The organism is Terriglobales bacterium, assembly GCA_035651995.1.
Classification (GTDB): domain Bacteria; phylum Acidobacteriota; class Terriglobia; order Terriglobales; family Acidobacteriaceae; genus DASRER01.
Window position 1 is genome coordinate 1 of record DASRER010000021.1, and the last position, 56,012, is coordinate 56,012.

Genomic DNA, 56,012 nt, shown 5'->3' on the forward strand with positions numbered 1-56,012 from the left:
CACCACGAGGATGGAGTTAACATCAACGTTCGTATTCAGGAGTGTGCGGAGTAAGGGGGCAGGTCAAAATGAGGCTGCGAAACAGCTCACGAGGACCACGACCAACCGCTTGTTGTTGTGACGTATCACGGCACACCTCACAAAAGTCCGGGAAAAGTTAGCAGCCGAACGAAACCGGAGCAACGGAGACTGGCACCCGTTCCGAATTCGGAACAAATGTCGAGTGCTGCACCTGTCAAAACGTGGTAACTATTCGTGGAAATGCGCCGCCACGGACGCGGAGAAAGGCGAAGCCTGAACTAGAGAACCGAGCCTACAAGGCGCTTGCGACCATTTGTTCACAAATTGCATCTCAGGTGTTCTGAATTCGGAACGCCGCCTGTGACAGTCACCGGTCCGCCTTTCGGGGCTACGAGTCATCGCGGTGCATTGCCCGCGCGGATTGGCTATGCTGGATTACGTGCCACTGCTTGGCGAATTGTGAGCGTATCGAGGTGAGGCGCATCGCCAGAACGAAGGCGGTTGTGACTACATAAGCGGACGTTGTTGGTGCTCCTGAAGTGGCCGATTGCGAAAAGTCTCGCCCGGCCTGAATACCTCCGTCATTTCAGAGCATACGATTGCGGGCGGCTGTTCGTGCGCATTCGACCGTGAGTCGCGCCTTGTTCGCGAGTTCCCGCATCTCGCGTCTTGTGGCGGGAATTGGCGAATCGTTCTTTCGGCGAAATGTCACGCGGCGTGCCCCAGAAAAGTTCGAAAATCGTCTGCCAGGGCCGACCATTTCTTTTCAAACACTTGCGAAATCGCCGGGGCATGGGGGTTTACACAAAAGGGTTTGCATTGTCCGGGCAGGCTGCTGGCCCGGCGTAAACTCCCGCCAAACGCTGGCGGCGGCACCGTGGTATTGCGACTTGCGCTTCAGTAGCGCTAAATCGACTTCGACCAAGCTGCAAACTGGACGGCTAGAGCCGGGAACTTTCATCGGTTGTGTGGCGTAAACCGCCAATATGAAAGTCATACCGACATTTCTGTTGCAAGCGCTGGCCACTGGTTCGCTCTGGATAGCGGGGCTTCTTCCCCTGGTTCTATTGGCCTTCCGTGGTGTTAAGCCTCTGGCTGCCAACCGACTGGCCGTGGCTGCGGGTGTGATCTATTTGGACTTGGCCTGCGTAATGGCTCCCCGAACCGCTTGGTTTCGCGGCTTATCCTGGAACTGGCAGGGGAAAATTCTAGAAGTGCTTTGGGTGCTGCTGCTAGCGTCCGTGCCCGGTTACAGTTTGGCACGCCTCGGCATCCGAGGGCGGTTGGCGCCACGAAGCGTGGGCCCGATTTTGTGCGTGGCTTTGGGAGCTGTGGCGCTGCCAATGGTGTTCTGGTTCCAGGGGATGCGCATGCCGCCGGACCGGGAAACCTTGTTATTTGAGTTGACCATGCCCGGAATCGCCGAAGAGCTTGTCTTCCGAGGAGTTTTCCAATCGTTGCTGAACGAAGCCTTCGGCCAGCCCTGGCGGCTAGGTAAGGCGCCCCTGGGTTGGGGCAGCGTGCTCACCGCGATACTTTTCGTGGTTGGCCACGGCGCACTCTTCGACCACCACCTGCACTTGCAAACCAGCGCGTTCGCCATGCTGTTCTCGTTACCGCCCGCTGTCCTCCTAGGTTGGCTAAGAGAGCGCACTGGGAGCGTGTGGCCGGGCATGGTGGTCCACAATCTTGTCGACGGCTTGCCCCTGCTGGCAAGCCGGTTGCTATGAGATGACAAGGCGCAACCGGTCCGGCCTGGACTGATTTTTGAACATCTGGGACATGTCCTGGGTGGGGCCGGGTAGCTCTTCTGACATCCACCGTTGCTTGGCCGCGGGCGGTGGCAAGCGCATGTGCGTGCATCAAGGCGCAGGCCACACGCCTACGCTTGATCCGCATGGAATGCCGCAGTTAGACACGGTCGGTCGCCGTGCTCGCAGCTTTTAAGAGCCGTTGCCGGATCGCGGAACCGAGTCCTTCTTCCGGAGGCAACGGCGCCACGATGAAGTAGGGCTCTTGCTCGTCCAGCCAACGTAGTCCCGCGTACAGTCGCGCAGCTAATGTGCTCCAGTCTCCCCACCGGCCCCAGTCAAAGCTCAACGGCGCAGCCGTATGCCAGCCGCTCGGCAGCAAGACTCCCACCTCCTGCTCCGACCATGGTTGCACCACTTCAGCGAGTGCGTCTTCCTGTCCGTCGCTCAGCACTAACTTCGTCCGGGGTGCGTAGTGGCGCGACACCATCCCCGGCGAGGGCAAGCCCTTCTCTGGCGGATGCGAAACCGCATCGCCCGCGTCAACCTTGCCAAGCAGCCGTCTCAACTGCTCGGCGGTTACGCCTCCCTGGCGCAGGATGCGCGGCCCAGCGGTGAGATCGAGCACGGTGGATTCCACCCCGATTGGGCACGGACCGCCATCGAGAACTGCCTCGATTCGCCCATCCAGGTCAGCTAACACGTGCTCGGCTCTCGTCGGACTCACGTGCTGAAACCGGTTCGCGCTCGGCGCGGCGATTGGCACTCCGCTCTCCGCGATCAACCGTTCTGCCACCGGATGGGCGGGAAAACGAACCGCCACCGTATCGCGGCCTGCCGTCACTATATCCGGCACCATGGCGTTCTTTGGAAGAACGAGGGTCAGCGGTCCCGGCATAAACGCGGAAAACAGATCATCGACCTTCGCGGGCATCTTCGACGCCAATGACTCCAACATCTCACGCGAACTCACATGCACGATGAGAGGGTCCCAGCGTGGCCGCTCCTTCGCGATAAAGATTTTTTTCACCGCGACGGTGTCGAGAGCGTTCCCGCCAAGCCCGTAGACGGTTTCGGTCGGAAACGCAACCAATCCACCGGCGCGAATAATCTTCACCGCCTGCTCAATGGCGCCGGCATAATTTGCCGATAAACACAGCGTTTGCATGCGCACACGATCTCTATATGAATCTAACTGATGCGGCCCTTTCGAATCAGCCGCGGTCGCAGCGCCGTTGGTTTAAGCAGGCACAATGCGCTAACCTCTTGCGGTGGGGTGATGCCGGTTTGCCAGACGAATGGTAAAAGCGATTTTGTGGGACAACGATGGCGTGCTCGTGGATACCGAGTGCCTTTACTTCGAGAGCACCCAAAGAACCTTGGCCACGATCGGCATTCAACTGAGCCTGGAACAATTTTTCGACTTGTCGATGCGGCAAGGGCGGAGCGCGTTTGATCTTGCGATCAAAAACGGATGTTCACGAGAGCAGGTGATGAATTCGAAGCGCTACCGTGATCTCCTGTACTCCGGCATGTTGCGGCGCCAGACGCGGGTGTTGCCAGAAGTGGAGGAAACCCTGAAAGCGCTCGATCAGCGCATGCGCATGGCAGTCGTGACCAGTTCACAGCGGCAGCATTTTGACACCATGCATGCTGATCTCGGCTTGACCAAGTATTTCGAGTTTGTACTGGCGCGGGAGGATTACGGCAAGACGAAGCCGAATCCCGAACCCTACCTGCTGGCGCTCGAACGACTGGGGATGAGGGCCGAACACTGCGTTGCTGTTGAGGACTCAGAACGTGGTTTGGCAGCTGCCCGCGCCGCCGACCTGCGATGCCTCGTAATCCCAAACGAAATCACCCGGAGTTGTAGCTTTCCGGGAGCCACTGCCGTATTGCCCGGAGCGGCAGCCGTTCTCGACGCCATCGCCCAGTTATAGGGTTGCCTTAACAGGGATCAAGTCCCGGGCGCCCAGTTCAACCGACGCGTCAGGAAAACGCGCCCGGCGTTCGTTGGCCAAGTAGTCCGTTGGTTCCTGCGTGCAGCCCAGCTTGTCCCGCAGCGTGCGGACGGCTTCTTCGATGATCTCGTCTGTCCACCGTGCCAGGAACAACCGCCGTTCGAACAACCCCAGCAAAGTGTCGCGAACGACGGCCTGAACCAGAACGCGTGCATCCACAATCGCCGGGAAATCGGAGATCATCTATTCCTCGGGCCGGGACGAACCTGATATGAGGCGAGGATCGTTCGAGCCGTTGGTCCACTTAAGACGCTTACGAGAGATGGCGAAGGTGCACTGACGAGTCCTCCGCGCAGATTTCTCGTCGTTACGGAAATGAATGAACCCACTCATGTTGTGTTGCAGCAGGCTGAGTCGCAGGCAACCTAAGGCCGCTCAGTAAGACCAACCAATTTCAGTGGTCCCATTTTCGGGACCTGGGGGTCGGAAGTTCGAATTTTCTCTCCCCGGGTTCTTTCTGCAGCCTCCGCCAGCCCGTTCCCTTGTTCATTCCGATCTCTCGCCGAACTCCTGCCGTTTCAATTCAAGAGACTTCGCGGTCGGGGGTCGGTGGGGGGCAAAATGCTCGACAACAGCAACAAGAGCGTTGCCTGAGCTTAAGAACTGAAACCTGAGAACTCAACTCAGTGCTTGTGCTCGTGTGTTTCGCCCGGATGGGTGTGCGGCGCGCCTTTTTCGTGCATCGCCTTGTGCTCCTCTTCTTCTTCCTTGTAGATCGCGGGCACGCCCGCGCTGCCCTTGGCGGGCAGATGCCGGATGAAGTGCACGATCTTCCACATCTCGTCATCTTCCAGGATGCCCTTCCACCCGGGCATGCCGGTCATCTTGATGCCGTTCTCCACGATCCACTTCAGCTGGCCGTCGGAGTATTCCTGCACGTCTTTGTCGCCCAGGTCGGCCACCGGGGGCGACATCTTTTCCGCAAACGGCACGCCGGTATTGTGTCCGTCGTTGCCGTGACAGATCTGGCAGTGATGCTGGAAGTGCATGCGCCCTTCGTCGATCACCGTCGCGGACGAGGCCACCGGATTTTTCCAGTCTTTTCCCCCGATGGCGATTTTCTTGGCTTGTTCCGCCATCAGCGTCTCGATTTTTCCGGGGGCGCTCGCCCGGCACGCGGCCAGTGCCGCGAACGCCAGGATTGGCATCACGACCAGAGCTTTCTTCACGGTGGTCCCTCCAGGCCGACAAAGAATTATATGCGCCGGCGCGCACGTCCTCGGAAACAGTACGAAGGCAACCAGGCGCGTGGATTGCGTCACGTTAGATGCTGCTGTCAGGCAGATCGGCGGAACGGCCCGAGTTCAGCGCCGAAAAGCCGTCGAAAATTGACAAGCTTTTTCGCGCGATGCTACCGTCAGCGACTCTCCTGCGATGCGTGAGTGGCTCGAGTATGTGCCGGTATGGCTGCTGTTGCGGGTGCTCGGCCTGCTCCCGCGCTCGGCAGCTCGCGCCGTCGGCATCGCCGTCGGACGCCTGGTCTACTGGCTCCATCCGCGGCTGCGGCGTGTCGGCGCGCGCAACCTGGAGCTAGCGTTTCCTGAAAAATCTGCGGGGGAGCGCGCCCGCATTCTCCGCGGCATGTACGCCACGCTTGGCCGCCAGCTCGCCGACTTCGCCCACCTCCCACGGTTCACTGGCGAAAACATCGCTGACCTGGTCGTGCACGACGGCCTCGAGCACTACCTCGCGGCCCGCGACCGCGGCAAGGGCGTGCTCTTCGCCACGGCGCACGTGGGCGGATGGGAGATCGGTTCCTACGGGCACGCACTCTACGGCCATCCGCTGCAAATGGTGGTGCGCCCGCTCGACAATGCCCGCCTCGACCGGCTCGTCGAGCGCTATCGCACGCGCAGCGGCAACCGAACGTTTCCCAAGGAAGACTTTGCTCGAGGTTTGCTCGCCGCCACGCGCGACGGCCAGACCGTCGGCATCCTGATGGACACCAACATGACGCCGCCGCAGGGCGTCTTCGTGCCGTTTTTCGGCAGGCTCGCATGCACGGCCAGTGGGCTGGCGCGTGTGGCCCTTCGCACCGACGCGGCGGTCGTTCCGGGCTTCACGATTTGGGACGAACAGCTCGGGAAGTACCGCATCCGCTTCGATCCCGCCCTCGAGCTTGTTCGTACCGGCAACGACGAAGCCGACGCCGTCGCCAACACCGCGCTCTGCACGCAGGTCATCGAAAAGTATGTGCGGCAGCATCCCGAGCAGTGGCTCTGGGTCCACCGTCGCTGGAAAACGCGTCCTCCGGGCGAGCCGCCGCTATACTGAGCGGCAACCATGAGCATGACCGTCCGCCAGATCGCCGACGCCACCGGCGCCCGCATCGTCACCGACGGCGCATCATCGCTCTCCGGCGTAGCCAGTGTTTCCAGCGCGGGGCCCGCCGACCTCATCTTTGTAGAGGACGAGAAGCTCCTGCCCGAAGCGCTCGCCTCGCGCGCCGGCGCGTTGATCGCTGGCGAATTTGCAGCGAACACGGCCACATCGAAGCCGCTGCTGATCGCCAGGGACCCCAAGCTCACCTTCGCCCGCGCCGCAGCGCTGCTGTCCGGCGGCCAGGCTGCCGGAATCCATCCTTCCGCCGTCGTCCATCCAGACGCGAAGCTGGGCGCCGACGTGAGTGTTGGCGCCTGCGCCGTCATTGAAGCCGGCGCGGTCATCGGCGAGGGCTCGCGCATCGGACCCAACGTCACGATTCACTCGCGGGTGAAGCTGGGCGCGCGCGTGGTGGTGCAGGCCAACTCGGTCCTCGGCAGCGACGGCTTCGGTTACGTTCGCGACCCTGCCACCGGCCGCTACACGAAATTTCCGCAGGTTGGGCGGCTCGAGATCGGTGACGACGTGGAAATCGGCGCCGGCTGCACGATTGATCGCGGCGCCCTCGACGCCACCATCATCGGACGCGGCTCGAAGCTCGACAACCTGGTGCACGTTGGCCACAACGTGCGCATCGGAGAAGATGTGGTCATCGCCGCGCAGACCGGCATCTCGGGTAGCACCGTCATCGAAGATGGCGTCCTCGCCGGCGGACAGGTCGGCCTCGCCGAACACGTTGTGATCAAACGCGGCGTCATCCTCGGCGCGCAATCCGGCGTGCCTTCCAACAAGATTCTGCGTGAACCCGGCGTCCATTGGGGCACGCCCGCGCGCCCCCTCAAGCAATATCTGCGCGAGTTGGCGCAGCTGGCTCGACTGACCAGGCGCGAGCAGGAGAAGTAATGGCCACCATCGTCGTCGGCGGACACTCCCGCAGCGTCGGCAAAACGAGCGTGGTGGCCGGCCTCATCGCCGCGCTGCGTGAACATCGCTGGGCGGCGGTGAAGATCACCCAGTACGGCCACGGCGTCTGCTCGATCAACGGCGAGAACTGCGGCTGCGCGGTTGACGACCACACCTGGGCCATCACCGAGGAGACCGATCCCAGCGGCCCCACTGACACCTCGCGCTTCCTTGCCGCCGGCGCGCTGCCTTCGCTGTGGGTGCGCACCAAGCAGGGACGCCTCGCCGAGGCCATGCCCGAACTGCGTCAGCGGCTGCAGGCCGCGCAAAACGTCATCATCGAGTCCAACAGCGTGCTGCGATTCTTGCGGCCCGACCTCTACCTGACCGTCCTCGATCCCTCAACCGCCGACTTCAAGGCCAGCGCGCGCGAGTACCTTGACCAGGCGTCCGCCGCCCTCATCCATGCGGGCGCGCAGTCCACCTGGGATTCGGTTTCCCTCAAGCCCCTGGCCGGCAAACCCATCTTCCGCTTTACTCCACCTGACTACGTGACGCGGGAAATCATTGATTTCGTGCGGGATACACTGTTCTCCGTAACTGCTCGACGCGCCTGATGTGGCTTCCGTTCCGGAAAGGCGCTTTTGGCTTTTGGCTAAAAGCTAACAGCCAGAACCTCGGTTGGCGGTTCGCAACACGAGTGTTAACGGCGGCACTCTGTGGATCGCGATGTTCCCTGCGTCCAGCGCGGCGGCGCACCAGGCGCAGCCGCAGCGTGGTCCGGCAAAGTCGGCCGCGCCCGACGCCGCACCGCTCCAAGCCCCTGGGCTGCTCTGGTGGCGGGCGCAGCGCCGCCGCAATCAGGCCCTGGAGCGCGCCGCGCGCCCGGTCGCGATGGTCGAACTGGTGAGCGTGGTTGCCGCCCTGGCGTCTATCTGCTCACCGCCCGCGAGTAACCGCCCCCTTCGACGGACGCGGCCAACGGCTGGTCACGCCCGCAGCGCAGACTGTCCCAGTCCAGCAATGCCGCTTTCTTAGGCGGCATATAATCGCCCGCCACGGGTATGGCGCCGTTCTTCAAGAAGCTTCTCGTTGGGACATCGGTATGTGCCTTCCTCGGCGCTTTCTTTGCGGCGCATACCTATCTCGCCTACGCCTACAACGGCCCGCCAATCAGCTGGTCGATGGCCTTTATGCTGGCGATGACCAATTGGGTGCTGTGGGGTCTGGCCGCGCCGATCGTGCTCTGGCTCGCGCGTCGGCTGCCGGTGGAGCGGCGCAAGTGGGTGTGGACGATCCCGGCGCACGTCGTGCTGGCCGTCGTTTTTGCGGTTGCGCACATGGTGCTGCTCGTCTGGCTTTCCCCCCTGGTCGGGCACTACAAGCCTAATTACACGGTGGCGCAGGGTGTTCGCGCCTACATGACCAGCCGCTTCAACATGGAGTTCCTCACCTATTGGGGCATGGTCGCCATCGGAACGGCGGTGCAGTACTACCGTCGTTTGCAGGAGCGGCAACTGCAAACCGCGCAATTGGAAACCAGTCTCGCGCAGGCGCAGGTCCAGCTGTTGCGCGCGCAGATGAACCCGCACTTCCTGTTCAACACGCTGCACGCCATCTCCACGCTCGTCTATCGCGATCCCAGCGCCGCCGACCAGATGATCAGCCGCCTCAGCGACCTGCTGCGCCTTTCGCTCGAGAGCGGCTCCGAGCCCCGCATCACGCTCGCGCAGGAGCTCGATCTGGTGAACCGGTACCTGGAGATCGAGCAAATACGCTTCGGCGAACGCCTCCAGGTCGAGCGCGCCATCGCCGACGACACGCTACACGCCGACGTCCCCAGCATGCTCTTGCAGCCGCTGGTGGAAAACGCCATCAAGCACGGCATCGGACAGCGCAGCGCCGGCGGACGCGTCTCGCTCCGCGCCTGGCGCCAGAATTCCGACCTTCGCATCGAACTCCGTGACGACGGCCCCGGCTTTCGCAACGGCAACGGCGCCGCTCGCGGCTTCGGCCTGAACAACACACGGCAGCGGCTCGCGCAAATGTACCCCGACAGGCACGTCTTCGAATTGAGCAACCCGCCCGGCGGCGGCGCTCAGGTGAACATCGCGCTGCCCTTCACCAGCAGCGCTCCCACGGAGGCACAACCATGATTCGCGTTCTCATCGTTGACGACGAGCCGCTGGCGCGCGAGCGCCTCCGCACCCTCCTTGCCGCCGCGCCCGATTGCGAGCTCGCCGGCGAGGCATCCGACGGCGCCCAGGCGGTGGCCGCCATCCAGCAGACTCGCCCCGACCTCGTCTTCCTCGACGTGCAGATGCCCGAGGTCGATGGCTTCGACGTGCTCGCCGCGCTCGACCACGAGAACATGCCGGAAGTGGTTTTCGTCACTGCCTACGACAAGTACGCGCTGCATGCCTTCGAGCGACAGGCCATCGACTACCTGCTGAAGCCCTTCGACAACCAGCGCTTCTATCGCGCCCTGGAACGGGCCCGCACCGTGCTCGAGGCGCGCCGCCAGCGTCAGCTGAATCCCGCGCTTCTGCGGCTCATCGAGCAGGTCTCCGGCAACGGACGCAAGCCCGGCCGGCTGGTGTTCAAGAGCAGCGGCCGCGTGGTGTTTCTCCCCACCGAGACCATCGACTACGTGCAGGCCACCGGCAATTACGTCACCGTGCACGCCGGCGCCGAATCGCATCTTCTGCGCGACACCATGACCAACCTCGAGCAGAAGCTCGACACCGCCAAGTTCGCGCGCATCCACCGGTCGAGCATCGTCAATGTCGACCGCATCAAGACCCTCGAACCGGTGGCCTCAGGCGACTACGTGGTGCTGCTGCGCAACGGCGCTCGCCTGCAACTCAGCCGGACATATCGTGAGCGGCTGGCTTCGCGGATTGGGATGCAGCTCTGAGAACAAAAGCGAACCACAAAGGCACACGGGTTGCGCGAGGGACGCGAGGGAGGACCCTGGAGCTGACGGGTTCAAGAAGGAATAAAGGACCGCGATATCATCGGCGGGCCCATGCGCGCCATCGCCATTCGCGGTCAAGGCGTCACAGAAGCACACCTGTCGCCGTTTCGTCGGTCGGGCATAGAGCTTGCAACCGAAGCTGCCAGCGACCGCGCCGACGCCATACTGGTTTTCGGTGGCGACGGGACGGTCCATCACCAGCTCACCGCCGCCATCGAGCAACGGACCCCGATGCTCGTCGTCCCGTTTGGCAGCGGCAACGACTTCGCCCGCTGCCTCGGCCTGGCGACAGCGGAAGCTTCGCTCGCGGCCTGGAAGGCGTTCTGCGCGGGCGCCGGGAACGTCCGCGTGATTGACGCGGGCCGCATCTGCTCCCCGCAAGCGGCAACCACCGCGTACTTTTGCTGCGTCGCCGGCGCCGGTCTCGACGCCGACGCCAACCGCCGCGCCAACGCGATGCCGCGCTGGCTGCGCGGCAATGGTGGATATTTCCTTGCCGCAGGCCTGGCCATCCTGCTGCGCCGCAATGCGCGGTTTCGGTTCCGCGCCGAGCGCCCGGCGGGAAGCATGCCTTCGGTGGCCATCGAGAGCGCCGGTCCCGAGCGCGTGATGCTGCGCTGGGCCGACGATCCCGTCATCGAAGCCGGCGGGCCGGGCACCCTGATCGCCTTCGCCAACGCTCCCGCCTACGGCGGCGGATTTCGCATGGCGCCGGCCGCACGTCTCGACGACGGCCTGCTCGACGCCGTCTTCGTTCACCGCATCGGCCGGCTGCGCATGCTGCGCCTGGCGGCCGAGCTCCGCGGCGGCACGCACATCCGCCATCCGGAAGTGCAGTATTTGCGCGCCAGCAGGATCGATCTGGAATCCGATCCGCCGCTCGACCTCTATGCCGACGGCGAATTCATTGCCCGCACGCCGCTGCGCATTGAGGTCGTCCCGCGCGCGCTCCAGGTCATCGTTCCCGCCGCAACCAGCTCCGCGGTGTAAACTAACGCCTTATGGCCGGCGAACGATCGCGTACCTGGATTTGGGTGCTCGTAGGCGGCGGGGCCTTCTTGCTCTTCTTCCTTGCCGTCTTCTCGCTGATTTATCTCAGCCTGCGCCAGAACAATGCCGGGTTGGCCTCCGGCTTTGGCGACAAGATCGCCATCGTCGATCTGGAAGGCGTCATCATCGATCCCAAGGACGTCGTCAAGCAGCTCAAGAAGTACGGCGACGATGACTCGGTCAAGGCCATCATCCTGCACATCAACACGCCGGGTGGCGGCGCCGCCGCCAGCGAGGAGATCTACCGTGCGGTGCGCCGCGTGCGCGAGCAGAAGAAGAAGCGCGTGGTGGCGTCCATCGAGACGCTCGGCGCCAGCGGCGGCTACTACGTCGCCTCTGCCGCTAACAAGATCTTCGCCGACGAGGCCAGCATCGTGGGCAGCATCGGCGTGATCGCCGAGTGGTACAACTACGGCGACCTTGTCCGCTGGGCCAAGCTCAAGGATGTGGTCATCAAGGCCGGCGCGTTGAAAGATACCGGCAATCCCAACCGCGACCTGACGCCGGAAGAGCGCGTCTACCTGCAGTCGCTCATCGACGACATGCATGGCCAGTTCATCCGCGCCGTCGCCGACGGCCGCAAGATGAAGGTGGACGAGATCAAGGCCATCGCTGACGGCCGCGTCTGGACCGGCTCGCAGGCGCTGGGCCTGAAGCTGATCGACCAGGTCGGCGATTTCGAGACCGCCGTTGACGACACCGCCAAGGCCGTCGGCATCAAAGGTGAGCCCACGCTCGTGCGCCCGCAGAAAGGGCGCAAGACGCTGCTCGACCTGCTCGCCGGCGACGTCTCGGAATGGATCCCCGATCGGAGCAAGCTGTTGCAGACGAACGTTGGCTTTTACTATCTTTGGAAATAAGCCGGCAAGTTGATCCGATTCAGCGCGCGAAACGGAGCCGCCTCGGTCCGTTGGAACGGCGCACTCAGGGGCCGATTTGCCTGCCTTTCCAGTCAGGCGGCTGAAAATTTGCTGTTTACGGCGCGGGCGGAGCGTGTAAACTCCCCGCAGAACCCCCTTTACGACGAGCCCCTATGACGAAAGCCGACTTGATCGAAGAAGTGTCCAAACTGGTCGAGCTCACCCGCAAGGACAGCGAGGTGATCGTGGAGACCATCTTCGGCAGCATCGTCCGTTCGCTGCACGCCGGCGACAAGATCGAGATTCGCGGCTTCGGCAGCTTCCGTACGCGTCAGCGCAAGCCGCGCGTCGGGCGCAATCCGAAGACGGGGGAGCGCGTCGACGTGCCCGCCAAGAAAATCCCCTTCTTCAAGCCCAGTAAGGAACTCAAGGACCTGGTGAACAGCACCAGCGCCGCCGCCGGCTCTTAACGCCTCATTTCAATTTGCTGCTTCTTTACCGCGCGCGTATGCCGCGCGCCAGGGGAGCGACGCGCTCCTTCGCGTCGCGCGCCCACTCGGCGCCGCGCTCGAACATGTCGCGGGCCTGGTCGGTGAACTCGTCCATCGCCTCGCGCGTGTCCTCGTACCGCCGCCGCAGGTCCCGGCGAAGCTGTTTGCCGCTCTTGGGCGCCAGCAGCAGGGCAGTGACGGCGCCCACGCCGATCCCGACCAGCAGGAAGGTCAGCGCCACGCCCAGTGAGTTGCGCTCCGACGGTTGATATTCGCCGATGCGTTCGTAGTTGCTCATTCCGAATCTCCCTGTCTGCGGGGCCCATGCGCCCCGGAACTTGCCTTGCGCAAATCCCTATTGTACCCAGACTGGAGTTGGATGCGGGCCAGCGCGGCGCCGCTTTTCCTGCCCGCGCAACAGCGTGTAAAATCGAGTGTTCGCGCCCGCCTATTGCGGACGCCCTTGTGCGTCGCCCACCGGCCACGCCGCCGGGCCTCGCCGCCGCTGCATGCGGCATCCTGCATAGCGTTTGAGGAGATTGGAATGGCAATTCCGGCCACACAACTGCGTCCGGGCATGATCATCAAGCACAACAATGATCTGCACAACGTCTTCAGCGTGGAGCACCGCACGCCCGGCAACCTGCGTGCCTTCATCCAGGCCAAGCTGCGCAACCTGCGCACCGGCTCGATGTTCGAGCACCGCTTCCGGTCTTCCGACCCGATCGACAAGATCACCGTCGACGAAGAGAAGATGGAATACCTCTACAGCGACGGCGACCATTACACCTTTATGAACACCGAGACCTACGAGCAGATTACGCTCGGCAAAGACGTGCTCGGCGACGCAGTGGACTACCTGACGCCGAACATCCAGATCTCGGTCGAGTTCTTCGACGGCAAGCCGGTGGGCGTCGAATTGCCGCAGACGGTGGACCTGACCGTGGTCGAAACCGAGCCCGGCCTGAAGAGCGCAACCGCATCCAGCGTCACCAAGCCGGCGAAGACCGAGACCGGGCTCGTCGTGCAGGTGCCGCCGTTCGTCAACGAAGGCGACAAGATTCGCGTGGACACCAGTGAGGGCGCGTACCTCTCGCGCGCATAAAACCAGCTTCGAGTTTCCGGTTTCAAGCTCGAGCAGTGCCTTTGAAACTCGAAACTTGAAACTTCGACTGCCTTATGGAGTGCCGAAGATACATTGTCCGCGGCCGCGTGCAGGGAGTCGGCTTCCGCTGGTTCGTGGAAAGCGCGGCGCGCGCGCTGGGCATCACCGGCTGGGTACGCAACAATGCCGACGGCGCGGTGGAAGTGCTGGCCATGGGCAGCGGCGAGCAACTGGCCGCGCTGCACAAGCAGTTGCGCGCCGGGCCGCGCGCCGCGCGCGTTGACGACGTAGAGGTCATTCCCGCGCAACTGGTCCCGAACCTGACCACATTTCGCATTGAAGGAAGCTGGTCCTGATGCAACCGAAGCCCGCGATGAACTGCGACAACCTCAAGAAACTCATCCGCGAGGTGCCCGATTTCCCCAAAAAGGGCATCCTCTTCTACGACATCACGACGCTGCTCAAAGACAACGTGGGCTTTGCCACGCTGATTGACGCGCTGAGCGAGCACTACCTGAACAGCCGCGTGGACCTGGTGCTGGGCATCGAGGCCCGCGGGTTCATCTTCGGTCCCGCGCTGGCCTATCGCCTGAACGCGGGGTTCGTCCCCGTGCGCAAGCCGAAGAAACTTCCCGCCGAAACCGCCAAGTGGACTTACGATTTGGAGTACGGCTCCGACACGCTCGAGATCCACAAGGACGCCATCGCCAAGGGCCAGCGCGTGCTGATCGTCGACGACCTGCTCGCGACCGGCGGAACCGCGAATGCCACGGTGCAGCTGGCCAGATCGCTGGGCGCGGACGTGGTGGGCGTCGGGTTCGTGGTGGAGTTGACGTTTCTCGGCGGCCGCCAGAAGCTGGCGGGCACGGACGTTTTTTCCCTGATGCAGTACGACAAATAAGCGCGCTCTCCGCTTTCCGCAAGAGCAGCGGCGCCTGGCAATTGGGGCTTAGCCGCCAAGGGCCGTTGTGGCGCCCAAGGGCCCGGCACGGCAGCGTTGAGATTCCTGGATCGGCGCGGATGGCGCCGGTGGCGGCGTCCTTCGCTTCGCGAAGGATGACTCAATCAAAATGTTTGGCTCCGGGCTGAGCGCAGCGTGAGCTGCTCAGGCGCCAAATGCTGAGTGCTAACCGGTGCGTGCTAACGGCCAGGTGGCGTGCTCCTGAACTCAGCTTTACACCCCCTTTCAGGCGACATATAGTAGGCCGCACTTACATCCGGCCAGGTGCGCCCGAACGTCATGTCGAAATCTTCCGGTCATTCCTCCAGCGGCTCCGGCACGGCGGTTGCGCGCGCCAGGACGGCCGATCAGAAAGCTGCGCCCGCCAAGTCCCGCACAGCGGACCCTAAGGACAAGACGATCCAGCAGCTCACCATGCTGTTCGAGGCCACGCGGCTGCTGAATTCCACGCTCGACCTGGCCGAACTGCTCGAACTCATTCTCAAGATCGCCCGCGAGGAAGTGAAAGCCGATCGCGGAACGGTCTTCATGGTCGACCGCGACGAGAAAGAACTGTGGTCCATCGTGGCTTCGGGCCTCGATCACCAGGAGATCCGCGTACCGTTCGGACACGGTGTGGTGGGCAAGGTCGCCGAGAGCGGCGAGATCATCAACGTCGCCGACGCCTACGACCTGGAATATTTCGAGCGCAGCTTTGACCAGAAATTCGGCTACCGCACGCGCTCGCTGCTTTGCCTGCCGATCCGGCACCGCTCGGGCGAGATCGTGGGCGTGATCGAGCTGCTCAACCGGCAGGACGGCGTGCAGTTCACCGCCGACGACGTTGAGTTTCTCACCAAGCTTTCAGCGCACATCGCCATGGCGCTGGAGAACGCGCGCCTGCACCGCGAACTGCTGGAGAAGCAGCGGCTGGAGCGCGACCTGGCGCTGGCGCGCAGCATCCAGCGCAACCTGCTGCCCGAGGCGCCGCCGGTGGTGCCCGGCTATGACATCGCCGTGGTCAACGAGATGTGCTACGACGTGGGCGGCGACTACTACGACTTCCTCTCGCTTGGCCCGCAGACGCTGCTGCTGGTGATCGCCGATGTGGAAGGGAAGGGCGTGGCCTCGGCGCTGGTGATGAGCAACCTGCAGGCCACGCTGCGCGCGCTGATCATGCACCTGCATTCGCTGGAGGTGCTGGCGCTTTCGCTGAACGACATGATCTGCGCCGACACCAAGTCGCAGAAGTTCCTCAGCATCTTCCTGGGCCTGGTGGACACGCGCGGCAACAAGCTGCACTACATCAATGCCGGCCACGTCCCGCCGCTGCTCATCAAGGGCGAGAGCGGCGAGTACAAGCGCCTGGAAAAAGGGGGCATGGTGGTGGGCATGTTCCCCGACGCGGCGTTTACGCGCGGAACGGAAAAGCTCTCCGCCGGCGACATCCTCGTCTGCTGCACCGACGGCATCGTGGAGGCCGCCAACAAGCAGGACGAAGAGTTCGGCGACGCGCGCCTGGCGGCGGCCGTCGGCCGTCACCGCGCCAGGTCGTCGCAGGAGATCGTGGCCAGCGTGCTGCAGGACGTGGCGAAGTACTCCGCCGGCGGACCGAACATTGACGACAAGGTGCTGATGGTCGTCAAGGTGAAGTCGGACGGAGCGGACGAGGCCAAGCCCGGCGCCCCGCCGCCGCAGCCCTGGGCATTCCGGGCGTAGGTCAGTTCGCAGTTAGGGCGGGACTTGACGGTTTTCGGAACTACCCCCACTCAAGCCAAAGAAGGGCTTGAGTGGGCCACCCGCCGAACAAGTCGGTGGCGTGGTTTCTTGTGTACACGACCAGACCGGCGGACTGATGCAGTTGGTTTCCCGCTCCATATGCAAACCTGCGCTGCACCCAGAGGAGTGTGGCAGTCATATGGTTGGCCAACCGGTTTAACTAAGGTACTCGCGACGAGAAAATAGCGATCGAAGCCCAGAGAGCGGTGACGATACAAGGACCGCCCACCCTTTGCTCCGCACAAACCGCTCCGCAAAGGATGGGGCACCGGCGATGCGGCGACTTCAGTCCCCACATTTGCTTAAGAGTCGAGTTGCGTGATGGCAATTCCGAGCGGCAAATGTGCGCCACCTCCCAACGGCCTCGCCTAAATTCGACCGGAGACGCAGAAGGAGATGCTGGCCAACACGAGGATGACCATCACGACGCCGATCCAGTTCAGATGCACAAAGGATGTGAAGCTATCGGGAGGAGTTCCGTAGCGCTCGAAGAGCCGGAACAAGACGCCAGTGCTGGTGATGCGGATTGCTAGCAGACGAGCGTGCTGCGACAGCTCCCATGCCCGAATGAGTAGCAACGGAATCGCGATAGCTCCAATGAAAAGACCCGACGCCCAGAGCCAGCGGTTCATCTCTTCTCTCCAAATGTCAGTACGTCAATATGCCCGGCAGGTGAGCCGGAACAGCCCTACATACGCCAACAGGTGGCGGCTCTACAGGCACGGTAAACCGCATTCTCGTGTGCATCTGCGTGTTCAGGAGGGGAGCGCTTACCTCCCCAAATAGCCACACCAAATCTACCCAAGGGACATTGTCCAGTACCGATAAAAAAGGGTTGCTGGTAGGCTGGCCCGGCGCATCTAGATTTCGGCATCGCTCGTGTATCTCACCATTCGCGGCGATGTGAACCACGCCAGTGCAGGGGCTAATCACCTCAAAAACACATGTATTTGGGGGAGATATTTGCTGCACGGGGTTCTCATACCAAATCGAATCGACCCCGGATCTTACGGAAAAAACAGGATTTGCAAAAAACGACGCCGTGCCGCAGCTAAAGCTGGCCTCGTTGAAAAAGTCAATCGACCCTTGCCCATCCTCGTTCGTGGCACTTAGCGCGACTACGGCTTCCGCGCAGCAGGAACCAGCAGCTGATGCTGACTGCGAGCTTCCGCTCGGCAAGTGAACCGTTACGTCCGCATATGACCAGTAGCTTGGACAGGAAGTATCTGCCTGCGTGTAGTTACTCGCGATGGCGTTGCCGTTTCCGTCAACCCACATATCCGAGTACGCATACATCGGGCAGCCCTGCCCCTGGGCGCCTGTTGGCAGCAGCGCTACCGAAAGCAACAACACTGCAGCGGAACAGATTGTTTTCATAAATATATTCCTCTCCCGCCTCAATTACTGGGCAACGCAGGGATGACTTTGATCTTTGACTTCATTGCAGCCACGTAGGTATCAAGTCGCTGCAACCCTTCCGTGGTTAGCTTGTTCCGCAATGCTGCGGCCCTGTCCTTGATTCTGCGGTCGCGCTCGGCCGAACGGTCGCGTCCTTGCACGAACAGCGACGCCTTGAGTGTTGCGTCGGTGATCGCTCGCGCCGATCTGTGCAGGTCGGTGATCTGCCGGTCGAGCGGCGTGACTTCGGCGAGGAACGCCGTGAGTTCGGCTTCAAGTTTCTGACTGTCATTGGAGTCCAGCCCAACGGCTTTGCGGACCAGACCGCACTTCTTCTTTTGTAAGGGCGTGGCATCGTCGGCGCAGGCGGCGACGCGCAGGAAGATGCCGCGGACGACATCGTCGGGAATCTGCTCGGGGTGCTCGGAGCCGAGAATCGTGCCAGGAGGGTCGCCGGCGGGCGCGCCGTTTCCGCGGGGGCGCGGGGCGGTAGCCAGGAAGACGTCCACGGCCCAACGGGCCACATCGCTCTGCCCCGGCCCGTTCACCTTGGAGCGGAAGCGGTACTCGTTGCCGTACTGGTCTGTGCGGCGCGACTCTTTGTAGTCGAGAGCAATGGAGTTCACGCCGTGCGAGGCCAGCGTGAACAGCTCTTCCGGCTCCGAGACGCCATTGTGGTTTGCGTCCACCCAGAGGCGCAGCGAGTTGAAGATGGAGTCGGCGGCGCTGATCATGCCGTCGCCGTCGCCGCCGTTGGCGGCTTTATCGAACTCGGCAAGCGCGATGAAGCCGTTGGGATTCGGTGAGGCGGGCTGCGCGGTGAAGTTGCCGAAGAGCTCTGCGCCGTTGTCAATGCGACCGTTCCCGTCGCGGTCGAGGACGAGGAAGGCGGTGCGCGAGCCGACACTGGTCCAGGCGAGGCGGACCGGTTTGCCGTTGGCCTGGATGTCGAAGAGGACGCCTTCGGCGGGCCCGGTGAGGTCGAAGCCGGTGCCGGCCAGGTCAATGAGGATTGGGGACGGGTGTCCGGGTGGGCATTCCGGACCGCCCGGATAGCCGCAGTCGCAAGCCATCTGCGCATTAGCTGGAACACATACCGCTACAAGGAGAATGCCAAAGAAGGCGGTAAGGCGGGGGCTGAATTGCAGGAACATGACGGCTCCCATCGGCGGGTATTCAGAACCAGCGGGGAAGCTACTCTGGTCGCGGGGGGGTGATTCAGCGCGACTGTTCGCTGACCACCAGGGGGGCGCCCTTCGCCAGGTAGCCCTTGCGCTGGAACCAGTCTTCCATTGCGGTCTTGAGGTGATCGAGAGGGACGCGGCGTCCGACCTGCATGACGCCGTCGGAGACCGGCAGGGTGTCGTCGAAGACGGGGTCGTTGGTGAAGTTGCGCATGGCGAAGCTGTCGAGCCACTTCAGCGGCGCGGGGTGGCGGCGGCCGCCGGCTTCGTACTCGATGCGGAGGGTGCGGGAGAACATAGTGGCGAGTGGATAGGGGCTAGTGGCTAGCGAAACCGGCGGTGCGAACCCGTTCTACTAGCCACCAGCCACTGGCCACTGATCACTTCTTCGCCTTCGGCCCGGCGTTGCGCACCGCTTCCGGCGCTTCGAAGCGTTTGAAATTCTCTTCAAAGCGGGCGGAGAGCTCGGCGGCCTTCCGGTCGTAGGCGGCCTTGTCGGACCAGGCGTTGCGCGGGTTCAGCAGCTGCGCCGGCACTTCGGGCAGGGCCTTGGGAATGCTGAAGCCAAACGAAGACTCGGTTTCGAATTCGACCTTCGCCAGCCGCCCATCCACGGCGGCGCGGACCATGGCGCGGGTGTAAGGCAGGTCCATGCGCTTGCCCACGCCCGGGGGGCCGCCCTGCCATCCGGTGTTCACCAGCCAGCATTGCGCGCTGTGCTGCTTGAGGCGGCGGCCGAGCATTTCGGCGTAGACCTTGGGGGCGAGCGGCAGGAAGGGCGCGCCGAAGCAGGTGGAGAAGGTGGCCTGCGGCTCTTTGACGCCGGCTTCGGTGCCGGCGACCTTGGCGGTATAGCCGGAGAGGAACTGGTACATGGCCTGCTCGTTCGCCAGGCGCGCAATCGGCGGCAGCACGCCGAAGGCGTCGGCGGTGAGAAACACCACGTTCTTCGGATGTCCGCCGACGCCGGGGATCACGGCGTTGTCGATGAAGTCGACCGGGTAGGCGGCGCGGGTGTTTTCGGTAATGCTCTGGTCGTCGTAGTTGGGGACGTGGGTTTCCGGATCAATCACCACGTTTTCCAGCACGCAGCCGAAGCGGAGGGCGTTCCAGATCTGCGGCTCTTTTTCGCGCGAGAGGTTGATGCACTTGGCGTAGCAGCCGCCTTCGAAGTTGAAAATGCCGGCCGGTCCCCAGCCGTGCTCGTCGTCGCCAATGAGGCGGCGCATCGGATCGGCGGAAAGCGTAGTCTTGCCGGTGCCCGAGAGCCCGAAGAAGAGCGCGGTGACGCCGTCGGCGCCGACGTTGGCCGAGCAGTGCATGGGGAAGACGTCCTGCGGCGGCAGCAGGAAGTTCATCACGCTGAAGATGGACTTCTTCATCTCGCCGGCATAGCGCGTGCCGCCGATGAGCACTACGTGGCGGGTGAAGTCGGTGATGATGAAGGCTTCGGTGCGGGTGCCGTCGCGCGCGGGGTCGGCCTGGAAGCCGGGGGCGGCGATGACGGTGAACTCCGGCCGGTGGAGCTGCAGTTCAGCTGGGCTGGGGCGAACGAACAGTTGCCGCGCGAACAGATTGTGCCAGGCGTACTCGTTGACCACGCGGATGGGCAGGCAGTGGGTATCGTCGGCGCCGGCGCGCAGGTCCTGGACGAAGAGCTCGCGGCCGCGAAGGTAATCGAGCACGCGGCCGAGCAGGGCATCGAATTTCTCCGATTCGAAGGGCTGGTTGACGGCGCCCCAGGCCACCTTATCGGCGGTGATGGCGTCGTTGACCGTGAATTTGTCTTTGGGGGTGCGGCCGGTGTGCTTGCCGGTGTAGGCCACCAGCGCCCCGTTGCTGGCGAGCCGGCCCTCGCCGCGGCGCAGGGCGTGCTCCACCAGGGGGCCTTCGCACAGGTTGCGATGTACGCCTTGGCGGCCCAACAGCTCGTGGAGCTCGCTCCTGACGTCGGTTTGTGTAGCCATACGCCGCTCTCCTGGACCGCAAACCTTCTATTTTGCCCCACAAAAGACCGGCTTCCAAGCGGTATGCAGGGAAGCGTGCCTGGCGGGGTACAACGTGGGCGCTGCTAACGGTAGCAGAAAAGCGGCCACGCGGGGCTGCATTGTTGGTGACACCGGTCGCCGTTGGCAGTGTCCGGTAAGGCATTGACGGAACGGAGAATGGCCGCTTATCCGACTTCGCGGAAGGGGGTGAGGGGCTGCTCGGGCACGCTGCCGGCGCCGGCGAGCACGGCGTGCAGGTGTTCGAGTGTTTCCGCAGTGGTGAGCACGTACATCTCGCGGCCGCCGTCGAGTCCCGATTCGATGGCGTACTTCAGGTAGTGGCCGGCGATCTGGATGGCCAGCGGATCGGTGATCACTTTGCCGGTCTGCTGCTTGTACTCCACCCAGGCGGGATGCGGCAGCGAGATCCAGACCGGGCGATCACCGGCGACAAACTTGATGTCGACCGCGTCGGCGTGGCGCGTGGCGATGGCCACGACGAGGGCCTGGTATTGGCAGTGGATGTCCTGCTTCGTCCAGCGGTCGCTGGCGTGGAAATCTTCGTACATGCGAACAGAAATATAGCAGAGGGCAGCGAAAGGGTGCTCCTGGCTGTTAGCTCCCGGCTGCGGCCAAAAGCTGAAAGTTAGAGCTGAGAGCGGGTGTTTTCGCTGGCCACTCGCTGCTCTTCACTTTTCACTGCATTTACAATCGGAGCGGATGCCCACCACAACCAAGGCCACGGAAACCCAGCCCGCAATCCTGCTTGCAGAAAACTTCTCCGGCATTCCCTGGCTCGTTCACGGGTTCAGCACGCGCCGGCCGCCTTCGCCGGGCGGTCAGCACGAAAAACGCGGGGCCGATTTCAATCTCGGGCTGATTGAGGGAGCCAACAAGGCCGGCGTCGAGCGGAACCGGCGGCTGTTTTTGCGCGCGCTCATTGGCGGGCGGCCGGCAAGGCCGTGGACGCTTGTCACGGCGCGACAAGCGCATTCCGACGTGGCGCACCACATTCGGCGCACGCCTGCGCGCCCGCTCGCGCTCACCGGCGACGGCCTGATCACGAAGGCGCCGGGGCTGCTGCTGGCCATCAAGACCGCCGATTGTCTGCCCGTGCTGATCGTGGACGTGAAGCACAAGGCCGTGGGCGCGTTTCATGCCGGATGGCGCGGCACTGCCGCGCGCGTAGTCGAGAAAGGCGTAGGCGCCATGCGCCGCGCCTTCGGCAGCCGCGCCCCGGACCTGCGCGCCGCGATTGGTCCGGGGATCCACGTGTGCTGCTATGAGGTGGGCGAAGAGGTGCGAGAAAAGTTCGAATCGCAGTTTGCCTACGCCGCGGAGCTGTTCCGGGAAAACTTCGAAGTCGATCCGGTGCGGCAGAAGTATCCCATGCTGTTCATGAACCAGCGCGCGCCGGGACACGCCGAGGTGAGCCGCCAGATCCATCTTGACCTGGTGGAGGCCAACCGGCGGCAGCTGCTGCACGCCGGGCTCGCGGCTGAGAACATCAGCGCGTCGCCGCTGTGCACCGCCTGCCGGACGGACCTGCTGTTTTCGCACCGCCGCGAGCACGGGCGCGCGGGAAGGATGATGGCCGCAATTGGCATCCGTTAAGTCAAAACGAACCTTCAACGCAGAGCGCGCGGAGATCGCAGGGTAACGCAAAATACGAAAAGCCCGGCTCATGCCGGGCTTCGTGATTTCACTCGGGACTCGGTACTGAGTACCCGGTACTAATAAAGTCTGAAGTTCACTTCCACGTTGATCTGCACGGCTACGGGCTGGCCGTCCTTGCGGGCGGGCTCGAACTTCCAGGTCTTCACGGCTTCGATGGCCTTTTCGTCGAGTCCCAGACCGAGCGAGCGCTGCACGCGCACGTCGTGCACGCGGCCGTCAGGTCCCACCACGCACCACAACACGACGACGCCCTGGTATTTCGACTTGCGGGCTTCCTCCGAATACTCCGGGTCGGGCTGGTAGATGACGCGCGGTGCGCTCACGCCGCCACCCACGCGATACGGACCGCCGCCAATGCCGCCGCCCCATCCGGGGCCGACGCCGGGCCCGCGTCCGGAGCCCACGCCGCCGCCCGAGCCTGAGCCAATGCCGCCGCCCGACCCGGTGCCGTTGGAGGGCGTCAGGACGCTGGAGAGCGGATCGCCCACGTTGGGCAACTGCGCCAGCTTCACTTCCGGCGGGCCGACCACGGTGGGCTCCATGGGAAGCTTGGGATCAGGATTGCGCAAAACCACCGCCGGAGGCGTGAACTGTTCGCGCGCGAACTTGGGCGCGGCGCCCTTGCTGGCTTCGAGCTTGTCGCGATCGCCGCCCCCGCCACCGCCGCCGGCTTCGGTCTTGGAAGGCGGCAGGACGTAGGGGCTGATGTCGGTCACCAGGCTTACCACCTGCTTCACTTGCTGCGGGTGCGAAACGACGATCATGCCGGAGAGCAGGATGGCCGCCAGTCCGACCATGTGAAGTCCGAACGAGTAGGCAAAAGTACGGCGCTGCACCGCATAAACGCCGTATCCTGCGCCAAACAGGGTGGGCAGGATGTCAGGAGGCGGCGGTGGAGCCGCGGCGCGCTTCGGCGCGGGCTTGACCGGTGCTGGTTTCGTACCCGGAGACGCCATGGGGAATGCCTCAGTATAGCCGGGAAAGCAGCCGCTTTCCAGAGCTACAGCCACCAAAAACACGTGCGCAATCAGTTGTTAGACGCGGGCCGGGAACAAAGGTTCCTGGGACGGCGGCCATTCGCAACCAGCAATTGGCATTTGGCCGTGGAGGGTTGTGTCAACGGGCGCGGCGGTGGAGATTCCCCTGATCGGTGCAAACTGCGCCGGCGATCGCCCTTCGCTTCGCTCAGGATGACACTCAGCGGACATATCGCCGGCCAGATGCTAACGGCTGATTGCCGCCTTACTTGAACATGGCGGCGAACAGGCCGCGCACCCTGGCGAAAAAGCCTTTTTTTACTGGAGCAGCCGTAGCCTGCGCTGCGACCGTCGGCGGCGGGGAAACGGTGGGGCTGATCTGCAAGGCGCGGCCGATGTCGTCGAGGCGCACGCGCGCGATGGTGATCGGCGGTGGATCGGGGGCGGCGGCGCTGAACACGAACGGCGCGTCCACCTGGACGTGGAGCGCACCGGCGCGCTGAGGCGGCAGCGGCGCGGTGGGTTCCTGTGTGGCGGCGACTGTCGCGGGCGAAGAGGCAGGCGCGAGCAGCGCGGGCGGCGTCGTCATCGGCAGCGGCAAACTGGCGGAGGGGGCAGTCTGCGGCGGCTCGTCTCTGGGGCGAATGGAAACCTCGTGCCAGCGCCCATCGTCGGGCGTTCTGGTCGCCGCGGCCGGCTGGCCCTGGTGGAGGGCATCGTTCTGCGCGCGCTTCACGCCGGGCAGCGCGGGGCAGCCGCAGTCGGGCGGGACATCGAGCGAAATCTCAGCCACGTGCCCGTGCTGGAACACGACCTGGTCGCCGGGGCGCACCTGGTAGGTGCCGTCGCCCATCATCTCGGTCACGATCACTGAGGCCGCGTTCGCGGGCAGCGAGCGTACGCAGGCGTTGCCGCGCGCGTCAGCGCTGACGGCGAGATGGAATGTACCCGGGCCGACCAGCAGCATGCGGAAGTCGGGCGTCTGGATGGTGTCGGCGTGGGCGGCGAGCTGGTAGTGCAGTTCGACCGCGCCGGTGCCCATGCCGAGCGAGAGCTCGCGCCCGCTGGGCGACGCGCCCACGGTCACGCTCGTACCCGGGCAGACGCGCACCTCGCCGCCACGCGCCAGGCGGAGCGTGGCCGCCCCCGCGCCCGCCGAGACGGTGGAGCCGGCAAGCACGCGCGTGCCGCCGCCGGTCAGCACCACCGAGCCGCGCACGGCGGCGTCGGCGGCGAAAACGTCTCCCACCGGCGCCTGCGCATACCCGCCGCCGGCGCCCGCCAGGCACACACCGGCCAGGGCTATCAGTCTCTTCAGAGAAGAACAGCAGAACGGAGCCACAGCCCGACAATTATCCGATGCGCAACGAAAAGCTTCAACGAGAAGCCTTCAACGCAGAGGACGCGGAACCGAAGACCTTCAACGCAGAGGGCGCGGAGGTCGCAGTGGCGTTCATTCCGGAGGCCCTGCCGCATTGTCGGCTCGCATTGTGATGGATGCGGACCGCGGCGCGGCGCTGAAATGGGAATCCTCCGCGCTCTCCGCGTCCTCCGGAGGCCTTTGCTTTACTGTTCGGCGAGAAATTCGTACTGCTCGATGATCGCCGCGATGCCCACTTTGCCATCGGGCGAGGCGGGGTCCACGCGCACCACGCGGCCCTTGCAGCGCACGCGGATGCTTTCGGTCAGCGTGATCTCGGGCGGAAGCGTGAGGGTGAATTCCAGGCGCGAGCCCTCTTCGATGTTGCTGTCCAGGTAGAAGAAAACGCCGCGCGCGCTGACGTCTTTGGTCTGGGCAGCAACTTCACCGGCATTCTGGTCGGCGAACCGCACCGTGACCGGTAACCGGAGCGCGAAGCGTCGTGTCCCGCGCTGGTCGTGTTGCGCTTGAATCATGCCGCCTCCGATGGCTGGGCGTTAACTCGGCGCTAAGCGTCTCAGGATAAATCCGTCCCGGTTACAGTCAAGCGTCAAAGTGGGCTGCAGTGCTTTCGGTGCAAACAGGGGCAAGGCTTGCAACGCAGAGGACGCAGCTTCATGCAGCCGGGAAAAATCACTTCGTACCGGCCCGCGCGCGCCGTGCGCGTTCCGGCGCCTCGCATCAATGACATTGTCTGGAGCGTCGCGGAATCACTGCCCGTACGGCCGTGCGCCTGGCCAGGTTTTGTCGGCGCCACTGAGCAGTTCTGGACGCATCTGCATCCGCGTACGAGATCTGTCACGCACGCCGGAACAGCCGCCGCGAGCTGGAGAAGATTGCCCCGTCAGCCGCGGAGTCCCGCGCTTCCGCTTGACATCGCAAGGAGAAGAGCCTGGCGTCAGGCAGGGCTTCCAGTCCGGCCATGGAATCTATGAGCACCCGCTGGTGGAGCCGCAGCTCATGCAGCGGTAGCAACTGCCGTTGCGCGTCATGATGGCGCCGCAGGTGGAGCACGAGGGCGCGTCGCCCATGTCGACGATGTCCTTCAACGCGTCGGCCGCGTGCACCACGCCGCGCGCCGGCGGACGGTTCTCCGAACCAGTGGTGTCGAGGCCGATGTCGTCGCTCGAGGCCGAAGCTGAGACCGGGCCGACAGCGCCCGGAAGCGCGCCGTTGGTTTTGGGACGCAGCTCATCGAACAGCATCTGCTGCTGGCCGGTGAGGAAGCGCTGCTGCAGCCAGCGGAAGATGTAGTCCATCACGCTCTTGGCGTAGCCGATCTCCGGGTTCTGCGTCCAGCCGGAAGGCTCAAAGCGCGTGTGCGCGAACTTGTCGCAGAGCAGCTTGAGCGGCACGCCGTGCTGCAGCGCCATGCTGATGGCCAGGGCGAAGCTGTCCATCAGGCCGGAGACGGTCGAGCCCTCCTTCGCCATGGTGATGAAGATCTCGCCCGGCGAGCCGTCTTTGTAGAGGCCGACGGTGATGTAGCCGTCGTGCCCGCCGATGGAGAACTTGTGCGTGATGGAGAGCCGCTCTTCCGGCAGCTTGTGGCGCACGGCGCGCGGCGGGCCATTGGGGTCCTGCTCGATCACGGTCGTGAGTCGTGGGTCGTTGGTCGCTGGCGAAGCTCCAGACGACGCGGTCGGGGTTCCGGCCGCGCTGAGCGGCTGCGACTTCTTGCAGCCATCGCGATAGATCGCCACTGCCTTCAGCCCCAGCTTCCAGCTCTGCGTGTAGGCCTCGCAGATGTCTTCGATGCTGGCTTCGTTGGGCAGGTTCACGGTCTTGGAAATGGCGCCGCTGATGAACGGCTGCGTGGCCGCCATCATGCGCAGGTGCCCCATGTAGTGGATGCTGCGCGTTCCCTTGGCCGGCTTGAACGAGCAGTCGAAGACGGCCAGGTGCTCGTCCTTGATGTGCGGCGCGCCCTCGATGGTGCCGGTCGCGTCAATGTAGCTGACGATGGCCTGCGCCTGCTCGTCGGAGTAGCCGAGCTTGAACAGCGCCGCCGGCACCGTCTGGTTCACGATCTTGATCATGCCGCCGCCCACCAGCTTCTTGTATTTCACCAGCGCCAGGTCGGGCTCGATGCCGGTGGTGTCGCAGTCCATCATGAAGCCGATGGTGCCGGTGGGCGCCAGCACGGTGACCTGGGAGTTGCGGTAGCCGTGTTTCTCGCCGTGGGCGAGGGCTTCGTCCCAGGTCTGCTTGCTGGCCTCGATCAGGTCGGCGAGCTGCGAGTTCTTCACCGTCGATGCGGACGAGAGCGTGCTTGCGCCGATGCTGTTGACCGAGGCGCGGTGCATGCGGATCACGTCGAGGAACGGCTCGCGGTTGATGTAGAAGCCGGGGCAGGCCGCGCCCGGCATTGAGTCGGCGTCGTGCACGCCCAGCCGCGTGCTCACCAGCTCGGTGGCCGGCGCCAGCGGCTCGCACAATTCCGCGATCCGCGAGGACTGCAGGTACGCCTGCCCGCACATGATGGCGGTGACGCAGGCGGCGTAGTCGCGTCCGGCCTCCGAGTCGTACGGCAGCCCGGCCGCCATCAGCAGCGCGCCCAGGTTGGCGTAACCCAGGCCCAGCGGGCGATAGTCGTGCGAGTTGCGCGCGATCATCTCGGTGGGATAGCTGGCGTTGTCCACCAGGATTTCCTGCGCGGTGATGACCACGTCAACGGCGTGCCGGTAGGCCTGCACGTCAAACGTGCCGTTGGGCGCGAACTTCATCAAGTTGAGGGACGCCAGGTTGCACGCCGAATCGTCGAGGAACATGTACTCCGAACACGGGTTCGACGCGTTGATGCGCGCCGTGTTCTTCGAGGTGTGCCACCGGTTGATGGTGGTGTCGAACTGCATGCCGGGGTCGCCGCATTGCCAGGTGGCTTCGCCGATCTTGCGCAGCAGCGTGCGCGCCTTGTGCGTGCTCACCACGCCGCCGCCGGAGACGGCGCGCAGCGAGAAATCGGCGTCGCGCTCGACGGCGAGCATGAACTCGTCGGTCACGCGCACCGAGTTGTTGGCGTTCTGGAAGAAGATGGAGCTGTATGCCTCCGAGTCGGGCGAGGAGCCGTCGTAGCCGGCGTTGACCAGCGCCCACGCCTTGGCTTCTTCCTTCGCCTTGCACTCGATAAAGTCGATGATGTCGGGATGGTCAATGTTGAGGATGACCATCTTGGCGGCGCGCCGTGTCTTGCCGCCGCTCTTGATCACGCCGGCGAAGGCGTCGAAGCCCTTCATGAAGCTCAGCGGGCCGGAGGCCTGGCCGCCACCGCTCAGGATCTCCATCGAGCCGCGCAGCGGCGAGAGGTTCGTGCCCGTGCCCGAGCCCCACTTGAAGAGCATGCCCTCGGTCTTGGCAAGGGTGAGGATGGAGTCGAGCGAGTCCTTGACCGAATTGATGAAGCACGCCGAGCACTGCGGCGCCGAATAGCCTGTGCGGCTGAACTCAACTTTTCCCAGCGCCGCGTTCCAGTGCCAGTTGGTGGCGTCGCTGTTGGGCTCGATGCGGTCGCAGCCCACGTTGAACCATACCGGCGAGTTGAACGCCGCTTTCTGCTGCAACAGGATGTGCACCAGCTCGTCGTGGAAGATGGCCGCGTCTTCCGAGCTGCGGAAGTATCCCTGCGCCTGTCCCCAGTCGCGAATCGTCTCAGCCACGCGCGCCACGAGCTGGCGCACGCCGGTTTCGCGCTCGCTCGTCCCCAGCCGGCCGTGCAGGTACTTGCTGGCCACGATGTTGGTCGCCGTCATGGACCAGTCCTTGGGGACCTCGACATCTTTCTGCTCGAAGATGGCATTGCCCTGCGCGTCGGTGATGACGGCATTGCGCAGCTCCCACTCGACTTCGTCGTAAGGCGAGACGCCGGCCTTGGTGAACAGGCGGCGGAAGCTCAGGCCCGGCGCCTTCTTGCGCGACGGACGGGGAGGGGCGGATTCAGCCGCGACCGGCTGTGTAGGGGCAACGGTCTTGTTGGTTACTTCGGCCATTTTCTTCACTCTCCTTAGGTTCTCTTGGCCAACAGCACGGTTCACCACGGCGGCGCGCGTTCTTGCTTCTCGGCGGCCGCAAAAAGTCGCTAGAAGCCGTAAGGGAAGGGAGCCGGCCGCCGCATCGGGCGGCCCTGCTCCCTCGGAGCGGCAGCTGGCGGTGCGTGGGCGCCCTGCGACGCAGGCTGCTCGTCGCCGGGATCGCAGTCCAGCAAAAGGTCGTAACCGAGCGGCGCTTGCTGTTCCGTAGAAGCTTGCGCAGCGGCTGCCGGCCCGGTTGCCGTGTCGTTCACGCTCGCCGCGGCCGCGCCTGAGAACCAGCGTCCCAGGGCCGACGTTACCGCCAGGCGCTGCGCCGCGTCTTCGATCACGGCGAAGCGGACGTAGCAGTTCGCCGCCGCCAGCCGGTCGCGCAATGGACTTGTGGCCGCGAACAGGCGGCTAACGGCGCGTCCCAGGTCCTCGGCTTGCGCGAGATAGAAGATGGCGAGCATCTTTTTTTGCCGCTCCGCGGCAGACCGTTGAGCGTCCGAGCCGCGGCCATCACTGCCAAGGCCTTCGCTGAGCACCGCCACCTCTTGCGCCAGCACAAACACTCCCGGACGCGGCGGCACCAGCAGCAGGCTGAAGCTCGATTCGCAGCGCGACCAGCGCGACCAGGTCAGGCGCAGCGCGTCGGCGTGGCGGTCCAGTTCCCAGGCGGGGCGCTGGCCGCCTGCCGAAGGGACGGTGGCGGAAGGGTTGTTGTTCATCGCGTTTCCTCTCCCCCTGCGAAGAGGTACCGGTCCCGCCGCGTGGAAGCGGCGGGAAGCATGCATCGGAGCCCGACTGCCGTCCTGTTTGAGTTCGCGAGGATGGTTCAATTCCGGGTTTGGCCCCGGAAGACCCACTCCAATTCCCCCGCCGGCTGCTTCATTCCGGCCCCTCCCGGCGGGGGCCCCGGTCACCGCAAAAACGTGCTCCGGCGGGCTCAAAAATGCCTTGAGAACTGCCGGACCGGGTGGCGGTCACCTCTGACGCCGCCCTGAGCGTGAAGCGCACATTACGCCCGTATATAGGGGCTGTCAAGAGCTAACCGCTATATCTAGTATTGTACCTCCAAAGCCGCGTCAATAGCGGAATCTGGAGAGTTAACAGCGGTCGGTTGGACTTCTCAGGCTGGACTGTTTTCCACAGGCGCCGGTTTCGCACTCGGGGCTGGAAAAAAGCAGAGCTGGATTGCCACGACTCTACGGTCGCTCCTCCGTGCGGTCAATTACCCGAAAGCAGTGCAGGGAAGTGGAAAAAGGCGATGAACGGTGGATAGCGGCGGTGAATTCGTCAGCGGGGTTACGCAGTGGCCGTCCTGGTTGCTTCAGCCGCCTGCTGGCGCAGGTAAAGAAATAGCGGCAGGCCGAGCGAGACACCTACGAGCAGGTTGGCGACGATGGGCGCCCAGCGATGACGCACACCGGCGCGCTTGCCCTCGATCGCTACCAGGACCCACAGCACGAGCGACGACACGATCACGTCCATGCCGAAGAACCCGCTGACTGGCGTCGCGAAGAGCTGCTGGACGAAGATGCGCATGTCGAGCCCGTGCTCGCGGACGAAGGGCAGGAATTGCCACAGCGGGAGGGCAGCGCCCAGGAGACAGAGCAGCAGGCAGAGCGTGCGTGGCTTCATGGCAGCTCCTTACGCCAAGCCGGGCCAGGTTCCCACGAAACGGCACAAAGGTTACACAAAGGAGCTTCGGACGCGAGCCCTTTGTTGTGCCCTTCGTGTCCTTATTTGAAAGTGACCGGCCTTACGCGAACAGGAATTCCTTGGTGCGCAGGTCGCGGACGCGGTCGCGGAGTTTGGCGGCCTGCTCGAACTCGAAGCGCTTGGCGGCTTCGCGCATGTCGGCCTCGAGCCTGGCGATGTAGGCGTCGAGCTCTTCCTGCGACTTGAATTCGGGGACCTCGTCGCTGGCCGAGGTCACGTCCACGTAGTCGGCTTCGACGATTGACGCCAGCGCCATGCTCACCGGCCGCACGATGCTCTCCGGCGTGATGCCGTGCTCCTCGTTGTAGGCGCGCTGGATGGCGCGGCGGCGCTCGGTTTCGTCGATCGCCTTCTTCATCGAGTCGGTCATGCGGTCGGCGTAGAGGATGGAGCGGCCGTTCAGGTTGCGGGCGCAGCGTCCAATGGTCTGGATGAGCGAGCCGGAGGAGCGCAGGAAGCCTTCCTTGTCGGCGTCGAGAATGGCGACCAGCGATACCTCGGGCAGGTCGAGCCCTTCGCGCAGCAGGTTGATGCCGATGAGCACGTCGAACTCGCCGCGGCGCAGGTCACGCAGGATTTTCACGCGCTCCAGCGTCTCGATCTCCGAATGCATGTAGCGGCAGCGCACGCCGACTTCGGTGTAGTACTCGGCCAGGTCTTCGGCCATGCGCTTGGTCAGCGTGGTGACGAGCACGCGCTCTTTGCGCGCCACACGCGCGCGGATTTCGTGCAGCAAATCGTCAATCTGGCCTTTGACGGGGCGGACTTCGACTTCGGGATCCACCAGGCCGGTGGGCCGGATGATCTGTTCGGTCACAACGCCGGCCGACTTGGTCAGCTCGTACGGCCCGGGCGTCGCCGAGACGTAGATGGCCTGGTTCACGCGGTGCTCGAATTCCTCGAAGGTGAGCGGACGGTTGTCCAGCGCGGAGGGCAGGCGGAATCCGTACTCGATGAGCACTTCCTTGCGCGAGCGGTCGCCGTGCCACATGGCGTGGAGCTGCGGCACGGTCTGGTGGGATTCGTCCACGAAGAGCAGGAAGTCGCGCGGGACGTAATCGAGCAGCGTGGGCGGCGGTTCGCCCGGGAGCCGGCCGGTGAAGTGGCGCGAGTAGTTCTCGATGCCGTGGCAGTAGCCGACTTCCTTCATCATCTCCAGGTCAAAGCGCGTGCGCTGGTGGATGCGCTGCGATTCGACCATGCGTCCCTGGCCCTCGAGTTCTTTTTCCCACCATGCCAGTTCTTTCAGGATGCTTTCGATGGCGCGGTTCTTGGTCTCCGGCTTCATCACGTAGTGCGTCTTGGGATAGATCGGGAGCCGGGCATAGCGCTGGCGCACGGCGCCGAACAGCGGATCGATTTGCGAGAGCGACTCGACCTCGTCGCCGAACAGCTCGATGCGGTAGGCGAAGTCGTCGTAAGTGGGGAAGACCTCGATCACGTCGCCGCGCACGCGGAAGGAGCCGCGGCGGAAGTCGGTGTCGTTGCGCTCGTAGAGAATTTCGACCAGCTTGCGGAGAATTTCCTGGCGGGCGATCTTCTGTCCCTTTTCCAGGAACAGCAGCATGCCGTAGTAGGCCTCGGGCGAGCCCAGGCCGTAGATGCAGCTCACCGAAGCGACGATGATGCAGTCCCGCCGCTCGAACAGCGAGCGCGTGGCGGAGAGGCGGAGCTTATCCAGCTCGTCATTGATCGTGGCTTCCTTCTCGATGTAGACGTCGGCGGAAGGAATGTAGGCCTCGGGCTGGTAGTAATCGTAGTAGCTGACGAAATATTCAACGGCGTTCTGCGGGAAAAACTGCTTGAATTCGTGGAAGAGTTGCGCGGCCAGCGTCTTGTTGTGCGCCAGCACCAGCGCCGGCCGGTTCACCTGCTCGATCACCTTGGCCATGGTGTACGTTTTGCCCGAGCCGGTGACGCCGAGCAGCACCTGGTGCTTCTCGCCGTCGAACACACCCCGGCTCAGCGACTCGATGGCCGTGCCCTGGTCGCCCTGCGGCTGGTAGTCGGAGACGAGCTTGAAATCGGGCATAGCTGCTGGCTGCCGGCGACTAGCTGCTGGCTCAGCGCCGTTTGATTCGGCCGGAAGCAGGCAGCGAGCAGCTGGCAGCGTTTCCAGCGGCTGAGTATCTCCTGATTATAACTGCGGCGGAGCAGCGGGCGCGGGAGGCGGCGGATCGGATGCTTCGCCGACCACGCCGAGCACGCGCGACTCGGTGCGGAACTTCCGGTAGTCGCGATAGGCGATGTTGAGGTTGAGATTGAAGCCCTTGAACAGCAGGAGCCGCGCGTCCACGTGCACGTTGGCGAGCTGCGGCAGCCAGACTTCATCGTTCACACGCGTCTGCTCGAAGTGGAAGCGCGTGCCCTTGTGCACGCGCGCGATGAAGCCACCCCAGGAAATCGTGTCGATCACTTCCAGGTCGCCTTTGACGAACTGTGAGTCCTGCTGATCGATCCAGACCTGGCCGCGGATTTTGGGGAGCACCTTCGCCCCCTTCAGCTTCGGCTGATAGCCGGGCCGGGGATCGCCCTTGATGACCCACGCCGGACGGCCGTTCACCACCTCCTGGCCGACGAGCGTGAAGATGTAGGCTTCGGCCAGCTCCTTGTCGAAGGCGCGGCTTTCTTCGCGCTCCTTCTCTTCTTTCTCCAGCCGCTTCTTCCTGTCGCCGGGGCCCTCGTTCTTGCGCTTCTCGGCGATCTTGTTGACGCGCTTTTCTTCCTTCTCTGCCTCGTCGGGCGGCAGCGGCTTGTCGTTTTTCTCGATGAGCCGCTCGATGGGTTCGCCGTAGAGGACCATGATCTCGTACGTCTTGGTCTCGACGGACCTGGTGTTGCCGCTGCCGTCGAGCTTGTGTTCCTCCACGCGCTGAATGTAGGTGTAGTTGCGCTGTCTGCGGTCGTTCTCTTCGTCGTTCTCGGCGGCCTTGCGGATGAGTTCTTTTGGGTCCGGCGGCGCTACAGCCGCCGAGGCCGCTACGCCTGCCGCTAAAGCTGGCGGCGGCGCAGCCGGCGCGGAGGTTTGTCCCGCTGCCGTGACCGACACGGCGCCGAGCATCGCCGCCAGCAAGAGTTGCCGCTGCATCCGGGCAGGATACGGCGGAAACGAGCGGCCGGTTCGCGCTTTTTTCACATCACCGGAACGCCGGCATGGCGCCGGCTTGCGCGCACGGCAACCCTGCTGTGCCCGCTGAGTTGCGCGCGGCGCGAAAAAATAAAGCGCGAAACATTGTTGCGCCTTTTTGGTTCAAGCTGACAACAGGTTCGGGCACGCGACGAAAACCCGAATTCGCTGGAGGACCGAGCATGAAACGCAAGTTCGCAATCGGATTGGTGATCGCGGTGATGGCCATGGGCAGCGCGGCGTTCGCGCAAAACCGTGGCGGACAGTGCCACCGGCGCGCGGGCTTCAACATCAACCAGAGGCAGCGCCGGCAGCAGGACCGAATCGCGCAGGGCATTCGCAACGGCTCGCTGAGCGCCAGCGAAGCGGCGCGGCTGGAGCGGCAGGAAGCGGGTTTTGCGCGCATCGAAGCGCGCGATCGGCGCTCGGGCGACGGACTCAGCCTGCGCGAGCGCGAGCAGCTCTATCGCGACCAGAACCGACTCTCGCGCGAAATCCGGCACGAAGAGCACGATAACGACTAGCGACTGAACATCAGGCCATCGGGCCACCGGGCCATTGAGTTCGCGCTTCAAGTTGAGGGAACTACACGAAAGACGCCCTTTCGCGTGCGGAAGGGCGTCGCTGTTTGCCTTGGGTCTGCGAGGGACGGCGCGGCTGAGGCCGCGCCCTCTCGCGAGCGCAGCCGAGGGCTACTTCTTGCGGTGTCCGACCATTTCACTCCGAAACGTGCGCGCGTCCACGCGGGTAAGCCGCTTCACCATCCACGGCTTGAGCAGCGGCTTGTGCGGGATGCCGCACAGGTATTCGGCGATGAACCAGACCGGCTTTGACGTCGTCATCCACTGGCGATCATCAAAGCGCTCCAGGTTCACCGGCTGCGAGAAGCGGCGGAGCGTGCGCTCGCCGCGCAGGTTGAAATAAGCGTGAAAGTAGCTCATGGCCAGTTCGCGCAGCGTGCGGTAAACCGGTTCGCGATAGCGGCAGCTGGTGAAGTTGCTCTTCGCCAGCGCGCCCCAGTGCCCGCGCACTTGGAAGACGGCCATGACGTGATCGGTGTCGTTGTCGGCCTCGAGGTCGAAGATGAGCGGCGGAAAGCCCAGGACGCGCAGCGCCGCCGCGGCAAAAATTGCGCCCTCGAGGCAATGGGCGGTGCGATGTTTGAGCACCATGCGCGGCGACCAGGCGGTGCCGGCCAGGTGATAGGGCGCGTCGTCGAGGAATCTCTGCACTCCCTCCGGCGTCTTCAGCGCGCGCAGCGTGCGCAGTTCGGCGGCGGTGAAACTGGTGAGCGCGCTTGTCATGCGACCAAGAACTTCTTGCCACGGATGTTCGCGGACTTGCACGGGTTAACGGAATTCAGGAATCCATGCAACTTCGTGAAGAGCCGTGGCTGATTTGTTTTTCGCAAACCGCCACCGGCGCTCACTTGAAGATCGCCTTCGGCAGCATGACGTGCACGCCCTTGTTGCCATCCACCAGCTGGGTGATGTCCACGTCGCCGGCCACGCTGGTGAGCATGTAGGCTTCGTCGCGGCTGAGGTGGCGCGCGGTGGCGATGAAGTCAATCATCTCGCGCACCGCCAGCTTGGTCGCCTCGTTCAGGTCTTCGTGGAAGCCCATGCTGATGTAGTGGGTGGGCGTTTCGGCGCGCGGCCAGCGCAGTTTCAAGTCCTTGCGCACGATGAACTGCAGCGTTCCGGTGAGAGACGTTTCCAGCGCGGTGATGTCCACCTCGCCGTTGCCCTGACCGGCGTGCCCGTCTCCGAGGAAGAAGAGCGCGCCGCGCGCGTGCACCGGCAGGAACAGCGTGGCGCCGGCGACGAGTTCTTTGTTGTCGAGGTTGCCGCCATGGATCCACGGCGGCGCGCTGTTGATGCGTCCGGAAACTTCCGGCGGCGCAACGCCCATGCTGCCGAAGAAGGGATGCAGCGGGATTTCCACGCCCGGCGCGAAGCGCGCCAGCATGCGCTCGCGATCGAGCGGGATGATGCGCGTGCGCGGGTAGGGAAAATCTTCCGGCAGGAAGCCGCGTCCCGGAGAGAAGCCGTTGTAGGCGTACGGAATCGCCAGGTCAATTTTCTGGATACGGACTTCGAGCACGTCGCCCGGTTCGGCGCCCTCGATGAACACCGGCCCGGTCAGGATGTGCCCGCCCGGACCCTTGTTGGTGACCTCGCGGTAGATGTCGCGCAGCGACTGCTGCACGTCGCTGGGCGCGACGCCGGCGGCCTCGAGGCGCGTGGGGCTGGAGGTGATGAGCGTCTCGAACTCGACCGCGTCGCCCGACTTGACGCGCAACACCGGCGGCGCGGCCGCGTCGTAGTAGCCCCAGGCGACGGTCTTCGGCGTGGCGGCGAGGTGCTGGGTTTGCGCAACGGCGGCGGCGCAGAGCAGGGCGGTGGTGACGGCGCGTTTGAGCATCCGATGGCCTCGTGGAAGAACGGGCATCGTGCCATAGCGGAGCGAGGAGTGTCGAGTGTGGCGGTACGCAGCGGCCTACCCGCGTTGCCAAATCAGGGCAGACGTGGAGCACCGTGTGCTGGAGATGCGTGTCTCGCCCAGGAAGCCGGGATGGCGTGCCGACGGGCGAGGGCGCCCATCGGGAAATCATCATCCTGAACAACACTGGCGAGACTGGAACAACGCCGCCAGCTCCGCGGGGGAATTCACCAGCACGTCGGGCGGGGCCGCTTCAAGGGTGTGTGGCGCGAAGCCGTAGTTGACGCCGATTGTCCACAGGCCGGCGTTGCGTCCGGTGAGGACATCAATGTCGGAGTCGCCGATGATGGCGGTCTGGTCCGGCGCAGCGTTGGCTTCTTCCAGCAGCGTGCGCGCGCCGAGCGGATCGGGCTTCTTGGTGGGGAAGCTGTTGCCGCCATAGACGCGGAAGAAGAACTCGCCCAGGCCGAGCGCGTCCACGATCTGCTGCGAGGGACGCACCGGCTTGTTGCTAAGCACGGCGAGCGCCCGCGGCGGGCTGCCGTTGCGCGCGCTCTGCGCCGCGCGCAAGGCGTCCTCCACGCCCTCGTAAACCAGCGTGTTGTCGAGCTTGTGTTCGCGGTAGTAGGCGAGAAAAAAGTTCAGCGCCTCGGCCAGGTACTGCTCGTCGTCAGGATCGCCCAGCGCGCGGCGAACGAGCATAGGCGCGCCGTCGCCCACGTAGCTGGCGATCACGTCACATGGCAGCGCCGGGCGCCCGTAGTTCCGGAGCATGGCGTTCACGGAATTCGCCAGGTCGAGACGCGAGTCCACCAGCGTGCCATCCAGGTCGAAGATGAGCAGCTTCAGGCGTTCGGCGGGAATGGGTTGGCGGACTTGCACGGCCATGCGTCCACGCGGAGCAGGGTCCGGCTTCGTGAAAAACTGATCGCCGGAGCATGGCCCTGGTCCGCGCTCCGGCTCCCAGTATAGGTCAGCGTCGCTGGCAATGACGCTGAAGACCCCGCCGCTACTTGCCTTTGAACGCGGCCACGATGCCCAGCCAGTAATCACTGCTGCTGAGCGTGAACGTCGCCCGCGCCGCCTGCGCCGCGCTCACCGTGACGTCTTCGGCGCCGACCTTCTCCGACGACGTGTTCTGGCGAATGATCATGCCGTGACCATTGCCGTCGGTTCCGGCGCTGATCGCCGGTGTGTTGGCGACTGACGCCGCTCCGAACAGCAGTTCGGATGCCTGCGTCGTCGCGGGGGTCGCGCCGGAATCCGGCGTGGTGTTGAGAACCGGGCCCGAGGACACGGCGGCGACCTTGTCGAGCGGGTCGGCCGTGGAAAGCACGCCGGAGTATTCCAGCGCCTGGCAGCGCAGCGTCGTCCCGGCGCCGGAAACCGCGCCGGTCACGGTGTTGGCGCCCGCTTTCGAATTCCACGCATACCACACGGCGAGCCCATGCCCGTCAGTGGTCTGGTCGATTTTGGCAGCCTGCTTCCACAGCGTATTGCCGGCCGAGTCGTTCACAGTGACCGTCCGGCCGGTGCCGGTCATGCGGACAACGAAAACGAGCAGGTTGCCGGCGGCGTTGCTGGCAGGGTAGGCGACGCTGCACGCCGTCGATCCGGAAGTAGCCGCGTGATTGGACTGAACGTAGGCCGGCGCTGGGCCCGGCGTGGAAGATGGTGGCGTCGGCGACGTCGTCCCGCCGGGGATGACCGCCATCACGGTACCCGACTTGGCGCTCTCGGCGACCGAGCTGACCGCGCTGACGGCATAGCAGTATCCCGCGCCCGCGGTGACGGCGCTGTCGGTATAGGTCTTGGTCGGCGCGGAGACGGTGCTCAGGACGGCGAGCGTGCCGCATGAGGCAACGCTGGCGCCGGTGCTGTTGAGCGTGCCCGCCGCGCGATAGACCTTGTAACTGGTGATGCCGGAAGGGTTCGGGTCGGTCCAGTTGAGCGTGGCCGAGTGCGTGGTGGGTGGCGGAACGCTGACAGTTACGGTCACAGTCACGTTCGAGCTCGCCGAGCCGCCTGCGCCAGTCACCGACAAGGTGTACGTTGTGGTGGCCGATGGGCTGACCGTCTGACTTCCGCTCGTCGCTACCGCCGACCCGTTCAGCGTAGCTGAAGTGGCGTTGGTGCTGCTCCAGGTCAGGGTGGTGCTTCCGCCAGCGGTGAGGGTCATGGGGTTGGCGCTGACTGTCGCCGTGGGTGCGGGCGTGGGCTGGCTAGCCGTCGTCACGGTGACGTTCTTTGTGACCGTGCCCCCTGCGCCAGTCGCGGTTAGCGTGTAGGTGGTGGTGCTGGTCGGCGATACCGTCTTGCTGCCCGAGGTCGCTACCGCGCTCCCGTTCAGGGTCACGCTGGTCGCGTTTGTTGTGCTCCAGGTAAGAGTGCTGGATTGTCCGGCGGTGATGCTGGCGGGACTGGCCGAGAGCGTCGCGGTCGGCGCAGGGGCGGGGGCCTTGAAGAACTCGGTCATCGCCGGGGCCGTGGAGGCGCTGCCCGGATACACGCTGCCGCCGAGCAGTCCCAGAACGGTCCGGAGAAGGCTCTGGTGCTGATAGAAGGTTTTGGAAATATAGCCGGTCTTAGAGAACGCCGGGCTGACGACAACGGCATACACTTTGCCGCCACCGTTGGTTGTGTCGGTGAGCGCCTGTTCGAAGAGAATGATGAGCACGCCGTCGGCCTTGAACGCGGGATTCGCGAGCAGCGGCCCGATGTTGTTCTTGAGCCAGGTGTCGGCGACGGCGCGGGTACCCCAGTTCGCCGAATTACTAAGATTAGGAACCACCCAGCTCAGGTTTGGCAGCGTGCCGTTGTTCAGGTCGGTGGCGAATTGCGAGAACGGCGCCAGGTTTGATTTCTGGTTCGTCGAGTTTGCGACGTCGGTGAAGTACGCGAAAGGATTGCGGTACTTCACATAAGGCGTGACATCGCCGCCGGTGTAGCCGGCCGAGGGCAGGCTTTCCGCGTAGGACTTCCACGTCTTGCCCAGCACCAGGAGCTGTCGGACCAGGTTGTCGGACGACACGGTGCCCGTGTAGCTGTTGCTGTTGGCGGCGACGGCGCCGGTGGTCATCATCATCGAGTTGCCGATCTGAGGGGTGGTATTGGCGTAGTAGTTGGAAGCGTAGCCATACTGCGTCGCCAAACTGTCGAGGTACGGCATGGTGGTATGGAACACGTCGGAGTAGTCTCGGGTGCCTTCCACCACGACCACAACGTGGCCGGCCTTGGGGAGCTGGGCTTGGACCTGGGGGGTGGCCCAGGCCAGCGATACGAAAGCCAGGAGCGCGGCCCGATTGACGACCCGCGGCAGCGAAACGCTTCGGATACCAGTGCGCATCCGTGCAGCGTAGGTGGGCAACTACTCTGCTGGTATGAGGCGGACGGCCGAATTCACTCAGGAACGGACCTCAGCAAGTTACTAGGAGGCATCGAGGGGCCAACGTGAATCACCTTAGGGACGGCTAGTCCTTCTGTGTAGACGGGCTAGTCCTTGCGTGCGATCTGAGCGAAGCACGCTCACATTCTGAGGATTGCGATGTTCGCTGCTCCGGAACGCGACGCCGCGTTTACAATAGCCGCGGGAGACATCGAACCGGATGGCCACAACCAAAGCAGAGCCCAAAGCGCAGCGCGCCGGCGAACCGGTTGCGGCTGCGCCGCCGAAGGGTGCGGGCCGGGAGGGCACGCCCGCCAAGGAACCCAAGCCGGGCGAGAAAACCTACGAAGGACTGACCCGCAAGCAGCTCGTGGATGCGTATCGGCTGATGTACACCTCGCGCCGGGTGGACGATCGCGAGATTCTGCTCAAGCGTCAGCAGAGAATCTTCTTCCAGATATCGGGCGCCGGCCACGAAGCGCTGCTGGTGGCGGCGGGATTTGCTCTGAAGCCCGCCTACGACTGGTTCTACGCCTACTACCGCGATCGCGCGCTCTGCCTCGCGCTGGGCATGACGCCGCTGGAGATGCTGCTCCAGGCCGTGGGCGCCGCCGGCGATCCCAACTCCGGCGGACGCCAGATGCCGTCGCACTGGGGCCACAAGAAACTCAACATCGTGACCCGCTCCTCGCCGACGGGCACGCAATTCCTGCAGGCCGTGGGCTGCGCCGAGGCCGGCCGTTACTTCACGCGGCATCCCGAGGCGGCGGAGAAGAAGCCGGGCAGCTATCGCGAATTCAAAGACGTTATTTTCCACGGGGATGAAGTGGTCTACGTCTCCGGCGGCGATGGAACCACCAGCCAGGGCGAGTTCTGGGAGTCGCTGAACAGCGCTTCGATCGGCAAGCTGCCGATGCTCTACCTGATCGAAGACAACGAGTACGCGATTTCGGTTCCGGTGGAAGCGCAGACTGCCGGCGGCAACATCTCGAGGCTGGTCTCGCAGTTCCCGCACTTCTACTTTGCCGAGGTGGACGGGACCGATCCGGTCGCAAGCTACGCGGTGATTAAGAAGGCAGTGGACCACGTCCGCGCCGGCAACGGTCCGGCGTTCGTGCACGGGCATGTGATCCGTCCGTACTCGCATTCGCTCTCCGACGACGAGCGGCTTTACCGTCCCGATGCCGAGCGGCAGAAGGACGCCGCGCGCGACCCGATCACGCGCATGCAGATGTTCCTTATCCGCGAGAACATCCTGGACGAGGCGGGAATCAACCGTCTGGAAAAGGAAGTGGACGAGGAGGTGCAACACGCCGCCGGGGAAGCACTGGCGGCCGCGCCGCCCACGAAAGATTCCATCTTGCGCTTCATCTATTCGCCCGACCTTGATCCGGCCTCATCCGCGTTCGCGACCGAGCCTGCGCCGCCGAAAGCGGGGAAGGGCGGCGAGGCGCAAGCGCCGCCGGCCAAGACGATGGCGGACCTGATCAACGCCTGCCTGAAGGACGAAATGCGGCGTGACGACCGCATTGTCGTGTTCGGCGAGGACGTGGCCGACTGCACGCGCCAGCAGTATCTGGACCAGAAGCTGATCAAGGGCAAGGGCGGCGTCTTCAAGCTCACGTCGGGGCTGCAATGCGATTTCGGAAGCGACCGCGTGTTCAACTCGCCGCTGGCCGAGGCCACTATCGTGGGACGCGCCGTCGGAATGGCCACGCGCGGGCTCAAGCCGGTGGTGGAAATCCAGTTCTTCGACTATATCTGGCCGGCGATGCACCAGTTGCGCAACGAGCTGCCGCTGATTCGCTGGCGCTCGAACAACGCGTTCTCGGCGCCCGCGGTGGTGCGCGTCGCGATTGGCGGATACCTGACCGGCGGCGCCATCTATCACTCGCAGTGCGGCGAAAGCATCTTCACGCACACGCCGGGCATGCGCGTCGTGTTTCCCTCGAACGCGCTCGACGCCAACGGCCTGCTGCGCACCGCCATCCGCTGCGACGACCCGGTCATGTTCCTGGAGCACAAGCGGTTGTATCGCGAGACCTATGGGCGCGCGCCGTATCCCGGACCGGACTACATGATCCCGTTTGGCAAAGCGAAAGTCGTCAAGCCCGGCACGCAGATGACGGTCGTTACTTATGGCGCGGTCGTGCCGCGCGCGTTGCAGGCGGCGCAGCGCATCGAGCGCGAGCAAGGCCTCAGCGTGGAGCTGATCGATTTGCGGTCTTTGAACCCCTACGACTGGGAGGCGATCGCAAGTTCGGTGCGCAAGACGAGCCGCGTGATCGTCGCCTACGAAGACACGCTCAGCTGGGGCTACGGCGCCGAGATCGCCGCGCGCATCGCCGACGAGCTGTTCGAGGACCTGGACGCGCCGGTGCGCCGCGTGGCGGCAATGGACACGTTTGTCGCGTACCAGCCGTTGCTGGAAGACGAGATACTTCCGCAGGCGGATGACCTGTACGAAGCCATGCAGCAGCTCTCGCAATTCTGAACGAACCCCATGAACCTGCTCGTAATCGGCTCTGGAATGATGGGCTCGGCCGCCGCCTTCGACATGGCGCGCGCCACACAGGTCACATCCATCACGCTGGCTGACCTGGACGCGCGCCGCGCGCGCGAGGCCGCCACGCGTGTGAACCGCCTCGCGCGCAATAAGAAAGTACGGCCGGCTCAGCTCGATGCGTCTTCGGAAAAAGCGGTGCGCAAGCTCATGCGCGAGCACCAGGCCGCGCTTTCGGCCGTGCCCTACTTCTTCAACCTCGGGCTGGCCCACGCCGCCATTGACGCCGGCTGCCACTTCGCCGATCTGGGCGGCAACAACACGGTGGTCCGCGAAGAACTCGCGCTCGGACGCAAGGCCGAGAAGCGCGGCGTGGCCATCGCGCCCGACTGCGGCCTGTCGCCCGGCATGGCTTCGATCCTGGCGGGCGAGCTGATGCGGCGCATCGGCGGGAAAGCGTCGGCGCTGAAGATTTACGTCGGCGGGCTGCCCGAGCGTCCGCATCCGCCGTTTGAGTACCAGCTTGTCTTTTCCGTCGAGGGGCTGATCAACGAGTACGTGGAGCCGGTGCGCGTGCTGCACGACGGCCGGGCCAAGGAAATCGAGCCGCTCACCGAGCCCGAGCCGTTCCGCATCGCCGGATATCCGGTGGAGCTGGTGGCCTTCCACACCTCCGGCGGCGCCTCCACGCTGCCGGAAACTTTCGCCGGCGCGGTGGGCGAGTGCTGGGAAAAAACGCTGCGCACGCCGGGACACTACGAGATGGTGCGGTCTCTTTACGATCTGGGACTGTTCTCCAGCGACAAGCGCAAGTTCGGCAAGGTGGAGCTGGCGCCGCGCGAGATGATGGCGCGCCTGTTCGAAGAAAAGTTCGCGGGTAGCGAGCCTGACGTGGTGATTCTTCGCGTTGAGGCGCACCCACCCAAGCGGCGCGGCCTGCGCGCGATTTTCGGCGGCGCCGAGGAGCCCGCGCCCAAGGTGCTGGCGTTCACCGTCCTTGATCGCTACGACCGGACTTCCGGCATGACGGCGATGATGCGCACCACGGCGTGGCCGGCCTCGATCGTCACCCAGATGCTGGCCTCCGGCGCCATCGCGCGGCGCGGCGGCATCCGGCAGGAACTCGATGTCCCCGCCGACCGCTTCCTCGCCGAAATGGAAGCGCGCGGCATCCGCATCAAGTATTCGGAGGAAGGGTGACGCGCTACCTGAACCGTTTGCAGCCGCTCGGCCTGCTGGTGATGCGCGTGGTGCTGGGCGTCATCATGGTGGCCCACGCCTGGCAGAAGGTCACCGGCGGGCGCAACCTCACCGCCACCGTCTCGAGCTGGGGATGGCCGTGGTGGCTGGGCTATGTTTCCACTTACACCGAACTGATCGGCGGCGCGTTGCTCGTCGTCGGCCTGCTCACCCGCGTTTGGGGCCTCGGCCTCACGATTAACATGGTGGTCGCCATCTGGAAAGTCCACTGGAAAAATGGACTCATCGGGCAGGGCTCCATCGAGTTCCCGCTGGCGCTGGCGGCGATTGCCTTCGCGCTGATTTGGCTGGGTGCGGGACCGCTTTCGATTGATTACCTGTTCTTCGGCGAGCCAGGCGGCGCGCGGCCAGCGAAGGCGGCGAAGAAGTAGGGTGGGCGCCGAAACCAAAAGCTAACCACATAGGGGCACAAAGGAAGGACACAACGGAGGCCATTTTTTTTGTGGCGTTCGTGGGACCTTCGCGTCCTTTGCGGTTTGCTTTTTTAGGCTACTGCGCCACGGCCCGATTGCGCCGCCAGTAAAGGTATCCCGGAATCCCCAGCGCGACGATTCCAATTCCCGCCAGCGACTCCACCGGCCGCTGCCACACCACGTTCAGCGCCCAGATCGCCGTAACGATCACGTACAGTCCCGGCAGCGCCGGGTATCCGGTGCAGCGATACGGACGCTCGGCATTGGGACGCTTCCAGCGCAGCGCGAACAGGCCGGCCACGGTGAATGTGTATCCCAGCACGGTCATAAACATGGTGTAGGTGAAAAGCTGCTCGTAGCGGCCGGTGAGCGTGAGGATGGCGCTCCAGATGAATTGAAGAATCAGGCTGTTCACCGGCGTGTGCCACTTCGGATGCACCTTGGCGACCGACTTGAAAAACAGCCCGTCTTTCGCCATGGCGTAGTGCACGCGCGCTCCGCTCAGCGTGCTGCAAGAGAGCGCGCCAAAGCAGGAGAGCGCGATCAGGGCTGAGAGCCACTGCCCGATTGCGGGTGAAAACAACGCGACCGCGGCGGCGCGGGCGGTCGTCTCTTCGCCTTCCGCGATCCCGCGGAGCGGCAGCGCGTACAGGTATGCCGCATTCATGCTGATGTAGATTGCGGCCACGCAGATCACGCCGACCAGCAGCGCGCGCGGCAGGTTGCGGCGCGGGTCTTTCACTTCGCCCGCCGCCCAGCTCACGAATTCCCATCCGTCGTAGGCCCAGAAGACGGCGATGAGCGCCACGCCGAAGCGGGATAGCGCCGGCCACATTCCCATGGACGGCAGCGCCGCCACCGACGCCGCCGTGAAGTGCGACCACGAGCCCTTGCCGATGGCGAAGCCGAGCACCACGAAGGCCGCGATGGCGGCAAACTTCATCCAGTTGGCCACGTTCTGCAAGGTCACCGCTTTGCGAAGGCCGATCATGTTGACCCACGTGATGAGCGCATTGGCGGAGATCGCGATGAGATGAAGTCCGGTGAGTTGCCAGCCGCCAATCCGCATCAGCACGCGATCGCCACCCAGGGCGGGAACGAGCGCGCTGAAGTAGTGCGCGAAGCCCATGGAGATGGTGGCGTTGCCCCCGCCCATCATGACCGCAAAGATCATCCAGCCGTAGAGAAAGGCGACGAGATCACCGAAGGCCTCGCGGACGTACACGTACTGCCCGCCGGCCTCGGGGAACATCGTGCCCAGTTCGGCGCAGGCGAAGCAGGCGAACAGCGTGATCACCGCTCCGGCGACCCAGACCAGCAGGAAAATCGCCGGATGCGAAACATTGCCGGCAATGTCGCGCGCCGTCAGGAAGACGCCTGAGCCGACCGAGCCGCCGACGAGAAGCAGGATGGTGTCCGTCAGCGTGAGTCCGCGGATGAGTTTGGGCGGCTCGCGTTCGGCGACTGCGGCGTGTGGTTCAGCGGCGGAGATGGAGTTCATGAGGGCGGGTCATCCCATGGCGAGTTCGTCGGCCGATTCCAGCGGCGTGCCGCAGGTGCGGCAGATGACGGCGGAGCAGTCGCCGCACACCAGCGGATCGGTGACCGCCTTCTCGCATCGCGGGCAGTAGAGTGCCGGCTGGGGCGGCGGAAACTCGGCATTCACAGCCATGCGAGCCAGAGCGTAGCATAGCAGGGAGTTCGCAGGTCTCAGCAAAGGCGCGAAGAGCTGGCGCGCGAGAGCTGGGGACCGGGAACGGAGAACCGAGAACTGAGGGCTTATGGCTGCCATCACACCCGACGACAAGCTGCGCGAAGAGTTCAACAAGTGGGCCGAGGCGGGCAAAGGCGAGGAGATGGAGCGCCATCACCTCGACATTACCGAGAAGACCATCCGGCAGATGGAGCTGCGCGCGGGCGAGCGCGTGCTCGATCTGGGCTGCGGCGCGGGATGGGCCTCGCGCATCCTGGCGCGCCTGGTGGGCGACGGGCCGGAGGGGTTCGGGCAGGTGGTCGGCCTGGACATCTCCGATGAAATGATCCGCCGCGCCCGCGCCGCCTCGCGCGACTTCGACAACCTGATGTTCGTGTGGGGCTCGGCGCAGCAGATCCCGTGGGAAGAAAACTTCTTCGACAAAGTGCTCTCGGTCGAATCCTTTTATTACTACCCCGAGCAGGAGCGCGTGCTGGCCGAACTGTTTCGCGTGATGGCGCCGCGCGGGCGCCTGTTCATCCTCATCAACCTGTATAGGGACAATCCCTACTCGCTGCGCTGGATAGAGGAGCTGAAGGTGCCGGTGCACGCGCGCTCCAAAGACGAGTACGTGCAGTTGCTCCGCGCCAACGCCTTCCAAGACGTGGAGGCCTTCCAGATTCCCGACGACACGCCCACGCCCGACGAATACACCGGCCGCTGGTTTAAGAACGCGGACGAGTTGCGCGACTTCAAGCGCATCGGCGCGCTGCTTCTGGTGGCAAGGAAGCCGGACGTACGGAATCCCGGGCCGGCGTATCAGATTTACTAGTTAACCTCTCAAGCCCACCCTAATGCAGTGGCACTTCCGTTATGTAAAGGCGCTGGTCCTTGGAGGTCAGAAAGACAAGATTATCGTCGGTGCCGCAGGCGAACGCGAACCCTGTCTCGAGGGGGGCGCCATAGATTCGGCGGATCTCCCCGGTCTCAAAGTCGTACAGGGCATAAAGTGCCTTAAACAGGTTCCCCTCCTTGTCTGTTCCGAGGAATTGACCTAACAACAGGCCTTGAGCGACGCTAGCGGATTCGAGCTGTACGTCGCCCGATGGCGGCTTGAGTGGAAAGCTTCTTGTCACTCTCCCTAACGAGTCGATCACTCGAACCTGAGGACGGATCCGGCCACGAACCATGTAGGCCATCCCACCTGGGCCGTGAATCAAATCGCCAAAACGTCTCGTGGAATCTCGAACGTCTGGCGGAAGCTCAGGCTCAATGCTTTCCTCGGTACTTGGAGGCGATGCCGGCGAGTGCAGCCCGATCTTGCGGATCATCTTCCCCGAGGCATTGAAGAGCGCAGTAAAGTCATGAGGTTTGCCCTCGTCTTTTGAGAACACACCTCCGGATACAAGAGCGTTGCCGTTGTCAAACACGAAGAGACCGTAGCCATGGACTGGCACGTCCAGACGGACCTTCGAAACGAGCCCGCCTGTCGTATTGAACTTGAGCAGATAAGAGTCGTCCTTGCTATCTCCGAGTAAGGCGAAGACAGTTCCATCTGGTTGGAGGTCGTAGGAGTACACTTCACCCGGTGTTACACCCTCGATGTTTGGTGTCGAGAATTCGCCATTCTTGTCACCCTTGGACGAGAGCCGGACAATTGGGGCCAGTCCAGTGTTCGGGAATTGATACCCCCTGAAATAAAGATTTCCTTTGTCGTCGCAGCGAACCGGAATCCCTAACGGGCGGGCAAGCTCGGCGGTTGGTGTTCGCCGAACACCAGTCAGGGGGATCACAAAAACCTGCGCAGTCGTAACGGTAACGAGGGTGACGGCAAGACACGTCAGAAGAGAAACCCGCATTATCGCGCCCCCTCCAGACGCGCGACCGTCGGGGTCGCTGAGGCGGCGCGAACGCGAACAAACTGGCCGTCGCAGCTCGGGACATAGAAAGTCCCGGCCCAGACGCCTTGTCGCAAACCAGGGGCATTGTTGAACGTCCCTCCTCCGCCGCAGCGAACGCTCGATTGATACGCATCCCCGACATATTCATTTGAACAGCAGATTTTCCAGTTGTAGGTGCACGTCGAACAATTGTGATCAGGGTAACCACAGGTATGAACGGAGATCTGATGCGAACACAGGGTGCAGTTGAAAGTTTGCGGATAGTAAGACGCCGTGCTGCATTCGCACGCAGCAGTCGCCTTAGCGGGGGCAGCCATGCAACTCAACAGCGCCAAGAGAAAAGCGAGCAGAAACCCGTGAAGCTTCATCGTGACCTCCTAGGCTCGATTATCGCGACTTGGCGTCGCGAAATAGGGAAAAGTTCGATCCTGGGATGGCAGGATAGGACATTGTTGGGGGGGGGGGATACAAGCGTCAACATGCGTCAACCTCCGCGCACCCGGGCTGGGGTCTGAAATCAGTCCACGATGAATACAATAGCTCTGAGCGCGGGTCGGGTGCAGGGCCGCTAGAACATCGCCGTCTTGTCTACCAGCAGGTTCGTCGCCGGGCTGAGCGGCTTGCCGTCGTTGGCGTGTCGGATCGAAATGCCGCCGTTCACATTGTGCAGCTTGAGTTCGCTCCCGCCATTGGCGAAGCGGGCCTGCAGATCGTGTCCCACGAAGCGGCCGTGGCGCACCGGCACGTTCCAGTCGTTGCGGATGCTGCCGTTCAGGGTGTGCGCGCGCACTTCGAGCGACGCATCGGAGGGCAGCGTGACCGCGACTGTGCCGTTCACCGAGCGCAGGTTCAGGGCTTCCTTCGGGACCGCTTCGAACGTGGCTTCCAGCCTGCCGTTCACCGTGGAGAGGTCGGCGGGGCCACGCAGCCCCGTTGCGGTCACCTGCCCGTTCACGTCTGAAGCGCGGACCTCGCCGGCCACGCCGGTGATGTCAATCGGGCCGTTGATGTTTGAAATCTTGTCGAGCCGCGCGGTGCGCGGCACGCTGATGGTGTAGGTGACGCTGGCCGGGTTCTGCCGGCAGCGGCTGTCAGGATTCTCGCAATCGCTGTTGTGCCACGTCAGGTCGTCGTCGGGGTAGCGCGTCGCCACGGCGACGCGGTCCGCGGTTGCATCCACCTCGATCGTGACCTCCTGCAGCTTCTTCTCCGTCCAGGCGCGCTTCACCGCGTCCACCTGGACTTGGTTTTTGTCCCAGCCCACCACCTTGATGCGGCCGGAGATGTTTTTCAGCGCGAAGCTGCCCCCGGCCGCAAGCGGATAGCTGTGGTGGAACTCTTCGGTGAAGGACGGCTGGCCGCCGTCATCGGCCAGCGCGATGGCCGAAAAAGCAATGGCGCAGAGCACCCCCAGCATGGCCCCGGCAAGGGACAGGAGCGAACGGCGATTCATGGCGGCTCCCGGCAGCACAACTTTCGGGCCCGGCGGTTAGACGGCAGGGGAGGGGAAGGGTCAACCGGGGGATGTAGCGCTGCAGCAATGGGTAAGTGCCGGTGCGCTGACCGCCGCGGCCAGGATCGAAGCAAAAAACAAGGGCGACCCGGAGGTCGCCCCTCTTGTTCAACGCCTGCCTTCTTAGACGGGCTGAACGTTCTCAGCCTGGAAGCCCTTCGGTCCCTTGGTCACGCTGAACTGCACGGTCTGGCCTTCCTGGAGGGAGCGGAAGCCGCTCGCCTGGATGGCCGAGAAGTGCACGAAAACGTCTTCGCCGCTCTGGCGCGTGATGAAACCGTAACCCTTGGCGTCGTTGAACCACTTTACTGTTCCTTGTTCCATTGTTTCTCGTTTCTGTATTGGATTTTGCGGTGATCAGATCGGGCTAAAGGCAGGGTTGCTCAGCAGGTCAGTGCTTTTGCAGCTTGCGTTTCAGACTCGGTGTGTTCAATCGCAAGTACATCATACACGTTTCGGCCGTGCGCTGCCAGTGAATCTTTGCAGCAGCGGCGGAGCACTGACAATGCGGGGTTTGGGAACATGCGGTTCGATTCCTCAGCGGGCCGGCACTGCGGCCGACCTTTACTTCACCAGCCGGGCCACCCGCTCCACCAGATCCTCAGGCGCCTGGCGCGGCAGAATTGTTTTTCCTTCGAACGACACGGCGCATAGGTGCTGGTCCTCGTCCATCAGCAAGGCAATTCTCAGTTGGGGATGTTCGGAGCGGATCTGCGCCATCAGCACAAAGGTTGACGCGGGTGTCGGGCCCAGTCCGAGCAGCAGCAGGTCCGGCCGGCGGCTGCGGCACTCACGCTGCGCTTCCGCCGCGGTGGCGCATTGCACGTCGTAACCGTGCGTGCCCAGCACGATCGCTCTGGCGTTGCGCGTGCGCAGATTCCCGTCAACCAGCAGGATCGTGACCGCCGCGGCAGCGCTCATGCTCACTTCGTCTCCCACAAGCGTGCCAGCCGAATGTGAGCGGCATCGAGGTCTTGGTTCTTGCTTCGCGCTCGCGCGCGCAAACGAGGGCCCAGCGCCGCGATCCGTTGTGCCGCTTCGCGCAAGCTGCCGTCGGCAGCGCGATCGCGCGCTGCAGACGCCAGCGCACTCTGGAGGTGTTCGGGCGTCTCGCGTACCGGTGCGTGCTCCTCCGGCTGCGGCTCGTGCTTGCGCACGATGAAAGGGCGCGTAGCGCGATAAAAGCCAATCCGCTGGCCCGGCGATTGCTCCTGCACGTAGCGATAGAATGCGGTGACCAGATCGTCGGCCCCGAGCATGTCAATCAGGATGAGCTGGTACATCTTCGGCTGCCAGAGGGCATAGGCAGACACGCCATCACGGGCGCAATCCACCACCAGGCCGCAGCGCCGCATGCCTGCCGCGCGGCCAGATTGGCGCTGGGAGTTGCCGTCAACCAGTAGTACTGCCGCCTTTTTCCACGGGATCGGGGGTAGTAGCTGGCTGGCCGTCATGGTCGAGTCCATCGTTGCTCCTTCCGCGCAGCTCTTCCGGCTGCGACAGGCTGGTTGGGTTCGGATTGCTGTCGTCGTCGCCGGCGCGTCCCGCCAGCCGGTTTTCGCGGCGTTCCTGCTTGCGGCGGGCCTTCTCGCGCTGGCGCTCCTGGCGGGCCAGCTCTTTGCGGCGTTTGAGAGCACTGGGATGCGATGGAGACACGTAGGTCCTTTCCTGCCGGTCTTGCGGCACATGCGGAGTTGGGCCCGCCGTCGGCCGCGCACACTGACGTTGAACTTGGATCGGTCTGATCGCGCAAGAAGCCGGGCGTCGAGAAGTGCACGGCGCGGGAAGTTGCGAAAGGAGACTATGGTTACTATACGCTGAACTTCGGCCTCGCGACGGACTGTTTTCGATTCTTTCGCTTCTCGTGGATTGTGGTGCAAGGCTCGTTTCACGCGGGCCACACTGTCGCACGACGTGAGCTGGCGGTTCTTGTTTCGTGAATTGACGCGCCCTGTGCCGATTCCCTAGACTGTCCTTCTGGTTGCGGCTGTGTGCCGCCTCGAGGCGCAATGTCCTGGTTACAGAACAAGTTCGAGAAGAACTTCCTGATCACCTCGGTGGACTACGTGTTCAACTGGGCGCGCAAGTCCGCCATCTGGCCCATGACGTTTGGCCTGGCCTGCTGCGCCATCGAGATGATCGCCTCGTCCACGGCGCGTTTTGACATCGCGCGCTTCGGGTCGGAGGTTTTCCGCCCCAGCCCGCGGCAGAGCGACCTGATGATCGTGGCCGGCACGGTCACGCTGAAGATGGCGCCCATCGTGAAGCGCATCTACGACCAGATGCCCGACCCCAAGTGGGTCATCTCCATGGGCGCGTGCTCGTCGGTTGGCGGGCCGTTCAACACCTACGCCGTGCTGCAGGGCGTGGACCGCATCGTGCCGACGGACGTTTACGTGATCGGCTGCCCGCCGCGTCCGGAGAACCTGTTCTACGCGCTGCTCAAGCTGCAGGACAAGATTGATCAGATGTCGCTGGCCAAAAAGCCCACCGAAGTCCGCCTGACCGAAGACATGGCCGAGCAGTTCAAGAAGCAGGTCATGATCGCGCAGACGCTGCAGCCGAAATAGCTGCTGGCTGCGGGCGAATCCTCCGGGTCTCTGTGGTGGGTTTTAGCCAGCAGCCAGGAGCCAGCAGCCCTTGCCTGTCCGTTTCCGGACACCTCGATCCGCCAGCGAACACGGCTGGACCCAAGCTGGTGCGGCCCGTCCCAATCCAGTTGTTTATTTCCAGCGACATAGCTTAAATGCGGTTGGCATACCCGTTGCGGGAACCTCGGGCGCATTTTCGCCGTAGTTGGATCAGCAGCGGTCTGCAAAGGAGGACGAGCATGAACCCGCGCTCACTTCGTCCGATAGGCTCCTCGAGATTTGTGGCCGCCCTCGCCGTTGCGTGCGTTGCTTTCGGCAGCGTTTTGCCCGCCTCATCGGAGGGCACGCCGCCGTGCAAGGACAGCGCCGCGCAGATGAAGTCTGACCGCGCCCGGGCGCGCGCCCTCACCGCATCGCTGCGCCGGCGAGACGTTTCCCCCGCCGCCGTCCGCGAGGCCCTTACGGCGACCGAGGAATTCAAGTCCGACTACGACCGCGCCAGCGTGCTGGTGGGGATTGCCCGCACGCGCATGCTCGACGACCGCATGGTGGAAGCCTACCTGGACGCAAGCGCCGCCATGCGCTCCGATTCCGACCGCGCCCGCACGTATCTGGCTGTGCTCGGCGCAGTGGAACTGAGCGAGCCGCGCCTGATCAGCCTGCTGCGCTCGGCAAGCAGCCTTCACTCCGACTACGACCTGGCGCGCGTGCTGATTTCTGTTCGCGGACGCTACTCCATCGAAGGCATCACCCGCATGGCCTACCTGCAGGCCGCCGACAACATCCAGTCCGACCGCGAGCGCAACCGCGCCCTGGCTGGCGTGCGCCGGTTCGCCGATATGTAGCCGCTCCAATTGCTGAAGTGCGGTTTCGCCGAATTTGGCCGCCAAATGGGTCTTCCAGTTCCGCAATTTCGGCAGTTCGGCACTTCCGCAATTCCAGCCCAATCCGCGCGAATACCAGCAGCTACAATTGCCCGTATGGCCCTGGTGCGCATCGGCAGCAGGTCCGACATGCCGCCTGACGGGATGGCGCGCGAGTTCACCGTAGGCGAAAAGGTGGTCTGCGTCGCCAATGTCGAAGGAAGGCTCTCGGCGATGGACAACGTGTGCCTGCATCGCGGCGGGCCGCTGGGCCAGGGCGTGGTGACGGGCGGCAAGGTGATCTGTCCGTGGCACGGCTGGGCCTGGGACCCGCAGACCGGCGAGGCGGCCCACGCGCCGCAGATTCGCGTGGCGATTTATCCGCTCAAGGTCGAAGGCGACGACGTATTCGTGGAGGTTTGAAAGCAGTTGTCCGTTGCCGGTTGTCAGCGCCCGCGTCCCGACGGGACGGGGTTTTTGTCTGGCTTGCTGTTCCGGGCGCTGAAGCGCCGCGATGTTCTCCTTGCCCCCGGCGACGGCCTTCGCCGGTGGACTACCAGGCCGCATTCGGAGGAAAGCCGTGAGCCGACATCGGAAAGCGGCGGAGAGCGGAAAGCGAAGGGCGGAGAGGGCAGAAAGCGGAAAGCGCTTTTCCTGAGGCCGGAGAACCGGGAACTGAAAACTGGTTACTCGTCCTTATACATGTACTTGATGCAGGCCTTGTAGATGAGCAGGTTGGGCTGGCCGCCGGTACGGTTCACCTTGATGCAGGCGCGGTCGTACCACTCGATGACGCCGTGGATCTGCTCGCCGTCTTTCAGCACGATGGTCATCGGCGTCTTGGCCTGCATCTGCTTCTGGTAGTAGAAGTTCTCAGCGTGGGTCTGGTCGGGAGGCGGGGACTTTTTGGGGCCGGCGGGACGCTCGCCACGTTCAGCCCGCTCGGGCCGCTCCCGGCGCTCAGCGGGCGCGGCATGTTCGCGCGTCAGCGACGGACGGATCAGCTTGCGGTTGGCAAACGTTTCGGGCTCGGTTGCCCGGCCGACCGCGGCGGCGTCAACGGATTCCTTCATCCCTCATTCACTCCCAACGGCGGCGACCAAGCCGCGAACACGGCAGCCTGCTGCTCCGCTTTCGCTTTTGCCGGAAACAGGACCGGGTGTTCCGTCCTGAAGTTGCAGTGATTGGCTCGGCTTGTTCTTTACCGTACCACAGACGGAAGCAGTTGTCAGTTGCCAGTGGTCAGTTGCCAGAAGGCATTTGGCACTTAGCACTTGGCATTCGGCCACGGAACGGTGCATCAAGGACCTGCCCGGCCAAATGCCAATACCATGGGCTGATTGCCCTTTTCCGGCAACCGGCAACCGGCAACTAGAGTTTCGGCAGCACAATCCCTTTTTGCGCCTGGTACTTGCCTTTGCGGTCGGCGTAGCTGGTCTCGCACGGCTCGTCGGACTGGAAGAACAGGATCTGGCACAGTCCTTCGTTGGCGTAGATACGCGCCGGCAGCGGCGTGGTGTTCGAGATCTCCAGCGTCACAAAGCCCTCCCACTCCGGCTCGAAGGGCGTGACGTTCACGATGATGCCGCAGCGCGCGTACGTGCTCTTGCCCACGCAAACGGTGAGCACGTCGCGCGGAATCTTGAAGTACTCCACCGAGCGCGCCAGCGCGAACGAGTTGGGAGGAACGGTGGCGATGTCGCTCTGAATGGTGACGAAGGAGCGTTCGTCGAACTTTTTGGGATCCACCACGGTGGAGTTCACGTTGGTGAAGATCTTGAACTCGTCGGCCACGCGCAGGTCGTAGCCATAGGACGAGAGGCCGTAGGAGATCACGCCCTCGCGCACCTGCTTCTCCGAGAACGGGTTGATCATGTCGTGCTGCAACGCCATCTGGCGGATCCAGCGGTCGCTCTTGATGGACATGGGTCTCCTGTCAGTGCCGAATTGCCGGGCTGCGGAATTGCCGAATTGAGGGGCGCTCAACCGTCTTCCTCGCGAAGGGCGACTCGGTGTGGGTGGTTGACCTGCATCTTACGGGCGCGGATCGCGAGAGGGAAGCCGTCGGTTGTGGAAAACACGGCCGTGAGCATTTAGCGCTTGCCATTTGGCCGTGCAACTCCCTGCCGGGCTGCTCAGGGGAAATGCCGACTGCTAGTGACTGAGTGCGCCGCGGCGCGAAGTGTGTTGTCGTTGACTTTTCCTCTCGCCCTCCTCTACCATCCCGCCTTCGACCCGTTGACGTTTGTGCGACAATGACTTAGCGGCAACCCGGGCCTGCGCTCGGGGCCGGATTGGGAGAGGCTGCGTGATCAAGCTCGACATCATCAACGAAGTTGTCGGCAAGACCGGCATCACCAAGACGAAGGCGGAGCAGGCCGTTGAAACCGTCTTTGAGAGCATGAAGAAGGCGCTGGCGCACGGCGATCGCATTGAACTGCGCGGCTTTGGCGTCTTCAACGTGCGGCCGCGCAAGACCGGCATCGGGCGCAACCCGCGCACGGGCGCCGAAGTCAGCATTCCTCCCGGCAAGGCCGTGCGCTTCAAGCCGGGCAAGGAGTTACAGTCCATCGATTAGTTGCCGAACTGCCGAACTGCGGAATTGCCGAATCGGCGCGTGCCCGCATCCAATTCGGCAATTCGGCACTTCTGCAATTCGGCAATTTCATGTCGGACCCCACGCCGCGTTTCCCGGTTTACGAAATCCAGCAATATCCCGAGATGGTGGTGGTATCACGGCCCAGGCCGCGGTACTGGTTGCATGGGCTGCTGCTCGGGCTGACGGTCCTGACCACGCTGACCGTGGGAGCGCGCCTGGAGCACAACTTCCTGCTCAATCTGCCGGCCTACGCGAGTGACGAAGACCTGTTTCCTTTCTTGTGGGCGCTGCGCAGTCCCGGCCGGCTGCTGATGGGCGTGCCGTTCTCGGCGTCGCTGCTGCTCATCCTGCTGGCGCACGAGATGGGACACTACGTTTCCTGCCTGCGCTATCGGGTGGCGGCCACGCTGCCATTCTTCATCCCCGCGCCCACGCTCATCGGCACGCTGGGCGCCTTTATCCGGATCAAGGGACCGATCCGCTCGCGTCGCGCGTTGTTCGACATCGGCATTGCCGGGCCGATCGCCGGATTCGTTGTCGCGCTGCCCATTCTGTTCCTTTCCCTGGCCATCTCGCGTCCGGCGCCGGGCATGGGAGACAGCGACGTGCAGTTCGGGTTCCCGCTCATCTTTGCGATGGCGCATCGGCTGCTGGGTGGCGCCGGGGCAGCTGTGCCGCTGGCGCAGTTCAACCTGCATCCCATGGCGCGCGCCGCCTGGGTCGGCATGTTCGCCACCGCGCTCAACCTGCTCCCCGGCGGACAGCTCGACGGCGGACACATCGTCTACTCGCTCTGGCCGCGCGCCCACCGCTACATTTCCTGGCTCACCGTCGGAATTCTGCTGCCCATGGGCAAGTCGCTGTGGGCGGGATGGCTGGTGTGGGCCGTGCTGCTCACCGCCAGCGGCATGCGGCATCCGCGCATCGGGCCCGCCTCTCCGCGCTTTCTGTTCGGCGATGAAGATGATCCCTGGCCGAAGCTGGGACGAGCGCGCTGGCTGTTGGCCGCGCTTGCGCTCGTGATGCTGGCGCTCACCTTCATGCCCCAGCCGATCGCGGGTCTGTAGGAGTTCAGTTCACGGTTTACAGTCCACAGTCCGGAGTGAAAGCGGGCTTGGTTGAACTG

56 protein-coding genes are annotated in these 56,012 nt (G+C 63.9%); 26 read left to right on the forward strand and 30 right to left on the reverse strand.

All coding sequences use genetic code 11. The annotated features are described in order from the left end of the window. Positions 1–1,007: 1,007 nt before the first annotated feature. Positions 1,008–1,751 (forward strand): CPBP family intramembrane glutamic endopeptidase, encoded by a 744-nt coding sequence (locus VFA60_07460; protein ID HZQ91609.1) that lies wholly within the window; start codon positions 1,008–1,010, stop codon positions 1,749–1,751. Positions 1,752–1,932: 181 nt separating this feature from the next. On the opposite strand, the gene VFA60_07465 is transcribed toward VFA60_07460, so the two are convergent. Then, on the reverse strand, positions 1,933–2,940 hold the full coding sequence (locus VFA60_07465) for an L-threonylcarbamoyladenylate synthase (GenBank protein HZQ91610.1): 1,008 nt from the start codon (positions 2,938–2,940) through the stop codon (positions 1,933–1,935). Positions 2,941–3,070: 130 nt separating this feature from the next. On the opposite strand from VFA60_07465, the gene VFA60_07470 reads away from it, so the two are divergent. Further along, on the forward strand, positions 3,071–3,712 hold the full coding sequence (locus tag VFA60_07470) for an HAD family phosphatase (GenBank protein HZQ91611.1): 642 nt from the start codon (positions 3,071–3,073) through the stop codon (positions 3,710–3,712). Here VFA60_07470 and VFA60_07475 read toward each other — a convergent pair. Continuing rightward, positions 3,707–3,976, reverse strand: coding sequence for a hypothetical protein (locus tag VFA60_07475; GenBank protein ID HZQ91612.1), 270 nt, complete (start codon positions 3,974–3,976; stop codon positions 3,707–3,709). The genes VFA60_07470 and VFA60_07475 overlap by 6 nt on opposite strands. A 440-nt stretch (positions 3,977–4,416) precedes the next feature. Further along, positions 4,417–4,962 carry a c-type cytochrome gene (locus VFA60_07480; GenBank protein HZQ91613.1) on the reverse strand — a complete coding sequence of 182 codons (546 nt, stop codon included), beginning with the start codon at positions 4,960–4,962 and terminating at the stop codon, positions 4,417–4,419. 205 nt (positions 4,963–5,167) lie between these two features. Between VFA60_07480 and VFA60_07485 the strand changes: the two genes are divergently transcribed. The 8 genes from VFA60_07485 (at position 5,168) to VFA60_07520 (ending at position 12,375) form a co-directional block, all read left to right on the forward strand. Then, positions 5,168–6,067, forward strand: a complete 900-nt coding sequence (locus tag VFA60_07485; GenBank protein HZQ91614.1) for a lysophospholipid acyltransferase family protein — start codon at positions 5,168–5,170, stop codon at positions 6,065–6,067. A gap of 9 nt (positions 6,068–6,076) precedes the next feature. Continuing rightward, the gene (locus VFA60_07490) at positions 6,077–7,018 is read left to right on the forward strand and encodes a UDP-3-O-(3-hydroxymyristoyl)glucosamine N-acyltransferase (GenBank protein HZQ91615.1); all 942 of its coding nucleotides are present in this window, start codon (positions 6,077–6,079) and stop codon (positions 7,016–7,018) included. Further along, complete coding sequence (locus tag VFA60_07495; protein HZQ91616.1) at positions 7,018–7,635, forward strand: hypothetical protein; 618 nt, start codon at positions 7,018–7,020, stop codon at positions 7,633–7,635. Before VFA60_07490 ends, VFA60_07495 begins: the two co-directional genes overlap by 1 nt. Before the next feature lie 447 nt (positions 7,636–8,082). Next, positions 8,083–9,174: a histidine kinase gene (locus VFA60_07500; GenBank protein HZQ91617.1), complete on the forward strand. Its 1,092-nt coding sequence runs from the start codon at positions 8,083–8,085 to the stop codon at positions 9,172–9,174. After that, a complete protein-coding gene (locus VFA60_07505; GenBank protein ID HZQ91618.1) occupies positions 9,171–9,935 on the forward strand; it encodes a response regulator in 765 nt (254 codons plus the stop codon). Before VFA60_07500 ends, VFA60_07505 begins: the two co-directional genes overlap by 4 nt. Before the next feature lie 111 nt (positions 9,936–10,046). Next, a complete protein-coding gene (locus VFA60_07510) occupies positions 10,047–10,985 on the forward strand; it encodes a diacylglycerol kinase family protein (protein HZQ91619.1) in 939 nt (312 codons plus the stop codon). An 11-nt stretch (positions 10,986–10,996) separates the two neighbouring features. After that, a complete protein-coding gene (gene sppA, locus VFA60_07515; GenBank protein ID HZQ91620.1) occupies positions 10,997–11,905 on the forward strand; it encodes a signal peptide peptidase SppA in 909 nt (302 codons plus the stop codon). A gap of 173 nt (positions 11,906–12,078) precedes the next feature. After that, positions 12,079–12,375, forward strand: coding sequence for an HU family DNA-binding protein (locus tag VFA60_07520; GenBank protein HZQ91621.1), 297 nt, complete (start codon positions 12,079–12,081; stop codon positions 12,373–12,375). 25 nt (positions 12,376–12,400) lie between these two features. On the opposite strand, the gene VFA60_07525 is transcribed toward VFA60_07520, so the two are convergent. Continuing rightward, a complete protein-coding gene (locus tag VFA60_07525; GenBank protein HZQ91622.1) occupies positions 12,401–12,694 on the reverse strand; it encodes a YtxH domain-containing protein in 294 nt (97 codons plus the stop codon). A gap of 246 nt (positions 12,695–12,940) precedes the next feature. On the opposite strand from VFA60_07525, the gene efp reads away from it, so the two are divergent. The 4 genes from efp (at position 12,941) to VFA60_07545 (ending at position 16,160) form a co-directional block, all read left to right on the forward strand. Next, the gene (efp, locus tag VFA60_07530) at positions 12,941–13,501 is read left to right on the forward strand and encodes an elongation factor P (GenBank protein HZQ91623.1); all 561 of its coding nucleotides are present in this window, start codon (positions 12,941–12,943) and stop codon (positions 13,499–13,501) included. Between the two features lie 74 nt (positions 13,502–13,575). Further along, positions 13,576–13,857, forward strand: coding sequence for an acylphosphatase (locus VFA60_07535; protein ID HZQ91624.1), 282 nt, complete (start codon positions 13,576–13,578; stop codon positions 13,855–13,857). After that, positions 13,857–14,402 carry an adenine phosphoribosyltransferase gene (locus tag VFA60_07540; GenBank protein HZQ91625.1) on the forward strand — a complete coding sequence of 182 codons (546 nt, stop codon included), beginning with the start codon at positions 13,857–13,859 and terminating at the stop codon, positions 14,400–14,402. Before VFA60_07535 ends, VFA60_07540 begins: the two co-directional genes overlap by 1 nt. A 324-nt stretch (positions 14,403–14,726) precedes the next feature. After that, complete coding sequence (locus tag VFA60_07545) at positions 14,727–16,160, forward strand: GAF domain-containing SpoIIE family protein phosphatase (GenBank protein ID HZQ91626.1); 1,434 nt, start codon at positions 14,727–14,729, stop codon at positions 16,158–16,160. A 428-nt stretch (positions 16,161–16,588) separates the two neighbouring features. Here the strand turns inward: VFA60_07545 and VFA60_07550 are convergent, their stop codons facing one another. From VFA60_07550 to VFA60_07570, 5 genes are all read right to left on the reverse strand, one after another. Continuing rightward, entirely contained in the window at positions 16,589–16,852 is a 264-nt protein-coding gene (locus VFA60_07550) for a hypothetical protein (GenBank protein HZQ91627.1), read from the reverse strand. Positions 16,853–17,617: 765 nt separating this feature from the next. Further along, positions 17,618–18,691 carry a hypothetical protein gene (locus tag VFA60_07555; GenBank protein ID HZQ91628.1) on the reverse strand — a complete coding sequence of 358 codons (1,074 nt, stop codon included), beginning with the start codon at positions 18,689–18,691 and terminating at the stop codon, positions 17,618–17,620. A gap of 145 nt (positions 18,692–18,836) precedes the next feature. Beyond that, a complete protein-coding gene (locus VFA60_07560) occupies positions 18,837–19,100 on the reverse strand; it encodes a hypothetical protein (protein HZQ91629.1) in 264 nt (87 codons plus the stop codon). A gap of 82 nt (positions 19,101–19,182) precedes the next feature. Beyond that, on the reverse strand, positions 19,183–20,769 hold the full coding sequence (gene pckA, locus VFA60_07565; GenBank protein ID HZQ91630.1) for a phosphoenolpyruvate carboxykinase (ATP): 1,587 nt from the start codon (positions 20,767–20,769) through the stop codon (positions 19,183–19,185). A 206-nt stretch (positions 20,770–20,975) separates the two neighbouring features. Then, on the reverse strand, positions 20,976–21,359 hold the full coding sequence (locus VFA60_07570; GenBank protein ID HZQ91631.1) for a hypothetical protein: 384 nt from the start codon (positions 21,357–21,359) through the stop codon (positions 20,976–20,978). Between the two features lie 151 nt (positions 21,360–21,510). Here VFA60_07570 and pgeF point away from each other — a divergent pair, with 151 nt between their 5' ends. Continuing rightward, positions 21,511–22,404, forward strand: a complete 894-nt coding sequence (pgeF, locus tag VFA60_07575; protein ID HZQ91632.1) for a peptidoglycan editing factor PgeF — start codon at positions 21,511–21,513, stop codon at positions 22,402–22,404. A 119-nt stretch (positions 22,405–22,523) separates the two neighbouring features. Here pgeF and VFA60_07580 read toward each other — a convergent pair whose 3' ends face one another. From VFA60_07580 to VFA60_07615, 8 genes are all read right to left on the reverse strand, one after another. Continuing rightward, positions 22,524–23,423, reverse strand: a complete 900-nt coding sequence (locus tag VFA60_07580) for an energy transducer TonB (GenBank protein HZQ91633.1) — start codon at positions 23,421–23,423, stop codon at positions 22,524–22,526. 286 nt (positions 23,424–23,709) lie between these two features. Next, positions 23,710–24,735, reverse strand: a complete 1,026-nt coding sequence (locus tag VFA60_07585; GenBank protein ID HZQ91634.1) for a hypothetical protein — start codon at positions 24,733–24,735, stop codon at positions 23,710–23,712. Positions 24,736–25,010: 275 nt separating this feature from the next. Further along, entirely contained in the window at positions 25,011–25,340 is a 330-nt protein-coding gene (locus VFA60_07590) for a PilZ domain-containing protein (GenBank protein ID HZQ91635.1), read from the reverse strand. 453 nt (positions 25,341–25,793) lie between these two features. Then, positions 25,794–28,850 carry a vitamin B12-dependent ribonucleotide reductase gene (locus VFA60_07595; GenBank protein ID HZQ91636.1) on the reverse strand — a complete coding sequence of 1,019 codons (3,057 nt, stop codon included), beginning with the start codon at positions 28,848–28,850 and terminating at the stop codon, positions 25,794–25,796. Positions 28,851–28,939: 89 nt separating this feature from the next. Then, positions 28,940–29,602, reverse strand: a complete 663-nt coding sequence (locus VFA60_07600; protein ID HZQ91637.1) for a hypothetical protein — start codon at positions 29,600–29,602, stop codon at positions 28,940–28,942. A 577-nt stretch (positions 29,603–30,179) separates the two neighbouring features. After that, positions 30,180–30,515 carry a DUF2834 domain-containing protein gene (locus VFA60_07605; protein ID HZQ91638.1) on the reverse strand — a complete coding sequence of 112 codons (336 nt, stop codon included), beginning with the start codon at positions 30,513–30,515 and terminating at the stop codon, positions 30,180–30,182. A gap of 121 nt (positions 30,516–30,636) precedes the next feature. Next, on the reverse strand, positions 30,637–32,628 hold the full coding sequence (uvrB, locus tag VFA60_07610; GenBank protein HZQ91639.1) for an excinuclease ABC subunit UvrB: 1,992 nt from the start codon (positions 32,626–32,628) through the stop codon (positions 30,637–30,639). Positions 32,629–32,733: 105 nt separating this feature from the next. Further along, a complete protein-coding gene (locus VFA60_07615) occupies positions 32,734–33,684 on the reverse strand; it encodes a hypothetical protein (protein HZQ91640.1) in 951 nt (316 codons plus the stop codon). Positions 33,685–33,905: 221 nt separating this feature from the next. Here VFA60_07615 and VFA60_07620 point away from each other — a divergent pair, with 221 nt between their 5' ends. Then, the gene (locus tag VFA60_07620; GenBank protein ID HZQ91641.1) at positions 33,906–34,247 is read left to right on the forward strand and encodes a hypothetical protein; all 342 of its coding nucleotides are present in this window, start codon (positions 33,906–33,908) and stop codon (positions 34,245–34,247) included. A 168-nt stretch (positions 34,248–34,415) separates the two neighbouring features. Here the strand turns inward: VFA60_07620 and VFA60_07625 are convergent, their stop codons facing one another. The 4 genes from VFA60_07625 to VFA60_07640 all read right to left on the reverse strand — a co-directional run bounded on the left by VFA60_07625 (position 34,416) and on the right by VFA60_07640 (position 39,511). After that, positions 34,416–35,027: a hypothetical protein gene (locus tag VFA60_07625; GenBank protein HZQ91642.1), complete on the reverse strand. Its 612-nt coding sequence runs from the start codon at positions 35,025–35,027 to the stop codon at positions 34,416–34,418. A gap of 121 nt (positions 35,028–35,148) precedes the next feature. Continuing rightward, complete coding sequence (locus tag VFA60_07630; GenBank protein ID HZQ91643.1) at positions 35,149–36,147, reverse strand: acetamidase/formamidase family protein; 999 nt, start codon at positions 36,145–36,147, stop codon at positions 35,149–35,151. A 189-nt stretch (positions 36,148–36,336) separates the two neighbouring features. Next, positions 36,337–37,053: an HAD-IA family hydrolase gene (locus VFA60_07635; GenBank protein HZQ91644.1), complete on the reverse strand. Its 717-nt coding sequence runs from the start codon at positions 37,051–37,053 to the stop codon at positions 36,337–36,339. 121 nt (positions 37,054–37,174) lie between these two features. After that, complete coding sequence (locus VFA60_07640) at positions 37,175–39,511, reverse strand: alkaline phosphatase family protein (GenBank protein HZQ91645.1); 2,337 nt, start codon at positions 39,509–39,511, stop codon at positions 37,175–37,177. Positions 39,512–39,770: 259 nt separating this feature from the next. On the opposite strand from VFA60_07640, the gene VFA60_07645 reads away from it, so the two are divergent. The 3 genes from VFA60_07645 to VFA60_07655 are packed head-to-tail and all read left to right on the forward strand — an operon-like array spanning position 39,771 to position 43,684. Beyond that, the gene (locus VFA60_07645; GenBank protein ID HZQ91646.1) at positions 39,771–42,044 is read left to right on the forward strand and encodes a dehydrogenase E1 component subunit alpha/beta; all 2,274 of its coding nucleotides are present in this window, start codon (positions 39,771–39,773) and stop codon (positions 42,042–42,044) included. 9 nt (positions 42,045–42,053) lie between these two features. After that, entirely contained in the window at positions 42,054–43,253 is a 1,200-nt protein-coding gene (locus tag VFA60_07650) for a saccharopine dehydrogenase C-terminal domain-containing protein (GenBank protein HZQ91647.1), read from the forward strand. Continuing rightward, a complete protein-coding gene (locus VFA60_07655; protein HZQ91648.1) occupies positions 43,250–43,684 on the forward strand; it encodes a DoxX family protein in 435 nt (144 codons plus the stop codon). Before VFA60_07650 ends, VFA60_07655 begins: the two co-directional genes overlap by 4 nt. A gap of 118 nt (positions 43,685–43,802) precedes the next feature. Here VFA60_07655 and VFA60_07660 read toward each other — a convergent pair whose 3' ends face one another. Continuing rightward, complete coding sequence (locus VFA60_07660; protein ID HZQ91649.1) at positions 43,803–45,227, reverse strand: amino acid permease; 1,425 nt, start codon at positions 45,225–45,227, stop codon at positions 43,803–43,805. Here VFA60_07660 and VFA60_07665 point away from each other — a divergent pair. Next, on the forward strand, positions 45,226–45,357 hold the full coding sequence (locus VFA60_07665; GenBank protein HZQ91650.1) for a hypothetical protein: 132 nt from the start codon (positions 45,226–45,228) through the stop codon (positions 45,355–45,357). The two genes, VFA60_07660 and VFA60_07665, sit on opposite strands and share 2 nt — an antisense overlap. Positions 45,358–45,507: 150 nt before the next feature. Next, entirely contained in the window at positions 45,508–46,251 is a 744-nt protein-coding gene (locus tag VFA60_07670) for a class I SAM-dependent methyltransferase (GenBank protein HZQ91651.1), read from the forward strand. Between the two features lie 19 nt (positions 46,252–46,270). Here the strand turns inward: VFA60_07670 and VFA60_07675 are convergent, their stop codons facing one another. From VFA60_07675 to VFA60_07700, 6 genes are all read right to left on the reverse strand, one after another. Beyond that, positions 46,271–47,278, reverse strand: coding sequence for a hypothetical protein (locus tag VFA60_07675; protein ID HZQ91652.1), 1,008 nt, complete (start codon positions 47,276–47,278; stop codon positions 46,271–46,273). Positions 47,279–47,888: 610 nt separating this feature from the next. Beyond that, entirely contained in the window at positions 47,889–48,773 is an 885-nt protein-coding gene (locus VFA60_07680) for a hypothetical protein (GenBank protein HZQ91653.1), read from the reverse strand. 183 nt (positions 48,774–48,956) lie between these two features. Continuing rightward, positions 48,957–49,157 (reverse strand): cold-shock protein, encoded by a 201-nt coding sequence (locus VFA60_07685; GenBank protein HZQ91654.1) that lies wholly within the window; start codon positions 49,155–49,157, stop codon positions 48,957–48,959. Positions 49,158–49,397: 240 nt separating this feature from the next. After that, positions 49,398–49,754 carry a hypothetical protein gene (locus tag VFA60_07690; protein ID HZQ91655.1) on the reverse strand — a complete coding sequence of 119 codons (357 nt, stop codon included), beginning with the start codon at positions 49,752–49,754 and terminating at the stop codon, positions 49,398–49,400. Positions 49,755–49,756: 2 nt separating this feature from the next. Next, positions 49,757–50,287, reverse strand: coding sequence for a hypothetical protein (locus VFA60_07695; GenBank protein ID HZQ91656.1), 531 nt, complete (start codon positions 50,285–50,287; stop codon positions 49,757–49,759). After that, positions 50,226–50,489, reverse strand: a complete 264-nt coding sequence (locus VFA60_07700; GenBank protein HZQ91657.1) for a hypothetical protein — start codon at positions 50,487–50,489, stop codon at positions 50,226–50,228. The genes VFA60_07695 and VFA60_07700 overlap by 62 nt, the downstream gene beginning before the upstream one ends. A gap of 353 nt (positions 50,490–50,842) precedes the next feature. Between VFA60_07700 and VFA60_07705 the strand changes: the two genes are divergently transcribed. The 3 genes from VFA60_07705 to VFA60_07715 all read left to right on the forward strand — a co-directional run bounded on the left by VFA60_07705 (position 50,843) and on the right by VFA60_07715 (position 52,710). Then, positions 50,843–51,403: an NADH-quinone oxidoreductase subunit B family protein gene (locus VFA60_07705; protein ID HZQ91658.1), complete on the forward strand. Its 561-nt coding sequence runs from the start codon at positions 50,843–50,845 to the stop codon at positions 51,401–51,403. 260 nt (positions 51,404–51,663) lie between these two features. Further along, a complete protein-coding gene (locus tag VFA60_07710; GenBank protein ID HZQ91659.1) occupies positions 51,664–52,269 on the forward strand; it encodes a hypothetical protein in 606 nt (201 codons plus the stop codon). Between the two features lie 135 nt (positions 52,270–52,404). Beyond that, positions 52,405–52,710 carry a Rieske (2Fe-2S) protein gene (locus VFA60_07715; protein HZQ91660.1) on the forward strand — a complete coding sequence of 102 codons (306 nt, stop codon included), beginning with the start codon at positions 52,405–52,407 and terminating at the stop codon, positions 52,708–52,710. Between the two features lie 263 nt (positions 52,711–52,973). Here VFA60_07715 and VFA60_07720 read toward each other — a convergent pair whose 3' ends face one another. Both VFA60_07720 and dcd read right to left on the reverse strand, forming a co-directional pair. Next, on the reverse strand, positions 52,974–53,360 hold the full coding sequence (locus tag VFA60_07720; GenBank protein HZQ91661.1) for an RNA chaperone Hfq: 387 nt from the start codon (positions 53,358–53,360) through the stop codon (positions 52,974–52,976). 298 nt (positions 53,361–53,658) lie between these two features. Further along, positions 53,659–54,213 carry a dCTP deaminase gene (dcd, locus tag VFA60_07725; GenBank protein ID HZQ91662.1) on the reverse strand — a complete coding sequence of 185 codons (555 nt, stop codon included), beginning with the start codon at positions 54,211–54,213 and terminating at the stop codon, positions 53,659–53,661. A gap of 382 nt (positions 54,214–54,595) precedes the next feature. Between dcd and VFA60_07730 the strand changes: the two genes are divergently transcribed. Beyond that, the gene (locus tag VFA60_07730) at positions 54,596–54,865 is read left to right on the forward strand and encodes an HU family DNA-binding protein (GenBank protein HZQ91663.1); all 270 of its coding nucleotides are present in this window, start codon (positions 54,596–54,598) and stop codon (positions 54,863–54,865) included. Positions 54,866–54,954: 89 nt separating this feature from the next. After that, positions 54,955–55,953 (forward strand): site-2 protease family protein, encoded by a 999-nt coding sequence (locus VFA60_07735; GenBank protein HZQ91664.1) that lies wholly within the window; start codon positions 54,955–54,957, stop codon positions 55,951–55,953. The last annotated feature ends 59 nt before the right edge of the window (positions 55,954–56,012 follow it).

Bases quoted from the DNA above. Each gene is read 5' to 3' on its own strand.
- pgeF (HZQ91632.1), top strand. From the start codon at position 21,511: ATGCCCACCACAACCAAGGCCACGGAAACCCAGCCCGCAATCCTGCTT.
- VFA60_07630 (HZQ91643.1), bottom strand. From the start codon at position 36,147: ATGCTCAAACGCGCCGTCACCACCGCCCTGCTCTGCGCCGCCGCCGTT.
- pckA (HZQ91630.1), bottom strand. From the start codon at position 20,769: ATGGCTACACAAACCGACGTCAGGAGCGAGCTCCACGAGCTGTTGGGC.
- VFA60_07715 (HZQ91660.1), top strand. From the start codon at position 52,405: ATGGCCCTGGTGCGCATCGGCAGCAGGTCCGACATGCCGCCTGACGGG.
- VFA60_07465 (HZQ91610.1), bottom strand. From the start codon at position 2,940: ATGCAAACGCTGTGTTTATCGGCAAATTATGCCGGCGCCATTGAGCAG.
- VFA60_07485 (HZQ91614.1), top strand. From the start codon at position 5,168: ATGCGTGAGTGGCTCGAGTATGTGCCGGTATGGCTGCTGTTGCGGGTG.
- efp (HZQ91623.1), top strand. From the start codon at position 12,941: ATGGCAATTCCGGCCACACAACTGCGTCCGGGCATGATCATCAAGCAC.
- VFA60_07540 (HZQ91625.1), top strand. From the start codon at position 13,857: ATGCAACCGAAGCCCGCGATGAACTGCGACAACCTCAAGAAACTCATC.
- dcd (HZQ91662.1), bottom strand. From the start codon at position 54,213: ATGTCCATCAAGAGCGACCGCTGGATCCGCCAGATGGCGTTGCAGCAC.
- VFA60_07490 (HZQ91615.1), top strand. From the start codon at position 6,077: ATGAGCATGACCGTCCGCCAGATCGCCGACGCCACCGGCGCCCGCATC.
- VFA60_07605 (HZQ91638.1), bottom strand. From the start codon at position 30,515: ATGAAGCCACGCACGCTCTGCCTGCTGCTCTGTCTCCTGGGCGCTGCC.
- VFA60_07615 (HZQ91640.1), bottom strand. From the start codon at position 33,684: ATGCAGCGGCAACTCTTGCTGGCGGCGATGCTCGGCGCCGTGTCGGTC.
- VFA60_07680 (HZQ91653.1), bottom strand. From the start codon at position 48,773: ATGAATCGCCGTTCGCTCCTGTCCCTTGCCGGGGCCATGCTGGGGGTG.
- VFA60_07735 (HZQ91664.1), top strand. From the start codon at position 54,955: ATGTCGGACCCCACGCCGCGTTTCCCGGTTTACGAAATCCAGCAATAT.
- VFA60_07640 (HZQ91645.1), bottom strand. From the start codon at position 39,511: ATGCGCACTGGTATCCGAAGCGTTTCGCTGCCGCGGGTCGTCAATCGG.
- VFA60_07635 (HZQ91644.1), bottom strand. From the start codon at position 37,053: ATGGCCGTGCAAGTCCGCCAACCCATTCCCGCCGAACGCCTGAAGCTG.
- VFA60_07695 (HZQ91656.1), bottom strand. From the start codon at position 50,287: ATGACGGCCAGCCAGCTACTACCCCCGATCCCGTGGAAAAAGGCGGCA.
- VFA60_07670 (HZQ91651.1), top strand. From the start codon at position 45,508: ATGGCTGCCATCACACCCGACGACAAGCTGCGCGAAGAGTTCAACAAG.
- uvrB (HZQ91639.1), bottom strand. From the start codon at position 32,628: ATGCCCGATTTCAAGCTCGTCTCCGACTACCAGCCGCAGGGCGACCAG.
- VFA60_07705 (HZQ91658.1), top strand. From the start codon at position 50,843: ATGTCCTGGTTACAGAACAAGTTCGAGAAGAACTTCCTGATCACCTCG.
- VFA60_07720 (HZQ91661.1), bottom strand. From the start codon at position 53,360: ATGAAGGAATCCGTTGACGCCGCCGCGGTCGGCCGGGCAACCGAGCCC.
- VFA60_07625 (HZQ91642.1), bottom strand. From the start codon at position 35,027: ATGACAAGCGCGCTCACCAGTTTCACCGCCGCCGAACTGCGCACGCTG.
- VFA60_07590 (HZQ91635.1), bottom strand. From the start codon at position 25,340: ATGATTCAAGCGCAACACGACCAGCGCGGGACACGACGCTTCGCGCTC.
- VFA60_07660 (HZQ91649.1), bottom strand. From the start codon at position 45,227: ATGAACTCCATCTCCGCCGCTGAACCACACGCCGCAGTCGCCGAACGC.
- VFA60_07600 (HZQ91637.1), bottom strand. From the start codon at position 29,602: ATGAACAACAACCCTTCCGCCACCGTCCCTTCGGCAGGCGGCCAGCGC.
- VFA60_07645 (HZQ91646.1), top strand. From the start codon at position 39,771: ATGGCCACAACCAAAGCAGAGCCCAAAGCGCAGCGCGCCGGCGAACCG.
- VFA60_07595 (HZQ91636.1), bottom strand. From the start codon at position 28,850: ATGGCCGAAGTAACCAACAAGACCGTTGCCCCTACACAGCCGGTCGCG.
- VFA60_07710 (HZQ91659.1), top strand. From the start codon at position 51,664: ATGAACCCGCGCTCACTTCGTCCGATAGGCTCCTCGAGATTTGTGGCC.
- VFA60_07560 (HZQ91629.1), bottom strand. From the start codon at position 19,100: ATGTTCTCCCGCACCCTCCGCATCGAGTACGAAGCCGGCGGCCGCCGC.
- VFA60_07525 (HZQ91622.1), bottom strand. From the start codon at position 12,694: ATGAGCAACTACGAACGCATCGGCGAATATCAACCGTCGGAGCGCAAC.
- VFA60_07495 (HZQ91616.1), top strand. From the start codon at position 7,018: ATGGCCACCATCGTCGTCGGCGGACACTCCCGCAGCGTCGGCAAAACG.
- VFA60_07555 (HZQ91628.1), bottom strand. From the start codon at position 18,691: ATGGCTTGCGACTGCGGCTATCCGGGCGGTCCGGAATGCCCACCCGGA.
- VFA60_07690 (HZQ91655.1), bottom strand. From the start codon at position 49,754: ATGAGCGCTGCCGCGGCGGTCACGATCCTGCTGGTTGACGGGAATCTG.
- VFA60_07620 (HZQ91641.1), top strand. From the start codon at position 33,906: ATGAAACGCAAGTTCGCAATCGGATTGGTGATCGCGGTGATGGCCATG.
- VFA60_07475 (HZQ91612.1), bottom strand. From the start codon at position 3,976: ATGATCTCCGATTTCCCGGCGATTGTGGATGCACGCGTTCTGGTTCAG.
- VFA60_07500 (HZQ91617.1), top strand. From the start codon at position 8,083: ATGGCGCCGTTCTTCAAGAAGCTTCTCGTTGGGACATCGGTATGTGCC.
- VFA60_07665 (HZQ91650.1), top strand. From the start codon at position 45,226: ATGAGGGCGGGTCATCCCATGGCGAGTTCGTCGGCCGATTCCAGCGGC.
- VFA60_07470 (HZQ91611.1), top strand. From the start codon at position 3,071: ATGGTAAAAGCGATTTTGTGGGACAACGATGGCGTGCTCGTGGATACC.
- VFA60_07510 (HZQ91619.1), top strand. From the start codon at position 10,047: ATGCGCGCCATCGCCATTCGCGGTCAAGGCGTCACAGAAGCACACCTG.
- VFA60_07550 (HZQ91627.1), bottom strand. From the start codon at position 16,852: ATGAACCGCTGGCTCTGGGCGTCGGGTCTTTTCATTGGAGCTATCGCG.
- VFA60_07520 (HZQ91621.1), top strand. From the start codon at position 12,079: ATGACGAAAGCCGACTTGATCGAAGAAGTGTCCAAACTGGTCGAGCTC.
- VFA60_07675 (HZQ91652.1), bottom strand. From the start codon at position 47,278: ATGCGGGTTTCTCTTCTGACGTGTCTTGCCGTCACCCTCGTTACCGTT.
- VFA60_07460 (HZQ91609.1), top strand. From the start codon at position 1,008: ATGAAAGTCATACCGACATTTCTGTTGCAAGCGCTGGCCACTGGTTCG.
- VFA60_07535 (HZQ91624.1), top strand. From the start codon at position 13,576: ATGGAGTGCCGAAGATACATTGTCCGCGGCCGCGTGCAGGGAGTCGGC.
- VFA60_07505 (HZQ91618.1), top strand. From the start codon at position 9,171: ATGATTCGCGTTCTCATCGTTGACGACGAGCCGCTGGCGCGCGAGCGC.
- VFA60_07685 (HZQ91654.1), bottom strand. From the start codon at position 49,157: ATGGAACAAGGAACAGTAAAGTGGTTCAACGACGCCAAGGGTTACGGT.
- VFA60_07650 (HZQ91647.1), top strand. From the start codon at position 42,054: ATGAACCTGCTCGTAATCGGCTCTGGAATGATGGGCTCGGCCGCCGCC.
- sppA (HZQ91620.1), top strand. From the start codon at position 10,997: ATGGCCGGCGAACGATCGCGTACCTGGATTTGGGTGCTCGTAGGCGGC.
- VFA60_07570 (HZQ91631.1), bottom strand. From the start codon at position 21,359: ATGTACGAAGATTTCCACGCCAGCGACCGCTGGACGAAGCAGGACATC.
- VFA60_07580 (HZQ91633.1), bottom strand. From the start codon at position 23,423: ATGGCGTCTCCGGGTACGAAACCAGCACCGGTCAAGCCCGCGCCGAAG.